The following is a 56013-nucleotide window of genomic DNA, read 5'->3' on the forward strand; positions in this document are numbered from 1 at the left end:
CTCCGGTACGGCCTTCGCGTGCATCCCCAGGTCGAGCGCGTAGCCGAACTGCGCCTCGCGCGCCGTGGAGCGCACCTCCTCCAGACGGCTGCGCTCGCGCTGCGCCCAGGGCCCCGGCACGCCGACGAGCGGACTGCCCCGCCACCGCGCGAGCGCCCCGGCAAGCCGGTCGTACACGGCTCGGGTGTCGCCGCTGCGGTCGGCCACCTCCCGCTCGAAGAGCAGGGAGTCGACCTCGACGTCCGCCGCCCGCAAGGCGTACCCGCCCGGCACGGACGGCAGCACCTCACCGCCGTCCCCGGGGCGCCGCTCCGGTTCGAAGGCGGTCCGCAGCCGCGAGACGTAGGTGAGCACCGTGCGGTGCGCCGTACGCGGCGGCTCCTCGCCCCACAGCCCGTCGACCAGATCGTCCATCGAAACGGCCCGGCCCTCGCGCAGCAGCAGCATGGCGAGCACCGCCTGTTGCTGAGGGGAGCCGACATTGAGCGGATCGTCACCGACTCGGCCGCTGACCGGCCCGAGCAGTCGAAAACAGAGCTTCCCCCGCTGACCGTGCACGTTCCCCGCCGCCCCGATTCCACGCCCCGGCAGTGTCAGGCCGAGGTCCGTCCCGAGAGTCTAGGACGACATCTCATCCCCCGTTACTGCCGCCCCCATTGCCACCTCCGCAGCCGTTTCCCTCACCGCCACCACCGCGACCGCCGTAGAGCGCCTGCGCAGCCGTCCGCGTCTCCTGCCCGGCCGCCGCACACGCCCGCGCCCGCTCCGACTGCCGTTTGTCGAAGGCCCTGTGCGCCTTGTGCGCCGTGCGGGCGAGAGCGTCGATGTCGGCGCCGTCCCGCTCGCGGTACGCCGTGCGGACGGCCTCGCGTGCCGCGGCGTCGGCCGCGGCCAGGAAGCGCTGCCGTGCCGGCGCGCTCTCGTACTCCCCGCGCAGCCGGCGTCGCTCGTCGCCCGTCCGCTTGCGTCGCCAGGGGGCCCACCACGGCACGCGTGGCAGGGCCGGCATCGGATGCGCCTGCTCCCACTGCGCGGCCGCGTGCTCGCTCGCTTCCCGCCCCACCCTGTCGAGCGCGGTCTGCGCCTCCTCCGCCCGCTGTTCGACCTGCGGTAACGCGGGCCCTTCCCGGACGGGCTGCCGGCACTGCCGCACGGTGCGGGCCGCCTCCTCGTACTGCCGTCGCAACTCCTCGTGCGTCGCCATCCACCCATGCTTGCCGCTCTCCGCCGGGACCGGTCCGGTGGCGCAGGACTCTTGATGGTGCGTCAGGAACAGGGGTTGGATGGCCTGCACATGCGGCCCGCCCGCGCGGGCCCGTCGAGTGCCGGAGGTCCGTGTATGCGCCCGCGCCGTGCCCGCCACCTGCGCCGTTCCGTTCTGGCCGCTCTTGTGGGCCTGATCGCCGTCGCCCTCCTGGGCGGCGGGCTCACCCCCGCCGCCCAGGCGAGACCCGACGAGGTGCGCGAGCGCGGACCGGCGGCGGTGGACGGCATACCCCGGCTCACCGACGAGCGCGGCCGGGCGCTCACCCTGCGCGGCTGGAACGTCGAGGACAAGACGCACCACGGCGACGACGCGCTCAGCGCCATCACCGAACGGCACTTCAAGGACCTGCGCGCGCACGGGTTCAACTTCGCGCGGCTGCTCGTCTTCTGGGACGACCTGGAGCCCGACCGCGGGCAGTACAGCACGGCGTACCTGCGCAAGATCCGCCGCATTCTCGACTGGGCCCACGAGCACCGGATCCACGTCGTACTCGACGCCCACCAGGACGTGTTCGGGCCCGCCTTCGGCCACCGCGGCATTCCCCGCTGGGCGACGCGGACCGACGGGCTGCCGTTCACCCCGCACCCCGACGACTGGTTCGCCGAGTACTTCGAGCCCGCCGTCCAACGCGCCTTCACACACCTCTACGAGGACAAGGACCTGCGCACCGCGCAGGCCCGCATGTGGCGGCTGCTCGCCGACCGCTTCGGCGGGCACCCGGCCGTCCTCGGCTACGACCTGATCAACGAGCCGATGGCCGAACTGCGGGACGGCGAGGACCTGGCGACCGCCGCACGCCGCATCGAGGCCACCCACCTCACCCCCCTGTACAACCGCCTCGCGGACGCGATCCGCACCCGGGACCGCACCAACTGGCTGTTCGTCGAACCGACCCCCATCGTCGGCGAGGGCGTCCCCACCGGCCTCGGCCGGATCGAGGACCCGCGCGTCGTCTACGCCCCGCACTTCTACAACGCCGCGATGGAGGCGGGCGCCGACTACGACCCCGCGGCGGGCTGGATCGAGACGTACGAGCGGGCCGTCACCGCGTACCCACGCCAGTACGCGCTCCCCGTCGTCGTGGGGGAGTGGGGGCCGCTGAACAGCGGACTGCCGAACATGCGCCGCTTCCACGACGACGCACTCGCCTCCTTCGGCCGCTACTCCTCCGGCTGGGCGGGATACGTGTGGTGCTACGGCGGCGGCTACTGCGCACTCGACCGCGAGGGACACTTCCGTACGAACAAGGAGCGCACCGCCACGCCGTACGCCCCCGCGGTCGCGGGCGCCGTCCGCGAGGACGCCCACGACCCCGACAGCGCGACGTACCGCCTCACTTACCGGGCCGACCGCCGCTCCGGCGCCACCGAGGTGTCCGTGCCACCTGGCCCGTACGGGTGGCGGATCGGCGTGTCGGGCCGCGGGGCGTGGGTGAGCGAGCGGAGCGTGCCGCCGGGTCGTGCGGCACGCGTGTGGGTACGGGCGGCGCACGGGGCCGATGTGCGGGTGACGGTGACGCCCGCGGCGGCTGAGGTGGCGGCGCCGCGTCATGGTCCCCGGCCATAGTGGCCACCATGCGTATCGCAATCATGACGGCGGGCTCCCGAGGCGACGTGGCACCCTTCACCGGCCTGGGGGCCGCCCTGGTCCGGGCGGGGCACGACGTGACCCTGGTGACGCACGGCCTGTTCGAGGAACTGACGGAAGGCACCGGCCTGGGCTTCCACGCACTCTCCGTCGACCCGCGCGCCGAGCTCGAGTCGGACGCGGGCCGCGGCCTGCACCGCAGCACCACCGGCGTGGGCAAACTCCGCCGCGCCCTCAGCATGGCCAAGGCCATTGCCGTCGACCTCGCCGACGACATGCTCGCCGCCGCGCGGGACACCGACGCGCTGATCGTGTCCGGCCCGGCGGTGCCGCTCGGCTGGACCATCGCCGAGGGCCTGCACCTCCCGAGCATGGGGGTGAACCTCCAGCCCCTGCACCCCACGCGCGTCTTCGCGCCGCCCTTGACCGGGACGCGCTCCCTGGGCCCCGCGGCCAACCGCCTGGCCGGGCGCGCCGTCGGCGCGGCCGTCGAGTCGGTCTGTGCCGAGGCGGCACGCGGCATCAGGTCCCGGCTCGGCCTGCCGCCGCGCGGCCTCACCGCCGCCCGCAGAGCACGCGAACGCCAGGGCTGGCCGGTCGCCCACGGCTTCAGCCCCGCGGTCGTGCCCCGACCGCGCGACTGGCGCCCCGGCCTGGACGTCGTGGGCTACCTGTGGCCGCACGACGAGCGTCAACTCCCGCCGGACCTCGACGACTTCCTCGACGCGGGCCCCGCCCCCGTCTTCGTCGGCCTGGGCAGCGCCACCGTCCCCGAGCCCGAGCGCCTCAGCGGCCTGGTGGTCCGCGCCCTGCGCACGGCGGGCCTGCGCGGCGTCATCCAGCAGGGCTGGGCGAACCTCGCCGCGAGCGGGGACGACATCCTCACCATCGGCGACGTCCCCCACCACCGCCTGTTCCCCCGCACGGCCGCGGTGGTCCACCACGCGGGCGCCGGTACGACCGCCGCGGGACTGCGCGCGGGCGTACCGGCCGTGCCGCTGCCCGTCCAGTTCGACGAGACCTTCTGGGGCAACCGGCTCGTCGCCCTGGGCACGGCACCGTGCTCCCTGCCCCTGCGCAAGGTCACGGCAGACACCCTCGCCGCCGCCCTCGTCCGGGTCACCAGTGACTCCTCGTACCGCACCCGCGCCCAGGCCCTGGCCGCCCGCCTCGCCGCCGAGGACGCCGTCGGCCCCGTACACGCGACGCTCCTGCGCCTCGCCGACACGGAGGGCGCTCGGAGCCGTCGCTGACGGGTGGGGCCCGGATGCGGCGGTCGGTCCGCCGCGGTCAGTGGTCCGGCGCGGCCCCGGTCAACGGTCCGCCGCGGCCTCGATGGCGCAGTACGGGGCGGTGTCCGGCAGCGGGGTCACCGAGACGACCGAGAGGCCTGCCGCCCGGCACACCGTCTCGAAGTCCGCCCGGGTCCGTTCCCTGCCGCCCACGTTCACCAGCATGTTGAGGTCGCTGAGATAGCTGAACCCGGCGGACCGGGGGTCGACGACCTCCGGCAGCACGGGCTCGATGATCAGCACGCGGCCGTCGGAAGGCAGCGCCGCGCGGCAGTGACGGAGGATCGTGACCACCTGCTCGTCCGACCAGTCGTGCACGATGCTCTTCATCATGTACAGGTCGGCGCCCTCGGGCACCGAGGCGAAGAAGTCGCCCGCCACCAGGGAACAGCGCTCCTCAAGACCGTGGCGCCGCAGCGTCTCCGGGCCCTGGGCGAGGCCCTCCGCGCTGTCGTACACGATGCCGGTGAGGCCCGGGTGCGCGCGCAGCACCGCGCTGAGCAGGGTGCCGTCACCGCCGCCGACGTCCATGACGGTGGTGAACCGGGCGAAGTCGACGGCGCCCGGAAGCGCGGCGGCGGTCCGCCGGGTGCCCTGGCTCATGGCGGTGTTGAACTCGGCGGACAGATCGGGGTGTTGCTTGAGGTGGCCGAAGAAGTCCGTACCGAAGATCGCGTCGAAGGCGACGTCGCCGGTGCGGACGCTGTCGTCGAGGTGTTCCCAGGCCCGGAGCATGGCCGGCTCGGTGAACATGCGCACGAGGGACGTCACCGACGAGGGGTGGCCGGGGTCGAGGAGCGCGCCCGTGGGCGTGACCGAGAAGGTGCCCGGAGCGTGTTCCCGCAGCATGCCGAGGCTGGTGAGCGCGCGCAGCAGCCTGGTCGTGGGCTGGGGCGCGGCCGAGAGCTCGGCGGCCAGGTCGGCGGCGGTCCACTGCTTGTCGCCGATCAGCTCGACCACCCTCAGCCGGACGGCCGCGCGCAGCGTCTGCGCCGCGAGGCTCCCGAAGACGAGCTGGGTGATGGCGCCCGCGTCGGCGGTACCCGCCGCCCGTGCCGCGTCATTCGTCATGGATTGGACCTTCCTTCCGTCAAGGCCCCTGCCGTCGCAGCGCGACGGGGCCGCCGAAGTCGTCCCCCGAAGTCGTCCGCCGAACGGAGTATGGCTGCTTGCGGTTCATGGGGCGAGAGTGCCGGGGCGGAAGGACCCATGGGTGGGACGGCCCGGTCGACGAGTGGGATCCGGACCGCGCGTCGACATCGGGGCCCGTGTGTCAACGCCCGCCGCACACAGCGGCGTCCGGGAGGTGCTGCGGCGGGGCCGTCGGAGCGGGCAGCTGCGGTTGTACGTCGAAGAGCCTGGCCAGGCCGGCGTGCCGGAGGATCCGCAGGAAGCGGGTGCCGTCGGCGACGAGCCGCAGCCGGCCGTGCCGTTCCAGGGCGCGGTTGTGCGCGCGGCACAGCAGTCCGAGTCCGGCGCAGTCGATGAACGTCACCGCGCGCAGGTCCAGGATCAGGTCGGGATACGGGCCGGCGGTCAGGGTGTCGAGGTGCGCGGTGACGGCCGGGGCCGCCAGGAGGTCGACGTCGCCGTACAGCGCCACGACGGTCGCGCCGCCTCCTGCGCCCGCATCGCTGGCCGCACTTGCCGTGCCTTCTGCGCGGCGCGGTCCTGGCCCGGTATGGATATGGAGCATGGAGACAGCAAAGCCGTGACGGCGGGTGAGCGGTAGGGCCACTCGGTCCCTTCCTGGCTGTTGGTGCGGGCCTCGTTCACGTGATCGAGGCCCGCACCCTCTGCCGCATCGAGGTCAGCGCTTCACCCCACCGCGGAGTTGGCGCTTCATGGCGCCGTGAGGTCAGCCCGGTGCCAGGCGGCTGAGGGACTCCCAGGCCCGGTACTGCTCGGTGCGGGCCTGGCCCATCTCCTGGACGAGGTCGAACGACCGGCTGCCGACGATGAGCCGCCGCGGCGGGTCCGGCAGGGCGGCCAGTTTCAGGATGACGGGCGCCGCCGTGGCCGGGTCCGGGCCCGCGTCGTCGCCCCACATCTCCGCCAACTGGGCGCGCAGCGCCTCGTAGCCCGGGTCGGGTGCGGTCGCGGTGATGCCCGCCGTGAACAGCCCGGTGGAGTACCCGCCCATCTGTACGACGGTGACCTTGATCCCGAACTGCTCGACCTCCATCGCGAGGGCCTCGCTGACCGAGTCGAGCGCGGCCTTGCCCGCCCCGTAGAAGCCGACGGAGGCCATGCCGCCGCCGCTGCCCATCGACGTGATCTGGAGGATGCGTCCCGAACCCTGTGCGCGCAGGTGGGGGAGCACGGCCTGGGCGACCCACACCGCACCGAAGAAGTTCACGTCGAGATGCCCGCGGATCTGCTCCTCCGTGGCCTCCTCGACCATGCCGTACAGCAGACCGCCGGCGTTGTTGACCACGACGTCGAGCCGGCCGACGGCGGCGACGGCCTCGTCCACCGCCGCGAAGACGGCGCGGCGGTCGGAGACGTCGACGGAGAGCCGCACGAGGGCGTCCGGGTACTTCTCGGCCAACTCGGCGAGCGGGCCGATGTCCCGGGCGAGGGCCACGACACGCTGCCCGTCGGCGAGGGCGGCCTCGGTGAAGGCCCGCCCGAGGCCCCGGGACGCGCCCGTGATGAACCAAGTCCTGGCGCTCGACTCGGAATGCGACACGGAACCCGCCAGGGAACCTGATGTGGAATCCGACATGGAATACCCCCTCTTTCGCGCCCGGCGCGCACGGCGTTCTCGCAGCGGTGTCGCGCGCGGTGCCGCTCACCCTACCTCAACGAGACGGAGCGTTCCGTCGCGCGCGGGTGCCGTGCGGGAAATTCGTTACGTCCCCCGGCGCTCGGTCCGCCACCCTGGCACGTTCAGGCCGTCGGGCAGACAGAGGTTCTCCGAGAAGGGTGGTGGGTGGCTGTGGCCGCCGACTGGGAGTGGGACGACACGTTGTTCGCGGGCGCCGCCGCGTACTACGCGCGGGGAAGGCTGCCGTACGCCCCCGGGCTCGCGGACGTGCTGGCCGAGGCCCTGGAGCTCGACGGGCGGGGACGCCTCATCGACGTCGGATGCGGGCCGGGCACCCTGGCCCTGAGCCTGGCGCACCTGTTCGGCGAGGTCGTGGGGGTGGACCCGGACAGTGGGATGATCGCCGAAGCCGAGCGCGAGGCCGCCGAGCGCGGCGTGACCGGCAAGGCGCGGTGGGTGCGGGCCCGGGCGGAGGAACTGCCCGCCGGTCTGGGCACGTTCACCGTCGCGACCTTCGGGCAGTCCTTCCACTGGATGGACCGCGACCTGGTGGCGGCCACGGTCAGAGGCATGCTCGCGCGCGGCGGGGCTCTGCTGCACATCTCGGACCTGAAGGCGGAGCCCGGAGCCGTCGACGGCCTCCCGGCCGTCGACAGCCTTCCGCATCCGGCGGTGCCGTACGCGGCCGTGCGGGACCTCGTCACGCACTACCTGGGGCCGGTGCGGCGGGCGGGCCGGAGCGTACTGCCGCAGGGAACCCCCGACGGCGAGGCGGCGGTGCTCGCCCGGGCGGGATTCACCGGCCCCCAGCGCCATGTCGTCCCCGGCGGGCAGGCGTTGGAGCGTACGGAGGACGACGTCGTCGCCGGAGTGTTCTCGATGTCGTTCTCGACGCCCCACCTGTTCGGCGCGCGCCGCGACGACTTCGAGGCGGACCTGCGCCGACTGCTGCGCGACGCCTCCCCGACGGGCCGGTTCTCCGAACGCCGACCCAGTACCGAAGTCTTCGTCTGGAACTAGCCGGAGCCAGCCCGAACTAGCTGGAGCCAGCCGGAACCGGCTGGAACCAGCGCCCCGCGAATCCCGCCTCCGGACCCGCCGCCCGGCCCTTCGCCTCCCCTCAGACCTTGAACCCGGTGACCTTCTGAGGCGTCACGCGGACGATCAGCCGGACCTCGTCGTCCGACTCGTTCGGCGGGTCCTGGCTGAGGTACTTGTGCGAGAGCCGGTGGGGCAGTTCCTTCTTCGGGTCGTCGATGAGCTCGGCGGTGCCGCGGATGTCGACCGACTCGTACGGGTTCGCGAGGTCGAAGACGGTGAGGCTGATCCGCGGATCCCGGGCGAGGTTCCTGGCCTTGAGCCGCCCCGCCGTGGTGGAGAACACCACGGTGTCCCCCTCCCTGCCGATCCACACCAGCGAAGTCTGCGGCGCGCCGTCCTTGTTGAGCGTGGCGACGGTGGCGAAGTTCTTCCCGTCCAGCAATGCGCGTGTGGCCTCGTTGAACTCCACGGACACGGTTGCCCCTTTCTGTCGGTTCTCAGCGACGCGGCTTGCGGCGTCGCTGCGTACGCATAGGTCGAACACGGGAAAGGGGCGCTGTCTTCCCTGTTGAAACATCAAGTTCTGGGCGCGGCGTGGTGAGGGCGCCGCGCCCCGCTCATCGGCTCCGGTCGCTCCGGTCAGGAGGGGATGGGCTTGAGCTTGTTGGTGACGACGTGCTCGGCGATGTCCTCGCCGAGTCCGAGGCCGTCGGTGGCGTCCCAGGGGTAGTGGACGCCGAGGTAGACGCGGCTGTCGGCGTTCTCCTTCGCGGCCTGGCTGAAGCTGGTGTAGGAGCGGGTCTTCACGGTGGCGTGCGGGTCTTCGGTGGTCAGGCTGAAGCTGATGTTGTCGCTGCCGAAGTACCGCTTCATGACCCCGGCCCAGGCACCCGCGAACGCGGCGTGGCCGGAGGCCCAGGCGGGGAAGCAGGGCGTGAAGTTGACGTTCGAGCGGTTGGCCGAGAGCGGCTTCCAGGACGTGTCGAGGCCGCCGTCGCGGATCGCGGAGACCGGGCGCCACAGGTCGATGGGCGTTTGGTACTTCACGTCCCATTCGGCGATCGACGCGTCGGCCATGGCGAGCGAGACGAGCGCGAACAGGCGGGCGTTCTGGTAGGTGGTCAGGCCGCGTGCGGTCGCGACCTCGCGGGTGTGCTGCAGGAGCTGGCCCGGCGGTTTGTAGGTGCCGTCGAGGTCGTTGGCCCAGAACCAGGCGATCGCGGTCTGTTCATTGGTGCGCTCGGTCGAGTTGACCGCGCCGAGCCGCCGGACCTCGTCGACCTGCTTCTTGTACTCCGTGCTGGCCAGGAGCTTGTCGTAGGTCCCGTACAGCTGCGGGGTCGGCGGCCGGAACGTGGAGCCGGACGGGATCGCGAACGGCTTGACCAGGCCCCAGTTGGGCGTGGCGGCCTCGGACGCCTCGTCGCACTTGGGGTCGGGCATGTCCGCGTAGCTGGTGGGCCGCCAGGCACCGGGTACCCCGTCGGCGGTGTAGACGCGCTGGTCGTCGGAGCCGTCGGCCTTCCGGGCGTCGCGCATCTGCGTCACCATCTTGTTGACGACCGTGGTGTCCAGGAGGTCGAAGTCGGTCGGCTTGGTGCCGAACCGCTCCATGAACTTGTTGTCCAGGTAGGCCGTCTGCTCGGGAAAGAGGCCGAGCAGAATGTTGTAGGCGGTGCGCCCGATGACCCGCTCCTCCTCCCCGGGGCCCTCGATCCAGGCGGTGTAGTGGGACGCTGCGATGTACGGCTCCGAGGTCATCTTGTGCCAGCGCAGACGGTAGGAGCTCTCCGCGTCGTAGATGGCTCCGTTCAGCATGGCCGCCGACCGCGCCAGCGGCCCCGGCGCCCCGCCCCGGCCGCGCATCAGCTGCAGCAGGACGTCGTTCCAGTAGTGCACCGGATCGCCACTGTAGTTCGGCGCGGCCACCGCGGCCTGCGGGGTCAGCGTCAGTGAACCTCCGGTCGCCGCCAGCACGATGGCGACGGCCACGGCCCGGCGCCGCATCGCCCCTGATCTTCGCTGTCCCTTGTGGATCCTCATGCTGAAGTCCCCCTCGTGTCCGCGGAGATGAGTGAAGGTGGTGGCTCGAGTGCGCCCTCGCTGATGGGTATGCCGTCAAGGCATACAACGTTAGCGGCATCGGCTGTTGCTGCCGGTGGAGGGAACAAGTCGTCCGGGTGCGTGACCTCACCCTGCGTCGGCCGGGGGTGCGGCGGTGTTCTTCGCCGCGTCGGGGTGGACGGTGTCGCGGAGGATCCGCAGGCTGCTGAGCAGATCGCCCAGCTGTTCCGGGGTGAAAAGGCCCGTGAACCAGCGCTCGATCTCGTCGAGGTGGTCGCCCAGTACGCCGCGCAGCCGCTCTGCGCCTTCGGGGGTCAGGACGGCGTAGGTGCTGCGCCGGTCGTCGGCGCTCGACTCGCGGCGGGCCAGGCCGCCGCGTTGCAGTCGGTCCACAAGCCGCGTGACGCCGCTGGTCGACAGGGACAGCTGGGCGGCCAGGTCCGTCATCCTGAGCCGCTCCCCGGGGGTGCGGCTCAGCCGTGTCAAGGCGTTGAAGTCCAAGGACGAAAGGCCCGACTTCTCCATGGTCGGCGACAGTTTCGCCATCAGCCCGTCGTGGGCTTCGAAGAGCAGGCCGGCCGCGGTCAGGCGGGGGTCGTCGAACACATCGGGATCCATGCCTCCCATCCTATCCGCAGGTGCTTGCCGTGCGGATAGTTGACGTGCGGAATATCTACGGGGTAGAAATCTGCTTGCTGCGCGGATATTCCTCGCATCAACTAAATGGGGTTCGCTTGGCGGCACCGCTCGACCGCGCAGCCCATGTCACGAAGAGGGGTTCACCACCATGACCACCACCTGGGTCGCAGGCTTCCGCTCCGCCGTGCTCAGCCCGCATGAGGCCACACAGCTCAAGCCCTCCCGCCACTTCCACGACCAGACGCTGCGCCAGATCCTTCACCTCGACGGCGGGGGCGAGGCGCTGCGCGTCCTCCTCAGCAATGAATACGGCAAGGAACCCCTGGTCATCGCGGCGGCACACATAGCCGTCCGCACCACAGGCAGCGCCGTCGACCCGGCCACTGACACCGCGCTCCGCTTCGACGGTGCCACGGAGGTGGTCATCCCCGCCGGGGGGCGGCTCCACAGCGACCCGGTGGCCCTCGCGGTGTCCGCCGGACAGGACCTGGCGCTGACCCTCCACCTCGCCGAGGACACCGGCCTTGCGACGTACTCCCACACCCCGTCGCAGAACGCCTACCTGCTGCCCGGCAACACGGTCGCGGCGGACTTCACCGGCGCCGAGGAGATCGACGGCCGCTACTTCGTCACCGGCGTCGACGTCCTCGCTCCCGAAGGCACCACGATCGCCGTCGCGTTCGGAGACTCCTGGTTCGAGGGTGTCGGCACCTCCACCGGCACCAACATGCGCTTCCCCAACCAGCTGAACCGCCGCCTCGACCACGGCTGGGTGGTCAACCAGGGCATCGGCGGCAACCGCCTGCTGACCGACGAAGTCGGCCTGCGCGGCCTCGCCCGCTTCGAGCGCGACGTCCTCCAGGTGCCCGGCGTCAGCCACGTGCTCTTCCACTTCGGACTCAACGACGTGGGCCTGCCCGGGATGACCGGCGAGCCCCCGGCGACCGCCGAGGACCTGATCGCGGGCTTCACCGCACTCGCCGACCGTGCGCGTTCGCACGGTCTGCGCACCATCGGCATGACGATGGGCCCCTACGCCGGCACCATCTACCCCGGCGTCGACACTCCCGAAGGCCGTGCGGTGCGGCGCGAGGTCAACGCGTGGATCCGTACGTGCGGCGTCTTCGACGCCGTCGTCGACGTCGCCGCAGCCGTCCAGGACCCGGACGCGCCGGAGTCCATCCGGGCCGACCTCGACAGCGGCGACCACCTGCACCTCAACGACGCGGGCGTGCAGGCGATGGCCGCCGCCGTCGACCTCGCGCACCTGCGCCTGTGAAGGGGTGGGCCGCCTCGGCCCTTCAGGCGATCCGCGAGGGCGAGGAGCAGGTACGGGTTCGCGACCTCGGGGATGGCGCAGTCCAGCACTCCGCGGTTGCGGGCGTTGTTGAAGTACAGGCTGCCGTGCAGGAGCTGCGTGGCGGCTATCTCCGTCCAGCTCGCGGACTTGCCCTTGACCGACACGCTGTTCCGGTCGAAGGAGACGCGGCCATAGGTCAACGTCTCGCCCCGGTGGAGCCGGTGGAGCCGCCCGTCGCCCCATCGCTCGCCGGTGAAGCCCTTCCCGTCCCCGGCCCCCATTCGCCAGCGGCCGAGGCGGGCCTGCTCCGCCACGGCCGCCAGGTGACCATCAGGTGCGGGAATCGGATCTCGGTCGGTCATGGCGCCCCCGTAACCAGCGGCTGTCGGCCATCAGTTCCTGCGACTACGGCGATCAACCTGGACCACGTGGTCGCCCGGGGGCGGGGCGGGCGCATGGATGTGATGGGGCCGGTGGTATGCCGTCACCGGCCCCATCGGGGGGAAGGCGCCAGAGGGCTGCTGTGAGCGCACGGCCTTGCGCACAGGGCAGGGGTGTTCAGTCGATGCGGACCGGGTTCTTGGTGCCCGCGGGGCCGTAGCCGCACATGGAGGGCGCCATGACGTGCTGCGGGCTGCTCCAGCCGGCGCACTGATAGCCGGAGTGGCCGTACCAGTCGTGGCCGAACTCGTGCGCCGCCAGGAGCCGTTGGTCCCTGACGCCGCCCATGTACAGTGCGATGCGCTGCCCGCGACCCCAGTTGCAGCCGACGATCCTGCCGCCCCCGCCGCAGTCGGTGATGTAACTGTTGCGGCACTCCACCGGGGTGTCGCTGCCCGGGGTCTCATTGAGGTTCGCCCAGGCGGCCGCTCCCTGGCCGATGACCGCGGCGTACTGTCGGCAGGAGGCCGTGAGGTGATAGGCGCGGTCGGAGGGGACCGGCCAGCCGCCCGGTGGGGGTTCGAAGGTCCCCGGGCCCGCTGTGGTGAGCGCCGTGAGCTCTGCCGCCGTGATGCCGTGGCCCTCGGCCGGGGCATCGGCCGCGGCGGGTCGGCCTTGGGGGGAGGGGGCGGCCTGGGCTCCGGAGCCCAGGAATCCGATGGCGACCGTCACCACTGCCGCGACAACGGATCTCAGGAGCAGGGTCTTTCGCATGCTTCTCCTCCTGGTGTGGGGGTGTGCCGGCGAAGACTCGCCGACTGGCGCGCCGCTTGGTCTGGGCCAACGGCGCGGCCTGGTCCCAGAGTTCGCAGAAGTACGGCCGGAGAACAATCCGGGTATCGGTAGGTAGCGGTACGCATCAAATGCGGAGGAGGGCTCTCCGGGGTGAGGGTCGGGCCCTGCCGTGTGGTCCAGACCGTTGACCGTATTGGTCCATGCCAATACGCTCCGAGTGCGTGACTGTGCACGGTCAACAATGGTCGACCACGGTCAGATCAGCGGCTCGGCACGGTCAGCAGATCCATGAGCGACGGGCGGCGGTCACGCGCGGACGCGCCGTCCGGACCACCCATCCGGAACCGACGACACTCGAGGGAGTCCCCTTGAGATCCCCCACTGGCAGACGCTTTCCGAGACGGGCCACGACAGCGCTCGCATGCCTGGTGCTCCCGCTCGCCGCCCTGACCGCTCCGGCGGAGGCGGCCGACGCCACCCCGGCCGCCACCGGCGACGGGCGGGCCCCCTTCGTCCAGGCCGCGCCCTACCTCTACCTGGGCTGGGGCAACCCGCCGAGCGCCACCGACGTGATGCGGGCCACCGGCATCAAGTGGTACACGATGGCGTTCATCCTCGCCCGCAACGGCTGCAACCCCGCCTGGGACAGCCAGCGCCCCCTCACCGGCGGCGTGGACGAGTCCACCATCAAGGCGATACGCGCGGCCGGCGGCGACATCGTCCCCTCCATCGGCGGCTGGAGCGGCAACAAGCTCGGCCCCAACTGCTCCACCCCACAGGCCCTCGCGGGCGCGTACCAGAAGGTCATCGACGCCTACCGCCTCAAGGCGGTCGACGTCGACATCGAGAACACCGACGAGTTCGAGAGCCCGGCGGTGCAGGACCGCGTCCTCGGCGCCCTGAAGATCGTCAAGCAGAACAACCCGGGCATCAGGACGATCCTCACCTTCCCGACCCTCAACACCGGCCCCAACTCCTGGGGGAACCGCCTCATCGAGCGCTCCAAGGCCCTCGATGCGAACATCGACAACTTCACGATCATGCCGTTCAACTTCGGCGGCCACGCCGACATGTACGGCAACACCGTCAAGGCCACCGAGGGCCTCAAGACCAAGCTCAAGTCCGTGTACGGATGGTCCGACACGGAGGCCTACGCGCACATCGGCATCTCGGGCATGAACGGCAACAGCGACGTCGGCGAGGTCACCACGCCCCAGATCTGGACCCAGATCCGGGACTGGTCCAATGCCCACCACATCGGCCGCTTCGCCTTCTGGTCGGTCAACCGCGACCGGCCTTCCTGGCAGTTCACCTCCATCACCGCCGGCTTCACCGGCTGATCTCCTTCACCGGCTGGTCTCCGTCACCGGCCGACCTCGGTCCGCGAGCTGACGCGCAGTTTGCGCAGCACCTTGGCGACATGCTGCTCGACGGTGCGCGGCGAGAGGAACAGCACGTCGGCGATCTCCCGGTTGGTGCGCCCGAGCGCGACGAGGCGGGCCACCTCGTTCTCCCGCGGGGAGAGCTCGTCGCCGTAGCCGCGGCGCCCGCGCCGGGACGGCAGCGGGACGTGGTGGCGGCGCAGCACCCGGCGGCAGCGGGCGGCGTCGCGTACGGCGCCGAGCTCGGTGAACCGCTCGGCCATCGCGGCGAGGTGGCCGACGGCCCCGCTGTCGCCCGCGGTGAGACGGCAGCGGGCGGCCGCCTCACCGGCGCGGGCGGCGGCGTAGGGCAGCGGCAGGGCCGTGTACGCGGTGCGGGCCGCGTCGAAGGCCGCGGCAGCCTCCTCGCCGCGCCCGCGGCCGACGGCCACGATGCCGCGGCACGCGCAGAGGGCCGCGGAGGCCAGTGGCGCGTCCCGGCCTGCGATGCCGTCGGCCAGTTCGGCGGTGACCCGCTCGGCGTCCTTCTGGCGGCCGCCGCGCACCAGCGCCGCCACCGCCATTGGCGCCAGGTCACCGGCCCAGGACCAGATGCCCTTGCGGCGGATCCTGGCGAGGCCGCGCTCGGCCTCGCTCCGCGCCTCCGCGGCCTCGCCGCGGGCCTGCAGCAGGCGGGCCATGGCACCGGAGGCGCTGGCGAGGACCGGTGCGGGCGCGTTGTGCGGGGCGGCGAGGCCCGCGGTCCGGAGTTCGGTGCCTGCCTCGTCCCACTCGCCGCGCGCGGACGCGAGCAGCCCCAGGACGAGGTGGGCGTCGGCCGCGATGCCCGAGACGTCCTGCACCGTGTCCAGGACGTGCTGGGCGCGTTCCGCGAGCCCCTGCCAGCGGCCCTCGTACCAGTCCAGGCGCAGCGCGGTGCCGTCCACGATGCCCGCCAGGAAGGCGGCGCCGCACTCGGCGGCCAACCGCCGCCCGAGCCTGCGGAAGCGGTGCGCCGCGCGGTAGTGGCCCAGGCAGGTGGCCGCATCCGCGAAGTTGCCGCAGGCGCGGGCGACCTGGCGGCGGTCGCCGCCGGGACCCGCGGCGTCGATGAGCCGCTCCGCCTGCTCCCAGACCGCCGGGTCGCCCAGGTACATCGTGAGCGCGAGGTGGTTGGCGCGTACGGCGGTGCACACCGACGGGCCGGGCTCCTGGGCCGCCAGCCGCTCGGCCCGCTCGATCCAGTCCTCGTAGACGTGGTACGGGCGGTCGCCCCACGCGGGCATCGCCAGGGCGGCCATGCCGCGGGCCGCGAGCGCCGGGTGGTGGCGCAGCTCCCTGACCGCCCACTCGGTGTTGATCCGGCCCTCTTCGTAACGGCCTGCCTGGTTGTAGAGGAGCAGCCCCAGATGGAGCCGGATCTCCCCGCGCAGGCCCTCCGGCAGCTGCCGGTCGCGCACGATGCGGCGCAGCAGAGCCGTCGCCCTGCGGTGGGTGAGCCCGACCACCGCGTCCCGGCTGAGGTCGACCGCGATGCGGGCGCACGCCATCCGGCCCAGACGGCCGTCGGACAGCAGCTCCTCCAGGATCTCCACGGCGAGGGCCAGGTCGCCCGTCTCGCGCGCCGACGCTGCCGCCGCTTCGCCGTAGCGCTGCCACGGCCCGAGCTCGCCGGCCCTGCGGGCGTGGTGGGCGAGGTGTACGAGGGGCTGCGGGTCCTGGGACATCAGGGCGCGCAGCGCGTGCCGGTGCAGCCGGTGCCGGTCGGGTCCCGGCAGGCTCGCGTAGACGGCCTGCTGGGCGAGGGCGTGCCGGAGCCCGTACCGGTCGTCGCCCCACTCGTACAGCACGCCGGCCAGCAGCGCCTCCCGTACGGCCGCCGAGTCCTCCGCGGCCGGGGGCCGCCCCGCCGTCCCCCGCATGACGTCGGCGATCAGCGCCTCGCCCGCGGGGACACGGAGCACGCAAGCGGCGTGCACGGCGGCGGTGGCCCTGGGCGACAGCACGCTCATGCGGTCGGCGATCGCCTCCTGCAGCGGCGTGGGTACCGCCATCAGGTCCAGCGCCTCACGCCCTGCCGGTGGTGTGCGCCGTACGTTCGTCGGCAGCGCGCGGACGACCTCCTCCACGACGAACGGGATGCCCGCGGTGCGCCGGTGCAGCTCGGCGGCCAGGGCCGCGGACGTCTCCGGGGCGCCGGTGAGGGCGGCGTACATGGCGCGCACGGCGGATACGTCCAGGGGGCGGAGCGGGATGACCGCCACGGTGGTCCCGGGCGGATGGCGATGCGCCCGGCCCAACGGCAGCCCGGCGTGGGGCAGTTCCTCGCGGCGGTAGCTGAGCACGACCGACAGCGCGTCCGGCGGGTCGTCCACCAGGAACCGCACCAGGTCCCGGGTCCCGTCGTCGGCCCAGTGCAGGTCCTCGACGACCAGCACGGCCGGGCCAAGGGCGCCGAGCAGCGCGCGTACGGCGCGGAAAAGCCGGTGTCTTCGGGCGGGCGGATCGTCCAGCGGCTCCGGCGCGGGCGGCAGCCGACCGGCCAGTTCCGGCAGGTAGGGGCGCAGCGCGCCGCACACCGGATTGAGCGCGGCGGGCAGTCCGTCGGCCAGGTCGTGCAGGAGGTCGAAGACCGGCCCGTACGGGAAGGGTTCGCGCAGCGGTCGACAGTTGCCCACCAGCACGCGGCGCCCGCGCACGGAGGTGCGGCGCAGGGCCTCACGGATCAGCCGCGTCTTGCCGATCCCGGCCTCCCCTTCGACCAGGGCCACTGACGGTGGGTGCCCCACCGCACCCTCCAGAGAGCGCAACTCCTCCGTCCGCCCGACCAGAACGGACACTTCCGGGGCGTGCGGGAAGGAGGCAGTCATGGGTGACTCCGGCCTGTGGGGGCCCGTGGCGCGCACGAGAGGGCGGATGCGTACCACGGTGACACCTTGAAGCCATGCCGGGGAGGTGTGTGCGTCCATGGCTGGAAAGGGCGCCGAATCGTGGCGGCTGAAGGAATGTCAACTTAGGTGAGGCTAACCTCAATTGGCCGAGTGGAACCTCTGCGGAACACGGTCAAGGAGTGAACATGGGAAACCTCAGCGGAAAGGTCGCGCTGGTCACCGGCGGCAGTCGGGGCATCGGGCGGGGCATCGCCGAACGCCTGGCCCGGGACGGGGCTCTGGTCGCCGTGCACTACGGCAGCAACGAGGCGGCGGCCAAGGAGACCGTCGCGGCCATCGCCGAGGCAGGTGGCTGTGCCTTCATCGTGGGCGCCGAACTGGGTGTTCCCGGCGACGTGGACACGCTCACGGCCGGGCTCGAGGCCGGACTGCACGCATACGGGGAAGCGGCGATCGACATCCTCGTCCACAACGCGGGGCTCAACCTCATGGGGCGACCGATCGAGGTCCTCACCCCTGAGGAGTTCGACCGGATGGTCGCGGTCAACGTCAAGGCGCCGTTCTTCCTCACCCAGCGGCTGCTGCCACGGCTGCGCGACGGCGGCCGGATCGTCACCGTCTCATCCGTCTCCACCCGCGTCGCCTCCGCCCACGGCATCGGCTACCCGCTCACCAAGGGGGCGCTCGAAGTGTTCAGCCACACCCTGGCCAAACACCTCGGCCCCCGCGGAATCACCGTCAACTCCGTCTCGGTCGGCTTCACGCACACCGACATGACCGCCGAAGTCCTTGCCGACCCGGCGAACCTGGAGCGCACCCTCGGCCTGACCGCCCTCGGCCGGATCGGCCAGGTCCCGGACATCGCCGACGCGGTCGCCCTCCTGGCCTCCGACGACGCCCGCTGGATCACCGGCACCAAGGTGGATGTCTCCGGGGGCGTCGGCCTGTAGCAGCCTCGATACGAAACGAAGGCCGCACCCAGGTTCCGTCCGGACGGCACCCGCATGAGTGGGCGTCAGCGGCAGGCGTCCGCGGTGAGGCGGCGCAGTGAGGCGTGGGCGGGTGGGCCCCAGGTGGGCTTGCCTCCGGGGCGGCCGTGGTCGCCTGCGTGGCCGACGTGCAGGCAGGCGAGGGCGCGCAGCACCGCCCAGCCGCGGGCGCGGCGCAGGGCCGCGGCGTCCGGGCGTGGCTGGTAGGCCTCGTGGAAGAGGTCGACGGCGCCGTCCGGCAGCAGGATCCAGGCGGCGGCGAGGTCGAAGGCCGGGTCACCGGCGAAGAGGTCACCGAAGTCGATCACACCGGAGAACGTGCCGTCCGTGGTCAGGACGTTGGCCGGGTGCAGGTCGCCGTGGAGCCAGAGGCGTGGGCCCGCCCAGGCGGGCGCGGCGGCGGCGTCCTCCCAGATCGCGCGGACGGCGTCCGGGGCGCGCACCAGCCCCAGTTCGGTGGCCGAGGCGAGCCATTGGGCGAAGTGGTCGGCGGTGTCGGCCAGCGGGCCGCCGCGGTCCCGGCCTGCGGGCGCCCCGTCGGGGGCGGGGCGGTGGAGGGCGGTGAGGAAGGCGGCCAAGGCGGCCGCCGCCTCCGCGGGGCGGGTGGCGGGGGCGCGGTCGGCGGGCTCGCCCGGCACCCACGTGGTGACGATCCAGGGCCGCGGGAACCGTTCGCAGGGTCGGCCGAGGCGCTGCGGGACCGGGACCGGCAGGGGAAGGCGCGGGGCGAGGGCGGGCAGCCAGGTGTGCTCCTTGAGCAGCAGCGCGTCCGCGGACTGCGTCGCCCAGGGCAGCCGAACGGCCAGGTCGTCGCCGAGGCGCCACAGTTGGTTGTCCCAGCCGCGCGCGCCGAGCTTCACGGGGAGGTCGGCGAGGTCGGGGTGCTGCTCGCGCAGGATGTGCCGGACGAGCTCCGCGGTGATCTCGATCTCTGAATGAGCCATGCGGACCAACCGTAGTGGGGCGGCGGTCAGTTGGCGGAACGGCCCCTCGTGCGGCAACAGGGGAGGCCCGGGGGAGCGGAGGGCGTACACGGAGCCGTCCTGATGGAGTCTGTGAGGCATTCGTCGTCAAGAAGTCCGCGTCAAGAAGTCCGCGAAAAAGTGTTGTCCGCGCGCGGCCACTCGCTCTCCTATACGTCGGACCGACCGACGATCCCCACAGAGCGGAGCGGACATGCACCTGGACAACGACGACGAGCAGACCCACACCACTCGACCCCGCACTGCCCAGGGTGAGCGGCGCGGCCGTCACGGGCGGGGCAGCCGCGGGCTGAAGGTCCGCGTCCTCGCGGGCGGGGTCGTGGCGGCCGCCGCACTCGCCTCGGTCGGTACGCTCGCGCTGGCGAACCCCTCCGATGACGAGAAGTCGACGAAGTCGGCAAAGTCCGCTCAGTATGAGAAGAAGCTCCTGGTTCTCGTCAACGCCGAGCGGAAGAAGGCGGGTTGCGAGCCGCTGCGCCTGGACCGCAGGGTGCGGGCCGCCGCGCGGGCACACGCCCGGGACATGGCGGCACGCAACTACTACGACCACGTCAGCCCCGAGGGCGAGCACGCCGACGCCCGGATGCGCAAGGCGGGCTACCGCACGGGCGCGTGGGCCGAGAACATACACAAGGGGCCGAAGGGCCCCAAGACCGCCATGCGTGACTGGATGCGCAGCCCCGGGCACCGCGCCAACATCCTCAACTGCACGTACAAGGACTTCGGCGCCGGTGTCAGCCTGAAGGCCAACGGCCCCTGGTGGGTGCAGAACTTCGCCACCAAGCGCTGACGCCGGAATCCGTACGGGGCGCGCCGCGCGAGCCCGCCGCAGTGCGCCCCGTATGCCTGGGTCACCCTCATGTCACCTCTAAGTCACCTCTAAGTCACCCTGAAGCATCCGCGTTGAGCACTCCGATCAGGCGCGTGACCGTGCCGGTCATGGCCTGGCGGCCCACGGTCAGATAGCTGCGGGTGTCCACCGCCTCCGGGTGGTCGGCGAGATACGCGCGGATCGCGCTGGTCATGGCGATGTTCAGCGCCGTGCCGATGTTGACCTTGGCGATGCCGCCCGAGACCGCCCGGGCGAGCTCGCCGTCCGGGACGCCGGAGGAGCCGTGCAGGACGAGCGGTACGCGCAGCGCCTCGTCGAGGCGGGCGAGCAGGGCGTGGTCGAGGGCTGCCGTCCGTGAGGTCATGGCGTGCGAGCTGCCGATGGCGACGGCGAGCGCGTCGATGCCGGTCTCGGCGGTGAACTGGCAGGCCTCCTCGGGGCCGGTGCGCGCGCCGGGCGCGTGCGCGTCCAGGGGCGGTTTGCCGCCCTTCCCGCCGACCTGTCCCAACTCCGCCTCGACCCACAGGCCTTGGCTGTGCGCCCAGTCGGCGGCGGAGCGGGTCGCGGTCAGGTTCTGGTGGTAGGGCAGCTGCGACGCGTCGTACATCACGGAGCTGAAACCGGCGTCGGCGGCCTGCCGCAGCAGCGCGTCCTGCTTGACGTGGTCGAGGTGCAGGGCGACCGGCACGGCCGCGGCCTCGGCGAGGGCGACCGCGGCGCGGGCGAGCGGCAGGATGCGCCCGTAGCGGTACTTGACCGCGTTCTCGCTGATCTGGAGCACCACCGGGGACTTGGCGGCCTCGGCGCCGGAGACGACGGCTTCGGCGTGTTCGAGGGTGATGATGTTGAAGGCCGCGACAGCGCGGCGCTTGGCGGCGGCCTCGGCGACGAGGGCGCCGGTCTGGGCCAGCGGCATCAGAGGTCCTTTCGTCCTGGTCGTTGCGGTCGTTGCGGTCGTTGCGGTTGTCCGAGCCGGACTAGCCGGACTAGCCGGACTGGCCGTCCGAGCCGGACCGGCCGTCCGAGCCGGACCGGCCGTTCCAGCCGGACCGGCTGTCCCGGCCGCCCCGGTCAGTCGGCGTCGAGGACGATCGAGCGGCGCAGATGCCGCGGCCGGTCCGGGTCGAGGCCCCGGTGGGCGGCGACCGCGACGGCCAGGCGCTGGGCGCGCACGAGTTCCGCCAGTGGGTCGAGGCCGCCCTCGACCCACAGCGCGCCCGTCGCCCGGACCTCGTCGGCGAGCCCCGCAGGTGCCGTACCGAACATCCAGGTCGCGGTGGTGTCGGTGGAGATGCTGATGGGTCCGTGCCGGTACTCCATGGCCGGGTACGCCTCGGTCCAGGACAGCGACGCCTCACGCATCTTCAGCGCGGCTTCCTGGGCGAGCCCGTTGGTCCAGCCCCGGCCGAGGAAGGTGAACTGGGAACACTCCACGAGCCCCGCGGGCAGCGGCCCGGCGAGCGCGGTGCGGGCGTCGGCGACGGCCCGCTCGCTGTGCAGGCCGAGATGGGCGCGGAGCAGGGTCAGGGCGGTGGTGGCGAAGCGGGTCTGGACGACGGACTGCTCGTCGGCGAAGTCGAGCACCACGAGGTCGTCGGCCGCGTCCATCACCGGGGTCTGCGGGTCGGCGGTGATCGCGGTGGTGCGCACGCGGCCGCGTACCAGCGCGAGCAGGTCGAGCACCTCGGTGGTGGTGCCGGACCGGGTCACGGCGATGACCCGGTCGTACGGGCGTGCCGCGGGGAACTCGGAGGCGGCGAAGGCGTCGGTCTCACCGAGACCGGCGCCCTCGCGGAGCGCGGCGACGGCCTGCGCCATGAAGAAGGAGGTCCCGCAGCCCACCACGGCGACCCGCTCGCCGGGCGAGGACAGCGCGTCCTTGTGCCGCACCGCGAGATCGGCGGCGCGCGCCCAGCACTCGGGCTGGGTCATCAGTTCGTTCGCGGCATGGCTCATGGCCGGCTCCCAGTCTGTCGAACTCTGGCGAAACTCCAACGAATCCGGCGCACTGCAGCGCCTTGATGCTCGTTTCTGCAATCTATAGCGGTGTTTCAATCACAATCAAGCATTCGCTCGTGGGTTAAGGTCATGACGGACCGTGAGTGGCGAACTGAGTGGCGAACTGAGTGGAGGGTGCGGATGTCGCGCGACGCCCGCTGGCAGGAGCTCCTTGAACTGCTCGTCGAGCGGGGCCGCCTGGACGTCGAGGAGGCGGCGACGGCGCTCGGCGTCTCGGCCGCGACCATCCGCCGCGACTTCGACCAGCTCGCCGAGCAGCAGATGCTGGTGCGCACCCGGGGCGGCGCGGTCGTCCACGGCGTCTCGTACGAGCTGCCGCTGCGCTACAAGTCCGCCCGGCAGGCCTCGGAGAAGCAGCGGATCGCGAAGGCGGTGGCGGATTCGATCGCCCCCGGCGAGGCCGTCGGCCTGACCGGCGGCACGACGACCACGGAGGTTGCGCGGGCGCTCGCGGTGCGGTCCGAACTGGCCTCGGGGTCACCGGCCCTGACGATCGTGACCAATGCGCTCAACATCGCCAACGAGCTGGCCGTCCGGCCGCAGTTCAAGATCGTGGTGACCGGTGGGGTGGCCCGCCCGCAGTCGTACGAGCTCACGGGCCCGCTGGCGAGCGGGGTGCTCAGTCAGATCACGCTGGACGTCGCGGTGCTCGGTGTCGGCGCCTTCGACGTGGCGCACGGGGCGACCGCGCACGACGAGGACGAGGCGGCGATCAACCGGCTGCTGTGCGAGAGCGCCACGCGGGTCGTGGTCGCGGCCGACGCGACGAAACTCGGCCGCCGCGCGTTCGCACGCATCTGCGAGACGGGACGCGTGGACACGCTGGTGACGGACACGACCATCTCCGAGGACATGTCCGCACGGTTCACCGACGCGGGGGTCGCGGTCGTCACGGCCTAGGGTCTGTCGCGACGGGAAGGTCCTCGGCCGGAAACACCGGGTTCCCGTCCTCCCCCGTGAACGGCGGACGAGACGGCTGGTGCCCCAACGCCCGCCAGACCGCATGGGCTGCGGCGAGCTTCACATCGCCCGGTCCGGTATCCGCTGGGGCCGTGACGATCTCGGTGATCTCCACCAGGAGGCCACGGGCGTGGCCCGGCAGCTCCCGCAGTGCATACCAGGCGCCATCTCGCGCCTCCGCCACCGCGCCCTCGTCCCCCGCAGCACCGGCTGCCGCCGAGCGGCGCCCACCGAACACGTCCCCACGGACCACGACTTCGGTACGGTCCGCCGGGACCAGACGCACGCTGACCTCGGCGAAACGTGCCCATCGGTTCGTCTGACGCCGCAGTCGACAGTTCCCCTCCATGGCGCGAGTCTCCCGCACCACGAAGGCATCAGCCACCACTTTTGCACCTGGGTGCTGGGCTACGTGAGCCGGCAGCGCAGCCACTCCTCGACGTTCCGGACATGCGCTGCCGCCGCCGTCCGGGCCGTCTCCGGATCCCGGGCCTGAAGCGCCCGGTAGATGCGGGCGTGGTCCGCGCGGGCCCCGGCGAGGGCGTCCGCCTCCTCCTGGCCGCGCCGCAGACGAGCCCGGAAGGTGCGCGCGGAGAGCTGGTCGATGAGGGCGGCGAGCTCCTCGTTCCCGGCGGCTCGCGCTATGACCTGGTGGAACGCGACATCGGCGGTGATGAACTCCTCGGCGTCCGACGTCTCGTCCATCGTGTCCAACTGAACCGCGACCTCGGCCAGTTGCTGATCGTCGATCCGTGCGGCGGCCTGCGAGGTGGCGGCGGACTCCAGGATCCGCCGCACTTCGAGGAGTTCGACCAGCCTCGCCTCGGGTGCGGCCTTCGCGGTCAGGCCGAAGGTCTCCCACAGGTCACAGGTCTCCAGCAGGTCACCGGACTCCGGAGGGGGCACGGGGACGCCCGGGCCGTGCCGCTCCGCCAGTGCCCCGAGAGCCGTCAACGCCTGAGTGACGGTCCCCTGGGCGGGGGTCGTGACCTCCATGGTGCCCCTCTCTGATGACCACTGCTGCGGCAGTCTACGCACCGAAGTTGTCAGACCAATAACCCGCATTCTTTGGGCAGTTACCGCCCTCGGGGGTGTTGATGACCTTGAGTGGTCTGATAAATATTCGGTGCGATGGAAGGGGAGATCCCATCGCGACCCCCCGCTCTCCTAAGGTGAGGAGCCGTCAGATGGTCGGTAGGACAGCGAGTTCGAGATCGAGAGCGCTGCGCGCGGCAGGCCTCGCGGCAACCGCGGCGCTCGCGCTCTCGGCTTGTGGCAGTACCAAGGATTCCGACTCATCCGCTGCGAAGGGAGGGGAGGGCAAGGTGGGCGTAGTCGTCCCGCTGCTCACTTCGCCCTTCTGGCAGTCCTACCATGATTACATTCCAAAGATGGCTAAGTTCCAGGATGTTGAGGCCCTCAAGCCCGTCAACTCCAACAGCGACCCGGCCCAGCAGATCACCGACATCAACAACCAGCTCAACCAGGGCGTCAAGGGCCTGCTGGTGTCGCCGCTGGACAGCGCGGCGATCTCCGCCGGTCTGGACCAGGCCGAGCGCAAGGGCGTCCCCGTGGTCGCCGTCGACGTCGCGCCCGAGAAGGGCAAGGTCGCGATGGTCGTACGCGCCGACAACAAGGCGTACGGGGAGCAGGCCTGCGACTACCTCGGCCGGACCGTCAAGGAGGGCAAGGTCGTGCAGATCATGGGCGACCTCGCCTCGGTCAACGGCCGTGAGCGCTCCGAGGCGTTCCGCAACTGCGCCAAGGACAAGTACCCCAAGCTGAAGGTCCTCGAGATCCCCGCGAAGTGGGAGTCCGACGCGGCCGCGTCCAAGCTGGACACCCTCCTCACCTCCAACCCCGACATCAAGGGCATCTACATGCAGGCCGGCGGCGTCTACCTCGCGCCCACCCTGCAAACCCTCAAGTCCAAGGGCATGTTGAAGAAGGCGGGCTCGGACAGCCACGTCACGATCGTCTCCAACGACGGCATCCCGCAGGAGTTCGAGGCGATCCGCAAGGGCCAGATCGACGCCACCGTCTCGCAGCCCGCCGACGCCTACGCGCAGTACGGCATGTACTACATCAAGGCCGCGATGAACGGCCAGAAGTTCAAGCCGGGCCGCACCGGCCACGGTTCGACCATCGTGAAGCTGCCCAGCGGCAACCTGGAGGACCAGCTGCCCGCGCCGCTCGTCACGAAGCAGAACGTGGACGACCCGAAGCTGTGGGGCAACACGGGTAAATAGCCATGGAGTAGCCGAGCGGGAGATCGGGCGGTCGGTGGCTCTGGCTAACCTGCACGGGTGACCACCGACCTGACCCTGCTGCCGCGTGTCGCCTATCGCGGCCAGGAGGTCACCGCACCACGGCTCCGCGGCCTCCTCGCACTGCTCGCGGGCGACGTGCGCACGGGCTGCAGCACCGAGCGGCTCGTGGCCGGGCTGTGGCCGGACGCGCTGCCGGAACGGCCGGGCAAGGCGGTGCAGATCCTGGTGTCCAGGGCGCGGGCGCAGCTCGGCGCCGACGTCCTCGCAAGGACGCCGACCGGATACCGGCTCGCCCTCGCCGAGCATCAGGTCGACAGCTCCGCGCTGCTCCTGCACGCCGCCGCGAGCGCGGACCGGGCCAGGGCCGGGGACCACGCGGGATCCCTGGCCGCGGCCGAGGCCGGGCTCGCGCTGTGGGAAGGCACCCCGGACGGGCCCGGGAACGCCGACGACCCCGTGACCGCCCTGCGCACCGAGCGCGCCCCCGCCCGCCGCGCGCTCGCCCGCGCCCGGGCACTCGCGCTCGCCCGCCTCGGACGCCACACGGAGGCGGCCGAACCGCTGGCCGTGGCCGCCGCCGACCGGCCACGCGACGAGGAGGTCCTCGCCGAGCTGCTGCGCGGCGAGGCGGCGACGGCGGGCCCGGCCGCCGCGCTCACGCGGTACGAGGCGTACCGCCGCGAGCTGCGCGACGAGCTCGGCACGGAGCCGGGCGCCGCGCTCAAGGCCGTACAGCGGGAGCTGCTGCGCGACGAAGCACCCGTGATCCGGCACGGCGTACCGCACGAACCGAACCAGCTCCTCGGCCGGGACGAGGACATCGCGGCCGTGCTGCGGCTCCTCGACACGGCGCGCGCCGTCACCGTCGTCGGCCCCGGCGGCCTCGGCAAGACCCGGCTCGCGCACGCCGTCAGCCGCAGGGCCGCGCAGCGCGTGCTGTACTTCGTGCCGCTCGCCGGCGTCACCGCGGACGACGACGTGGCCGCGGAAGTGGCCTTCGCGCTCGGCGCGGGCGAGCGACGGCACGGCGCCGTGAGCGGCCCCGCCCCTGCCGACCCGGTGTCCGGCATCCTCGGCGTGCTCGGCTCCGGACCGGCGCTGCTGGTCCTCGACAACTGCGAGCACGTCGTCCGGGGCGCCGCACGCCTCGTACGGACCCTGGTCGCGGCCTCGAAGGACCTGCGCGTCCTCGCCACCAGCCGCGCCCCGCTCGGTCTGACGTCGGAGGCGGTGTACGCGCTGCCGGAGCTCGGCCTCGGCACCGCGGTCGAGCTGTTCACGCAGCGGGCCCGGGCCGCCCGGCCCGGCGTGGCGCTGCCGCCGGACGCGGTGGCCGAGCTGTGCCGCCACCTCGACGGGCTGCCGCTGGCCGTGGAGTTGGCCGCGGCGCGGGTGCGCGTGCTGTCGGTGCCGGAGGTCGCCCGCCGCCTCGGCGACCGGTTCGCGCTCCTGCGCGGCGGGGCGCGGGACGTGCCGGGGCGCCACCGCACCCTGCACGCGGTCGTGGAGTGGAGCTGGAACCTGCTCACGGAGGACGCCGGGGCGGCGCTGCGCACGCTGTCCGTCTTCCCCGGCGGCTTCTCCGGCGACGCGGCGGAGCAGGTCCTCGGCGAGGACGCGCTGTTCCTCCTGGAGCAGCTGGCCGGTCAGTCGCTGCTCACCGTCGTGGACACGCCGGGCGGCGTGCGGTTCGCAATGCTGGAGACGGTACGGGAGTTCAGCGCGGCCCGGCGCGCGGAGGCGGGCGGGGACGAGGAGGCCGTCGACCGGTTCCTCACCTGGGCGCGGGACTTCGGCGTCGCGTACTACGAGGTGCTCGTCGGCCCGGAACGGCCGACCGCCTGGGAGCGGATCAAGACCGAGCAGGACAACCTGGTGGCGGCCCTGCGGCACGCCCTGGCCCGCACGGACGGCCCCACCACCGCCGCCGTCACCGCCGTCCTCGCCGCCCTGTGGTCCACCGACTCCAACTTCCCCCGCCTCGCCGCCCTCGCCGCCGAGACCGGCCCTCCGCTCTCGCACTACTACCCCGAGCCCGCCTACGTCGAAGTCGCCCGCGCCGCCGCGGTGCTGTGCATGCCGAGCCTGTTCATGGGCTACAGCGCGCACGTCGTACGCCAGCTCGTCACCCTCCGGAGACTGCCCGCGGCCCCGCCGGACACCCTGCTGCGCGCCACCGCCGTCGTCCTGAGCGCGGTCCCCGAGATGCTGCCTCCCCACTACGAAGTGCTGCACGAGCTCTGCGCCAGCGAGCAGCCCCTGGTCGCCGGCATCGCCGAGGGCGTCGCCACCTACATCTGGGAGTACGAGCACGACATCGACCGCGCGCTCGCGTCGGCACGCCGGATGATCGCCGCACTGGCGCCGACCGACAACCCCTCCCTGGAGGTCCTGAGCCACTCCCGGCTGAGCGAGCTGTGCCTGAAGACAGGGGCGGGCGAGGCCGCGTACACCCACCTCAGGGCCGCGCTCGAGATGCTGCCGCGGCTCGGCGACGAGAACGACTACGTCGGCATCCGCACCGGCCTCGCCCTCGCCTGCCTGCAGCGCGACGACCCCGACGAGGCCGAGTACTGGCTGCGGCAGGCGGAAGGCGACGGCGTCCCGCAGAAGGACGCCTTCTACAGCCCCGACCTCGGCATCCGTGCCGAGATTGCGCTCACCCGCGGCCTCACGGAGGTCGGCCTCGGCCTGTGGCGCGGCGCCGTGGAGCGGCTGCCCGTGGCCGGGGCGATGTACGGCGACCCCTGGCTCGACCCGTGGGCGTTGGTGGTCCAGTCGGCGGCGGTGACGGCGCACGCGTACGCGGGCCGCCTCGAAGAGGTCGCGGAGACGGCCGACCGGCTGCGGACGCTGCTCACGGACCCGCCCCGGACGCCCATGGACCTCTTTGTCCAAGGGACCGTGCTGCACGCCGTCGGCATGGCGGGGATCGCGACCGGCGACGCCACGGCCGTACGGATGATCGCGCTGGCCGAACGGCTGGGGGTGCTGCGCGAGTTCCATCCGACGATGTCGGCGGCCCGCGCCCGGCAGGCCGCCGAGGACGCCGACAGGGCGGCGTACGCCGACGCGGTGTCGGCCTACGCCGCCCTGGGGCGGGACGAACTGCACGAGGCGAGCCGCGCGCTCAGCTCGGGTCGCGGTTGAACAGCGACGTCGACCAGAGGTAGCCGAGCGCGGCCATGCCCAGGCACCAGCCGATCGCGAGCCACCCGTTGTCGCCGATCCCGGTGCCGAGCAGCAGGCCGCGCAGGGTCTCGATGGCCGGGGTGAACGGCTGGTACTCGGCGATCGGCCGGAACCAGCCCGGCATCGCCTCGATCGGGACGATGGCGCTCGAGATGAGCGGCAGGATGATCAGCGGCAGGGCGTTGTTGCTGGCCGCCTCGGGGTGCGGGCTCGCCATGCCGATGCCGACGGCGATCCAGGTGAACGCCGTGGCGACCGACACGAGCAGCCCGAACGCCGCGAGCCACTCCAGGACCGTGGCGTCCGTGGACCGGAAGCCGATGGCCACGGCGACGGCACCGACCACGACCACGCTCAGGACCGACTGCAGCACACTGCCGACGACGCGTCCGATGAGCACGGAGCCGCGGTGGATCGCCATCGTGCGGAACCGGTCCGTGATGCCCTCCGCCATGTCGATCGAGACGGACACCGCGCTGCCCGCCGGTGTGGCGCCGATGGTCATCAGCAGAATGCCCGGGACGAGATAGGCGATGTAGTCGGAGCGGTCGGCGCCGCCGCCGCCGATGCCCGCGCTCATCACGTCACCGAAGACATAGACGAAGAGCAGCAGCAGGACGATCGGCATCAGCAGGAGGTTCAGGGTGAGGGACGGATAGCGCCGCACGTGCAGCAGATTGCGCCGCAGCATCGTGTGCGAGTCACGCACGGCAAGGCCGAAGGAGCTCATCGCCGCGCCTCCACGGGCTTGCCGGTGGTGCCGCCGGTGAGGGCGAAGAAGACGTCGTCGAGGTCGGGGGTGTGCACGGTCAGCTCGTCCGCCTCTACGTTGGCGGAGTCCAGCCAGTCGAGGATGGAACGCAGCTCGCGCTGGCTGCCGTCACTGGGGATCTGCAGCGAGAGCGCCGCGTCGTCCGCCGTGACCTCGCGCAGGGCGACGACCGCGGACCGGTAGGCGTCCGGGTCGGCGAACCGCAGCCGCACATGCCCGCCGGGGATCAGCCGCTTCAGCTCCTCCGCGCTCCCCTCGGCGGCGATCCTGCCGCCGCTCAGCACCGCGATGCGGTCGGCGAGCTCGTCGGCCTCCTCCAGGTGCTGGGTGGTGAGGAAGACGGTCACACCACCGGACACCAGCTCGCGGACAATGCCCCACATGGTGTGACGGCTGCGCGGGTCGAGACCGGTGGTCGGCTCGTCGAGGAAGATGATCCGCGGCCCTCCGACCAGCGTCATGGCGATGTCGAGACGCCGCTTCATGCCGCCGGAATAGGTGGCGGCGGGCTTCTTCGCGGCCTCCACCAGGTCGAAGCGCTCCAGGAGTTCAGCGGTGACGCGCCGCCCCTCGCTGCGGGAGAGATGGTGCAGATCGGCCATGAGCCGCATGTTCTCCTCGCCGGTGATCAGACCGTCGACGGCGGAGAACTGCCCGGTGACACCGATCGCGGCCCGCACGGCTTGCGGCGCGGCACCCAGATCGTGCCCGCCGACACGCACGTCTCCTGCGTCGGCGCCGATGAGGGTGGACAGAATCTTGACGGCGGTGCTCTTGCCCGCGCCGTTGGGGCCGAGCAGCGAGAAGACCGAGCCTTGCGGTACGGCCAGGTCGATGCCGTCGAGAACCTTTTTCTGGCCGTAGGCCTTGTGCAGCCCCTTGGCCGCGATGGCCAGTGCGGTCGATGCCGATGCCGATGCCGATGCCGATGCCGGTGTCGTTGTCGTTGTCATGCCGCGCAGCTTGCGGCGGGGCGGGTTCAGCGCGGTTTCACCGTGGTTTCAGCGCCTTGGAAACGGGTGTCGCGGGGCAGTGCGTGTGCTGGCGCCGGCGATGGCGAGTGGGAGCAGCGGGGCCAAGGCGAGAAGGAAACTCAGCGTCATCTCCCCGATCCTGCCCCAAGAACTGTTTACCGAGCTGAGGCCCGTACTGGCCAAGGCGATGAGCATCGGGGGCAAGTCGGCAACGAATCGGAGTACTCTCCTCGGAAAAGTCACTGCATGGGCACACCGCCGTTTCGTGGCAGCCTCATAGTGATGGGGAGTGAGGCGTTCTCCGAGGGGGCGTACTGGCGTTTCTCCGTCCCTGCTCGTCGCGATATTCCATCTAATCGCCGTCCGTGTGCTGCATGGTGTCGCTCATGCGTCTTTCGTCCAGCCAGACCCAAGGTAATTTGTCGCTCTTGCTCAGATTGCAGGGTGCGCATGCAGGAACCAGGTTTTCTATGCAGTGAGCACCGCCCTTGGCTATGGGGATGAAGTGATCCAGATGCTCGAAAGGTCCCCCGCAGTACAGGCAATTGGCCCCGAGCTCCTCGATCAGCTTGCGCACTTGTCGCTGGTTGACTGGGTTCGTCGTTGAGCCCTTCTCTGCTGCCCTGCGTTGAGATGCCTTCAATCTTCCGTAGTCGGGGTTGTTCTCGATGAACCTCGCTTGGTTGGCTCGAATTATTTCCTGTGACCCAGGTTTGCTCTGCCAGCGCAATCGATACTCGCGCAGCCTTTCTGGGTTGCTCGCGCGCCATTGGCGTCTGTACTCGTCTGAGCAGCTGATGCAGATGGTCGCAATTCCCATGCGCTGCTGTGGGTTCCGTCGGAAATCTGAGTGCGGTTTAATCGTGAAGCAAGCCGTGCACTCTCTCTTCCCTGAATTGTCTAGCATTATCTCCCGGTCTCGCCTCGCTCTTGCCCCTGTTGCCGCTTCGCTGGAATGGTAGCGCAAACTCTCTTTTGTGGTCCGGCATGTTTTGCACTGGGAGAGGTGTCCTCCCGTATGGTTTACGCTTCTATGGAACTCGTCCAGAGGCTTCGATTGTTCGCAGTGTGAGCAATATCTGAGCCCGTCGCCAGCTGATGCATTTAAATCCTTGAGGATCGGCTTTAGCTCTTTCCCTCGGTACCACTGCTGATAGTGAGCCTTGCAGAGGCCGCGAGCTCGAATTTCGCTCCTGTGGCACGCAGGGAAGTTGCACGTGGTCATGGTATTGAAGCGTAGCGGCGAACTAGTGGTCTACGGTGGGCCGTTGAGAAATTATCTGCCCTGCGGTGTGAGCCTGATCGACTTATGGTGGCTTGGACTGGAAGGAACCCATGCCCTACACGCGTGCGTCAGCATGGGTACCGTTCCGAGAGGACAGGCCGGAACGGAGGAGCCTTGATGCCCTTTCGAACGTGCGTGCACAGCGGGTCCGTCGCAGTCCGGACGGTGCGCTGATGTTGGAGGAAGCCGAGGAGATCGGCCGTCGCGTGCGCCGGGCGCGCCTGCGCCTGGGGATGCCGCAGGCGGATCTCGCTGCCGCACTGGGGAAGACCCAGGGGTGGGTGTCCAAGATGGAGCGCGGGCAGATCGAGCTCGATCGCGTGGGGCTGCTCAACGCGATCGCCGCCGAACTGCACGTACATCCCAACGACCTGATCGGACGGCCGTACACGAGCAGTCCCGCCGAGAACCAGTGGCAGGTTGCCGCGGCATCGATCATGCGGGAGCTGCGCCGCTACGACCTTGCCCCGGTATTCGACGGCACCCCTCGGCCGTCCGGCGAGCTGTGGCGGGACATGACTCGCCTGCACCGCTTGCGGGACGCGGCGGCCAACGTCGCCATCCTGCGCGTCCTGCCCGACTTGCTGCGCGAGGCCCGCGCGCTCGCCGAGACCGCCACGGGGCACGAGCGCGAAGAGGCGTATGCGGTCTACGCCGTAGCCTGCAAGTTCGCCCACACCGCCGCGCACGCCCTCGGCCACGCCGAACTGATCGCTATGGCAGCCGAGCGCGCCGCGTGGTCCGCTCGCCTCTCCGGCGACCCCGTCATGCCCTCGCTCGCCGACTGGATGCGGGTCTGGGACATGTGGGCAACGGCAGACTGGGCCGACTCCCTCGCCCTGTCTGACAAGGCACTCGCCAGCCTCCAGGAGGACTACGACCGGGGCACCCCGCTCGCCCTGCGCATGTGGGGCTCGCTCCAGCTCCGAGCCGCCGTATCGGCAGCGCGGGCGGGACGGCCGTCCGAGGCCGACGACCGCATCAGCCACGCGCGTGCTGCCGCCGACCGCATGCGCGACTACCAGGGACCACCGGTCTACGACCGCCACTCGGTCACCTTCTCGCCCGGCAACGTGCAGATTCACTCGATCAGCGTGGCCCTGGAGACAGGGGAGCAGGCTAAGGCGCTCGCCATCAACCGCCGCACCAGCCCTGAACTGGTCGCGGCACTGCCCAACTCCCGCCAGGGGCACCACCACATGGACCTTGCCCGGGCGTGGCTGTGGGATGGCAACCGGGACACGGCGCTCGCCGAGTTGGAGACCGCCGAGCGGATCGCTCCACAGCTCGTACGCAACCACCCCATCGCCCGCTCTACGCTCCGGAGCATCGTCTACGCCGAGCGGGCCGCCACGCGCGAGAAGCTGCGGCGCATGTCCGACCGCTTCCACCTGGACGGATGAGGGCCGTATTCCTCGCCCTCATATTGGGCCCCTGACGTGCTCCTAGCGTCAGGGGCATGACGCCACGACCAACACCTCATCTCCCTTCCCAGGGTGGGGAGTTAGGCGCAGCGGCCCCCTTCCTGCCTCGGCTCGGCGACCTTGCTCGGGACACTGCTCGCGACGGACGGATCGGCGTCGTCGTTGCCCTGCCCGACGAGGATCGGCGCACCTACCACCTGCGCCCGCCGGGCGGCGGCAACGACTGGTCCGCCCCCGCTGATGGCACGACCCTGCGCCCCGTCCCTGCCCGGGTCACCCACGTCACGCCGATACGGCGGGACGCGGTCTACGACTCGCGCGCACAACAAGGCTCCCTGCCCGTTCAGGTTCACTACGAGGACGGCGGAGCAAGCGAGGCCACGCTCATCCTCACCCCTGATCAGATGGAGGTCTGCGCCTACCAGGTCGGACGCCTCATCGATCAGCGCAGCGGGAAGCACGGTGCCGAGCAGTGACTGCGCACCGCCCGGCCGCACGCGTACCGCTTCATGCCGACCCTTTCGGGCGTGCCCTGGCGTGGCTGTGGGCCCTGGGGACGGCAGCAGGGTTCTCCTGCCTCGGCTTCCTCATCAGCGGCAGTCTCGACGGCCCGGACTCGGCAGGACCCGCGCTCTCTGCGCCCGACTCACCGCCTGCGTGACGCCATACGACTCCCCGCCCGTCGCGTGACCGGACAGCCCAGCGGCAGGCGGGGGCTTCCCCCTTCCCCCTACCGCGCCGCAGCGCACGGCCGCGGAGGCGTACGACCCACGTCCGTTGCACCACCAACCCAAGGAGGCAAGGAACGTGACCACCATCCAAGAGCACGCCACGATCGACGCGCGGAGGCTGATCAGCGCCGAGCTGCGGGCGACCCTCGCAGCCAACATGCGCGGCAGGTTCCCCGAACTGACCGAGGAGAAGGCGGACCGCGGAGTCGGGCAGATGCTCGCGTTCGTCGCGGCGAGTGCCCACAGCGCCAAGCCGCTCAGCCCCTCGCCACTGGTGGACGACTTCTGGCACGCCTTCCTGCTCCACACCAAGGCGTATCAGGACTTCTGCGAGCAGACGTTCGGCTCGTTCGTGCACCACCAGCCGGGCTTCCTCGACAAGGACGAGCACGGCGGCGGTATGGCGCTGCGTGAGCGCACCGTGGACGCGATCACGCTCGCCGGGTACGAGCTCGACATGGAGTTCTGGCCTGAGCTGGAGCTCGCGGAGTGCTCGCAGTGCCATGCGAATTGCAGCGACAGCCCGAACAGCCCAAAGAAGGTCTGACGCTCATCGCATCCCCGAGCCGGTCTCCGGTCTGTGCCACGCTGTGGCCGGGCCGGAGACCGGTCTCTGTTTGTCCGACGCGACCGAAGAGGGGAACGCGGGGTGAACCGCATCTCATGGCATGACCTGCCGCCCGCTGTCCAGCGTGCCGCCGAGTGCCACACGGGACAGGTCGAGCGGGCCGAGACGGCCAGCCACGGGGTGATGTCCCGCCTCGCCTGCACGGTGCACGCCCGCTCGGGACGGCTGTTCGTGAAGGGTACGTCGCTCGACGACCCGTTGAGCTGGGTATACCGGCACGAGGCGCGAGTAACGCGCCATGCCCCGCTCGCGCCTCGGGTGCTCTGGGAGGTCGAGACGGATGGGTGGCTGCTCGTCGGATATGAGCACGTCTACGGTCGACACCCGGATCTATCCCCTGGCTCGCCTGACGTCGACGCCCTTGTCCGTACGCTGACCGCCGTATCCGAAGTGCCATGGCCCGAGACGTTGCGGAAGAAGCCGCTTCACACACGGTGGGCCGGCTCGCTGCCCGACGGCGTTCCGGCCGGGCTGCGAGGGCGCTCTCTGGCCCATACCGACATGTCAACCCTGAACATGCTGATCACTGGTGACGGCCGGCTGCGGTTGTTGGACTGGGCACTTGCCTGCCCTGCCCCCGCGTGGGCCGACGCGGGCTTCGCCGTCCTGCGCCTCATCTCCTCCGGTCATGCCCCCGAGCAGGCCGAGGCCGTCGCCCGGCAGGTGCCCGCGTACCGACATGCCGACCCATCCGACGTCGGGACGTTCGCGCACACTGTGCTTGCCGCATGGGAAAGCATGGAGCGCACGGACCCACTACCGCACCGAGCCGCGCTCACAGCGGCCGCTCGGGCGTGGGCCTCCCATCGTGGGCCGATCAGGACGTGAGGGTCAGGCGCCATCCCTCGCGCACGTGGGTGGGGTTCGGGCAGCCCGCCCCGCACACGGTGGTCCGAGAGGGCCTGTGCCGTCAGTAGTCGGAGGCGGGGCGCTGCTCCTGTTGCGCTGAGGGCTCGCTGGAGTGTGTTGTCCGTTCGCTGGCCAGGACTCCGCCCCGGGCCCAGTGGTCGGGCTCGACGTCTCGGATGATCACGGTTACGGAGTCCGGGCGGCAGCCGGTGACGGCTGCTACCGATGCGGTGAGCCTGCGGGCGAGTTCGCGGCGTTCCTCGGTGCCGAAACCGGTCCACCAGTCGACGGTGACGACGGGCATGTGTGGGCTCCTTCTCTGGCGTGGAGAGTGAGTTCAGTGGCGGGAGGCGGCGACGCTCAGTGCCGCGCCTGTCGCGAAGACCGCGGCGACGACCCGGACGATGCCCGGGAAGCCCCAGTCCGCCAGGGAGTTCGCCAGCTGTGGGCCCAGGCTGGCGCCGATGAACATGGCGCAGGCGTAGAGCGCGACGGCGGTTCCGCGTGCGGTGCCGCCCGCCGCGCCGATGGTCTCGACCAGGGCCGGGGCGGCGATCGCGATGCCGGCGACGAGCAGCAGGAGCACGGCGGCCAGGGCGAGGGCCGATGCGCCGAACCCGGAGGCGGCCAGGGCCGCGAGCGCGGCCAGGCCCAGGGCGCCGGGCAGCCGCACCCGGCCGGGCACCCGTCCGAGGACGCCGGTCAGCAGCGGCACCGCCACCATGGCGGGCAGCGCGCCGGCCCGCAGCCACAACAGCGCCCCGTCGTCCCCGGACACGCTGGGCGGTCCCGCCAGGCTCACCGCGGTGTAGAGGGCGACGAAGCCACCGAGCAGGGTGGAGGTCGCGCCGTAGAGAAGGAGCAGCCGCGGGGTCGTCAGCAGCCGGGGCATCGCGGCGAACGCCGAGCGTACGGAGGCGGCTTGGTCACCCGCTCCCGGCGCGAGAACCGCCCGCGCGGCCACCGCGGCCACCGCCATCAGCGGACCGAAGACGAGGAACGCCGCCCGCCAGCCGGCCAGCGCCTCCAGCGCCTGGGACGCGACCTGGACCAGTACGGCCGCCGCGAGGAACCCGCTGGTCACACACGTCAGGGCGAGGGGGCGGCGCTCCGGGGCCACACCGGTCGCGATGGCGGAGAAGGCGGCCGGGGCGAAGGAGGCGGCCGTGAAGCCCTGCACCGCGCGCAGCGCGCAGCCCACCGCGAGGTTCGGGGCGAGCGGGACCGCAAGCGTGGTGACCGTGGTCGCGAGGAGACCGAGGACGATGACCTGGCGTGGCCCGTACCGGTCGGAGAGAGGGCCCGCGACCAGGAATCCGGTGGCGTACGCGAGGCCGAAGCCCGTCGCCATCCACGTCACGCTCCCCGGAGACGAGGAGAAGGAGTGGGCCATCGGGCCGAGCAGCGGCAGCACGATGTACATCTGGCCCACGACCAGGATGCCGGTGGCCGTCAGGAGGGCCGTGGTGCGCCCCGGTGCGCTCCACCGGGGCGGGTTCGATAAGCGTGTGAGAGCGGGCGCCGGGCCCGCGGAGGGTGTGGTCGCCATCTCGCGAACGTACCGACCAACTAGTTGGTACCGCAAGGAGGTTCAGGTGTCAGGAGCGCTGTAACGTGCAGACATGAGTAGGGACACAGCCGCCACCAGGGCCCGACTGATCGCCGCGGCCCGCGTGGAGTTCGCCCGGCGCGGCATCGACGGGGCCCGCGTGGACCGGATAGCCCGCGAGGCCGGGGCCAGCAAGGAACGCATCTACGGCCACTTCGGGAGCAAGGAAGGCCTCTTCGAGGCGGCGGTCGCCGAGGCGTTGGAGGAGCACACCGCCGCACTCGGCCTGCCCTCCGGCGACATCGGGGAGTACGTGGGGCGGGTCTACGACATGCACCGCGAGAACCCGCAGCTGCTGCGCCTGCTGCTGTGGGAGGCGCTCTACTACGGCGACGCGCCGCTGCCCGACGAGGGCGAGCGGGTCGGGCACTACGCGCGCAAGACCGAGGCGCTCGCGGGTCTGCTCGGCATGGAAGCGGGGCGCCCGGCGGCCCTCGTCCTGCTGGCCACCATCGGCCTGGCCGCCTGGCCCCTCGCCGTGCCGCAGCTGACCCGGACGGTGGTGCCCGGCGCCGGGCAGGAGCAGGTGGACGGGGGTGCGGGCACCGTGGAGGGCGACGAGATCCGCGACTTCCTGGTGCGGTTCGCGCAGCAGGCGCTGCCCCTGGCCGGGAAGGACGGCGCGCGAGGTTCCTGGCACTCGCGTTCCTAGGAAGGCCGTACCCAGGAAGAACTCACTCTGGAATGTCGTGTCCACACGAGACACCGTGGGACCAGCCGGCGCCCCACGGGGGAGGGCGCCGGGACCCGAACTCGACCGGACATCCAGGAGGATCTCCCATGAGCTCCATCAAGCAGGCCGAGGCCGTCACCCGCGTGGAGGCGGGCGTCGACAAGGCCGAGGAGATCGGGGTCGACATGAACATCGCGATCGTCGACGAGGGGGGACACCTGGTGCAGTTCTCCCGCATGGACGACGCCTGGCTCGGCTCGATCGACATCGCGCTGAAGAAGGCCAAGACGGCTGTGTACTTCCGGATGGACACCGGCGGCCTGGGGGCGATATCCCAGCCCGGCGGCCCCGTCTACGGCATCGAGCACAGCAACGCGGGCCTGGTCACCTTCGGCGGCGGACTGCCGATCACCGACGACTCGGGGAAGGTCATCGGCGCCGTGGGTGTCTCCGGGGGCAATGTGGAGCAGGACTGCGCCGTGGCTGAGGCGGTCGTCAAGGCCGCGGTGCCCGCGGCCGGTTGACGGCCCGGGGGCTGTTCGGTCCTTCCGGAAGAGGGAGGGAGTTCTTGCCTGCCCTTTGACGCCGCATGATGCCGTATGACGCCACGGGGGGCTTCGTACGGCGGAACGGTACGCGGCGTCGGGGGCCGGGTGCCGGTGGTGGTGCACGTCAGTTGCCGGGGCACGGACCATGCGGTCCGACGGGCCCGGCACGCGCAGTCGGTGGGGGCCGACGCGGTCGTGGCACCGATCGTTACCACCGGCAGCAGGGGAGGAGGGGATGTCGCGGCACTTCGACGCGGTTCACCGCGGCCGTCGACATCCCCTTCCTCGTCTGCTCGCCGCGGCCCGGGGCCGGAGCGAGAGTGAGCGAGCCGTACGGGTGGGACCCGTACGGCGTTTCCATGTCGCCATGAACCGGGACGTCTTGAGTCGACGGAGTGTACGAATTCCTCCTCGGTGCCGCCCCGCTCCCTTTTGGCGGGACCGTCGACGGGCCGATGAATCTGATCGCGGTGAAGTGACATGTATCACGGAACCATTTTCACTCGGCCGCTTTCTGTGAGACCAGGACGGATTCGGAGGCGCGTGCTCCGAATTCCTCGCCGGAGGCCCGGTGAGGGTAAAAGAAAAGCATTGCCGCAGCCGCTGACTGGTTGTTAGGGTTGCGAGTGCGGCTGATGGCAGATATAGGGGGCTGCCGGGGCAGGCCACCAGCCGCAACGGGGATGAACGGGGGCAGGTGAGACGCGGAGTCTTCCGCGTCCCGGTCGGCCAGGCACTTCTCTGGGCGAATTGATGTGCATGCGCCGCGGCCTTGTCGCCCGCCGAGTCTCTCTTTCGTGAATTGTCTCGGCGATGTGCATATGCCTTTCGGTGATCGCTGTTCTGTTGGGCAGGGAAGCGTTGGCATATGCGCGCCCAAATGCGTGAGCGAGGCCAGAAACAGCAACAACAGGGGGAAAGGAAATGTCAGTCCCAGGTCATGAGGCAGGGTTACCCGAAGCGGTCGCCGGTCTGACCTACCACCGCACCGTGGACCGCACACTGATCCACCGCCACCACCTCACCGAAGTCTTCCTGACCGACATGGAGCGGACCGGCGCGGACACCTTCGTCGCGGCGGCACTGCTGCCCGCCGTCCACCCGCACTACACCAGCCGCACAGCGCAGGCATCGCTCCGGCACCCGGACCCGATGCTGCTGCTCGAATGCTGCCGCCAGGCCGAGACGGCCGCCGCGCACCTCTACCACGACGTCGAGCGCGACACGAGCTTCGTCCTGCACGACTGGTCCATGGAGCTGACGGGCGACCTGCCGCCGAGCCCGTCCAGCGCCATCCCGGCCTCGACGGAGCTGGTGATGACCGCCGTCACGCACCACCCGCGCCACCGCGCCGAGCGACTCATGGGGCTCGGCTACACCTTCACTCTCTGGGCAGCGGGCGTCCGTCTCGGCGAGGTCCGCATGGACGTCGGGTACGTGGCCGCGGCGGCCTACCGCGTCCTGCGGCGCCGCGGCCGCACCAGCGCGCTGCCGTCCTCCGGCAGTCAGCCGCCGGCGGCCCGCGGCGCGGCCCTCGAACCGGCCAGGGCCGGACGGCTGAACGCCACGGACACGCTGCTGCTGGACGCCGTGGCCGGGCCCTCCGCGTGCTTCGCCACCCTGCGGGTCGCGGCCGACAACCCCAGCCTCTTCGACCATCCGCAGGACCATGTGCCCGGGATGGTGCTGGTCGAGGCGGCCCGCCAGCTCGCCGCGTTCGCGGTGGCCGAGTGGGGCGGCCCGGCCCCGGACCGTACCGTCATGGCGCGGATGCGCGCCAGGTTCTCCGCGTACGCGGAGCTGGACGCGCCGGTCACGATGACGGCCGCACGGGTGGGGGAGCACGGCATCGGGGTGACGTTCCATCAGAACGGCGCGGACATCTCCCGGGTGGAGATCCAGCTCGCACCGCTCGCCGGACACGGGGGATCCGGCGAACGCAGTGGGCCCGCCGACGCGCACGCCGCCGTGCCGGCGCGAGGGCGGTGACCGGGATGGGACGCGCAGCCGTCATCGCCGGGCTCGGGGCGTGGCTCCCGCCGGACGTGGTGACCAACGCCGACCTCGCGGCGGTGCTCGACACCGACGACGAATGGATCCGTACCCGCACCGGCATCCGGCAGCGGCACGTCGTCGCCCCCGGCGAGGCCACCGGCGACCTCGCCGTCGAGGCGGGCGCGCGGGCGCTGAAGTCGGCGGGGCGGGAGCACGCGGACGCGGTGGTCGTCGCGACGAGCACGCCCGATCGCCTCTGTCCCGCGACCGCACCCGACGTGGCGAGCAGACTGGGCCTGCGGGGCGTCGCGGCCTTCGACGTCGGCGCGGTGTGCACGGGATTCGTCTACGCGCTCGCCACCGGCGCCGGGCTGATCGCGGCCGACGCCGCCGAGTCCGTCCTCGTGATCGGCGCCGACGCCTTCTCCACCATCCTCGATCCCCGGGACCGCACGACGCGCGCGGTCTTCGGGGACGGCGCGGGAGCGGTGCTGCTGCGCGCGGGCGGCCGCGAAGAGCCGGGCGTCCTGCGGGGGGTGACGCTGGGCAGCGACGGCAGCCGCAGCGAGCTGATCGAGATCCCGGGCGGCGGTTCGCGGCAGCGCTCGACGGGGCGCCGCGTCACGCAGGAGGACCTGTACTTCACGATGCAGGGGCGCGCGGTCTTCTCCGAGGCGGTGCAGCGCATGGCGGCGTCCGCGCGGGAGAGCGCCGAACGGATCGGCTGGCCGCTCCGGAGCGTCGACCGGTTCGTGCCGCACCAGGCCAACGCCCGCATCATCGCCGCCCTCGCCGAGCGCCTCGGCGTACCGACCGGCGCGTTCGCCTCGAACATCGACCGCGTTGGCAACACGGTGGCCGCGTCGATCCCGCTCGCGCTGGCCGACGACGTGGCGTCCGGCCGGATCAGGGCGGGCGACCGGGTGCTGATGACGGGCTTCGGAGGCGGCCTCACCTGGGGATCGGTCGCCCTCACCTGGCCCGAACTGACGGCGGCCTGACCACTGCCGCGCACCTGGACCGCCAGGGCGGGGCGGCACGGCGGGCGCGCACGGCGGATTCGTACGGCGGTCCCTGCGGCGGCCCCTACGGCGGTCCGTACAGCGGGTCCGTGCGACAGACCCGTACGGCGGCGCACGCCCGCACGTACGGCCATCCACACGCAGACACAAACGGGGAGACCATGAACGGCATCACAGAACGCATCGCGACGGTCCTGACGGAACAGTTCAAGATCGAACGGGAGGTGATCGCCGCTGATGTCACCTTCGGCAGCCTCAAGTTCGACTCCCTGGTCCTGATCGAACTGGGGCTGATCCTGGAGAAGGAGCTCGACATCGCCATCGAGGACGGGGAGCTCAGCGAGGGGATGACGATCAGGGACGCCGCCCAGCTCCTGGCGGCCAAGGGAGCCGTGCTCTGATGCACGCCGACGGGGGACCCTTCGGCGTCGCCATCACGGGGCTCGGTCTCGTCACACCCGCGGGCACCGGCGTCAAGGAGAACTGGCACCGGCTCGGCTCCGGCCTGTCGAGCGCCGCCACGGACGCGGCCCTCAAGGGCCTGCCGGTCGACTTCGACTGCCGTGTACCGGAGTTCGACGCCGGGGCCCTGCTGGGCGGCTTCGAGGCCCGGCAGCTGGAGCGCTTCGTGCAGCTCGCGGTCGTCGCGGCGCGGGGGGCCGTCGACGACGCGGGCCTGGACCCCGCCGGGTGGGACGGGGCCCGCGTCGGCGTCGTCCTCGGCAACTCGCTCGGCGGGGCCCGCGCGTTGGAGCGGCAGCACACCGCGCTGACGGAGAGCGGGCCGCACCGGGTGTCGCCGCTGACGATCCCGATGTACATGGTCAACATGGTCGCCGGGTACGTCGCGATCGACGTCGGCGCGCAGGGGCCGAGCCTGGTCACGGCGACGGCCTGCGCCTCGGGCACCACGGCCGTGGGCACGGCGCGCGAACTGCTGCGGTCGGGGGTCTGCGACATCGTCCTCGCGGGCGGCACCGAGTCGGCGCTCACGCCCACGGTGATCGCCGGGCTGACCAAGATGGGCGCCCTGTCCAGGAACACGGCGGCACCGGAGCGCGCCAGCCGCCCCTTCGACGCCGAGCGGGACGGCTTCGTCGCCGCCGAGGGCGCCGGTGTCCTCGTCCTCGAACGGTGCGCGGACGCCCGGGCGCGCGGCGCCCATGTACGCGCCGTGGTCCGGGGGTACGGGGCAGCCACGGACGCCCACCACGCGACCGCACCCGAGCCCCAGGGCCGCGGCATCGAACAGGCACTGCGGGCCGCGCTCACGGACGCGGGGGTCGGCCCCTCGGACGTCGACCACGTCAACGCACACGGCACCTCGACGCCGATGAACGACGTGACAGAGGGGCGCATGCTCCGCCGGGTGCTCGGCACCCGGCCCGCGGTGACCTCGACCAAGGGCGTCACCGGGCACGCGCTGGCCGCCGCCGGTGCCCTGGAGGCCGCGTTCACCGCGCTCGCGATCGAGCACGGCAGCGTGCCGCCGACGGCCAACCTGCGGCGGCTCGACCCCGAGTTGGACATCGACGTGGTGAGCGGCGCGCCGAGGGACCTGCCGGTCGAGGTCGCGGTCAGCACCTCGCTCGGGTTCGGCGGGCACAACGCGGCCCTCGTCCTGACGGCCGCCTGACGCCGCGGGCCACCCGCGGCCACGGTCGGCAGGCCGGCCGACAGCCGGACAGCGCAGCCGTACACACAGCACAGCCGTACAGCCAGCACAGCCGTACAGCCGGACAGCACAGCCGGAGAGCCCAAGCCCGTCACCGGACAGGAGAACCAGCCATGGCAAGCGCCCTTCAGAAGATCCGTCTCGTCGCGCTCGACAGCGACGGCGTCCTGCTCAACGACACCTACAGCCCGGTGATCGAACGCTTCGTGACGCGGCACGGCGGCCGGTACACCGCCGCCGTCGAGCGCGGCGTGTGGGGGTCGCCGCAGCTGGCCGCCGGGCAGAACATGGCCCTCGCCTGCAAGCTGCCGTGGTCGGCCAAGGAGACCATCGCGGCCTTCTTCGAGGAGCGCGAGAAGTACCTCGAGGAGCACCCGGTGCGGGTGACCGCGGGCACCGGGGACCTCCTCGCCACGCTCCGCGACGCCGGGGTCCGGGTCGTCTGCTACGGCGGACGCAGCCGCGAGTACAGCTTCGACACCTACCTGGGCCACCTCGCCGACTACTTCGACGCGGAGATCCCCTACGTCGACGTCAACGACTTCCGCCCCGGAACCAAGGAGATCGTCCGGGACATCTTCCGCTACGACTACGACGAGGTGCTCTTCGTCGACGACATCAACCGCGTCGCGGAGGTCACCAAGGCGCTCGGCGCGGGCTTCCTCGGCGTGCCCGCGAGCATGCCGCACAACTTCCAGCGGGCCGAGATGGAGGCGACCGGCGTGCGCTACACGGTCGACGACATCCGGCAGATCGACCTGGAGCTGCTGGGGAAGATCGACCAGGAACTGGCCGCGGGAACCCTCTGGGCGGGCCGCGCCTGACGGTTCAGGGAAGCCGCCCCAGCCGGAACAGCCGGAACAGCCGGAACAGCCAACTCAGCACACCTGTCGGGGGAACAGTCATGGATCACCACACACCACCACCATCCGCCGCACCACCATCCGCCGCTCGCACCATCCGCCCCGCGGACCCGCGCTACCGCGAACTCGTCTCCGGAATGAACCAGCGATGGGTCGCCCGCCCCGATTACGTCACGCTCGTCTCCACTCCCCAGCAGACCCGCGACGCCGTGCAGGAGGCCGTCCGCGCCGGGAAGCGCGTCACGGTCCGCAGCGGCGGGCACTGCTACGAGGACTTCGTGTCCAACGGGGACGTGAAGGTCATCATCGACTTGCAGGAGATGAACCGCGTCTACTGGGACCCGGACCACGACGCGTTCGCCGTCGAGGCGGGCGCCACCCTGTGCGACCTCTACGAGAACCTGTACCTGCGCCACGGCGTGGTCCTTCCGGCCGGATTCTGCCACTCGGTCGGCGTCGGGGGGCATATCGCCGGAGGCGGTTTCGGTCTGCTGAGCCGACGCGACGGGCTGACCGTCGACCACCTCTACGCCGTCGAGGTCGTCACCGTGGACGCGGGCGGCCGGGCCTGCCTCGTCACCGCGACCCGCGAGCGCCGTGACCCGCGCCGCGAGCTGTGGTGGGCCCACACCGGCGGTGGCGGCGGCAACTTCGGCGTGGTCACCCGCTACTGGTTCCGCTCCCCCGAGGCCCGGGGCGGCGAGCCGGGCGACGCACTGCCCGAACCCCCGGCCGAGGTGCTGCTCAGCTCCGTCGCGCTGCCGTGGAGCGACCTCAGCGAGGAGGACTTCGCCCGCCTCGTCGGCAACCACGGAGCCTGGTACGAGGCCCACAGCGCCCCCGACTCCCCGTACACCGCGGTCGCCGGATACCTGATCATGAACCACCGGCAGGCCGGGAGCGTCGTCCTGATCACCCAGTCCGACGCGACCGTTCCGGATGCCGTCCGGCTGCACACCGACTACCTCGCCGCCCTGACCGACCGCGTCAAGGCGGCCCCGCAGCCCCTGCCCGAGCCGCGTCGGCTGCCGTGGCTGCGGGCGACGCGGATGCTCGGCACCAGCGTGTCGATGCTGAACGACACCACCCTGCGCGGGGACCACAAGTCCGCCTGCATGCGCCGGAGTTTCACCGACGAGCAGGTGGCGACGCTCTACCAGCACCTCACCACCACCGAGTACACCAACCGCAACGCCCAGGCGGTGCTGCACCCTTACGGCGGACGCATCGCGGCCGTCGACAACGCGGCGACGGCCAGCTCCCACCGGGAGACCGTCTTCAAGCTGCTGATCCAGACCTTCTGGACGGACCCGGCCCAGGACGCCCGGCACATCGCCTGGACCCGGGGGATCTACGGGGAGCTCTTCGCCGCCACCGGCGGGGTTCCGGTCCCTGACGACCGTACCGACGGGTGCTATGTGAACTATCCGGATACGGACATCGGCGACCCCCGGTTCAACACCTCGGAGGTGCCGTGGAGCGCGCTCTACTACAAGGACAACTACGCGCGCCTGCAGCGGGTCAAGGCCGCCTGGGACCCCCGCGACGTCTTCCGCCACGCCCAGTCCGTCGAACTCCCCGGGTGACGGCCGGCCGTGGCCGGAATTCCCGGTCCTCGCGGCAGGCGGGTCCGAAGAGAGCGGTCGGCGTTGCATACTCGGTGCCATGGGGGATACCGCACCGGGACACCTGACGCTCAGCGAGTTCTTGAAGGCCAAGCGAGCGGCGATCTCACCGACGGACGTGGGCCTGGTGAGCGCCGGGCGCTTCCGCCGCGTGCCGGGGCTGCGACGCGAGGAAGTGGCGCAGCTCGCCGGAGTGAGCGTCGACTACTACACGCGCCTGGAGCAGGGCCGGGCGCGGCAGGCGTCGGACGCCGTGCTCGCCGGGATCGCCCGCGCGCTGATGCTCGGCATGGCCGAACGCGAGTATCTGTACTCGATCGTGCAGACGCCGTGCCCGGGCACGGAGCAGTCCGAGGAGCACTCCGTCTCGCCGGAGACGCAGCTGCTCCTCGACAGCCTGGACCACGTGCCCGCGGTCGTGCTCGGCCGCTGCATGGACGTACTCGCCTGGAACGCGCTGGGAGCGGCGCTGTTCGTGGACTTCGCGCGGATCGTGCCGGAGCGCCGCAACCTCGCGCGGATGGTCTTCCTCGACCCCCGCATCCGGTCGCTCTACATGGACTGGGACGCCGTGGCGAGCAGCTTCGTCGCGCAGCTGCGCATGGACGCCCTCCGGTACGCGGACTCGCCGCGCCTCGACGCCCTGGTGCGGGAACTGTCCGAGGAGGACCCCGACTTCCGCCGCTGGTGGAACCTGCACGACGTGCAGGCCGTGACCTGCGGACGCAAGCGCATCGACCATCCGGTCGTCGGTGAACTCACCCTCGACTGGCAGGCCCTGCAGATCGCGTCGGCACCGGAGCAGGCCATCGTGGTGCACATGGCACCCCGAGGCTCCGAGACCTGGCAGCGCTTCGAACGCCTCGCCGCCTGGCAGGCCGCCCAGGTGTGAGCCCCGACGCATGCTTGGCCTGTGACCTCAACACCGGCGCCGTGCCGCTCCCCGGCGGGACGCTGCTGCGCACCGCCCGCTGGTTCGTGGGGCACTGCGTGGGGCCCCTGGGCCTGGGGACGGTGGCCGTCGTGCCGCTGCGGCACGTGCTGCACGTCGCGGACCTGACGGCGGACGAGTCCGCGGAACTCGGGCCGCTGCTGCGGCGCGTCAGCCGGGCCGTCACCTCCGTGATGGAGCCGGAGCAGGTGTACGTCTGTCTCTGGTCGCACGCCGGTGGGGTGCCCGGGCACATCCACTTCGTCGTGCAACCGGCACGCGCACGCGACCTGGCCGAGCACGACGCGTACGGCCCCGCGCTGCAAGTGGCGATGTTTCGGGCCGGCCGCGTTCCGGCCGAGGCGGAGGTGGCGGAGGTGTGCGACCGCTTGCGGAGCGTGCTGCGCTGACGCAGGGCGCGTGCTGCGGGAGCTCCGAGGGCTCATGTCGGCCGTGTTGCGAGGCGTTCGGTCAGGAAGGTGATGATCTCGTCGCGGGCCCGCACGGTGGGATGGCCCTCCTGGTCGACGAGATGGGCCGTGACGACGCTGTGGGGGCAGGCGACGACATCGCGGAAGAACGGCGGGGGAGCGGTGTTCGCCGCCTCGTCGGGCAGGACGCGGCCGTCGAAGGCGTCGCCGAGGAGCGCGCGGTAGGCCGCGAAGCGCCGGCCCGTGCACCAGGTGTCGTTGGCGTAGCGGTAGGCGAGCACGGTCAGCCCGTCGCGCTTGACGCGTGCGGCCACGGCGGCGGCGTCCTCGTCGCCGATCTCCAGGCCGCCGGGGTCGTCCAGCGGAAGGGACGGATGGTTGACCACGGGGGCGATGACAGCGGGTTCGAGGGCCATGGTGAGGGCGAAGTTGCCGGTGAAGCACAGGCCGACGGCGCCGACGCCGGGGCCGCCGCACTCGGAGTGCGCCACCCGGGCGAGGCCGCGCAGCCACGCGGTGACGGGGCTCGTGCCGCCACCGGCGAACGCCCGGAACTCGGCGCTGACACAGGCACGGCGGGCGATGGCCTCGCCCCCTTCGGCGGTCGGGTAGGCCCCGTCGACGCCGAAGAGCGAGGGCAGGTACACGGTCAGGCCGGCATCGCGCAGCCACCGCGCGAAGCGCGCGACGTCGGGGCTGATCCCCGGCATCTCGGGCATGAGCACGACGGCCGGGCCCGACCCGGCGACGTACACGGTCTTGCTGATGTCATCGATGCTGACGACTCTCCGCGAGAAGTCGTCCAAAGGGTCGTCGCGCTGCGCTCGCTTCGTGGTCACGACCGAGATGATGACCCGCGGCCGTCGTCACGGAGAAGCGGCGGCATCGCCATCAATCGCGGTAATATCGCCAGCCTTTCACCGGGTGCCGGAGGAGCCGTATGAGTCCGCTGCGCGTGGGTGTGCTTGCCTATCCCGGCTGCTTCGCGTCGGAGGTGTTCGGCGTTCCCGACCTCCTGGCCATGGCCACGCACGTCGCCGCCGCGCAGGGGGCGAGCGAGCCGTCGTACGAGGTGTCGGTCGTCTCGCCCCGGCGGCGGGTGGCCGCGTCCGGCGGCTTTCGCATCGACGTGTCGGCGGTGCGGCCCGTGGACGTCCTGATCGTGCCCGGCTTCGAGCTGTCGCCCGCGCTCGATCTGGACGCGACACTCAGGGGCCTGGCGCCGGAAGTGGCATCGATCCGGGCGCAGGCCGCCTCAGGGACCGCTGTCGTGTCGATCTGCGTCGGCGCTTTCCTGGTCGCGGAGGCCGGTCTGCTCGACGGCCGCGCGGCGACGACGTCCTGGCTGTTCGCGGACCGGTTCGCCCAGCGCTACGCCGCTGTGCGGCTGCGCCCGGAGAGCCTGGTCGTGACCGACCGCGGCGTGACGACCACCGCGGCCTTCAGCGCGATGTACGACTTCGCGCTGCAGTTCGTCCGCGAGCACGACGGCCCGGACGTCGCCCGCAGCACCGCGCGCATCGCGCTCGTCGACGACGCGCGTTCCACGCAGGCCCCCTATGTGGAGGCGGGGCTTCTGCCCGCCGTGGGGCGGGGGTTCGCCATCGGCGTCAAGCGATGGCTCGACCAGAACCTCGCGGCCCGCTACGACCTGCCCGCTCTCGCCCGGGCCTTTCAGGTGAGTACGCGGACCATGCTCCGTCGCTTCGGTGACGAATCCGGTCAGACGCCGCTCGCGTATCTGCAGACCGCCCGGGTGCGCCGGGCCAGACATCTGCTGGAGACGACCGACAGGAGCGTCGCGGCCATCGCCGCCGACGTCGGGTACCGCGACACCGGGACGTTCAGCGGCCTCTTCGCCCGGCACACGGGCCGACGGCCGCGGGAGTACCGCGCGCTGTTCCGCCGTCAGGAGGGCGCCGGGGCCGACGTGGCCTGCGCGAGCAGGCCGTCGACGAACGTGCGCAGCCCCTGGGGGTAGATGTCCTGTGCGGCCAGGGCCGCCCATTGGTGGCTGACGGCCGCCAGGTGGGGCACCCGTGACGCGTCGAAGGACTCGCGGAAGGCGGGGACTTCGCGGTCGACGCCCCGGTGGGGCGACCGGGCGCGGACGAGGATCTCGCCGACGGAGTAGTACCAGAGGCTGCGGAAGATGTGGACGGTCTGCGCGGGGGTGCAGCCGTACTCCTCGGCCGCGGCCAGGATGACTTCGACCATCCACAGCGCCGACTCGTCGAGCAGGCCGATGAATCCGTCGGCCGTGACGACCTCCGCGACCCAGGGCCAGGCCGCGAGCGCGTCGTGCGCCGCCAGGGCCGCCACGACGATGCGGTCGCGCGGGTCGGCGGGCAGCTCGGGGCGCTCGATCTCGGCCAGGTAGTGGTTGAGTAGGAGGACCAGCAGGTCGTCCTTGTTCCGGATGTGGTGGTACAGGGTCGTCGCCCCGATGCCCAGCTCGGCGGCGAGCCGACGGATGGTCAGCTTCTCCCAGCCGTCCGTGTCGATGAGGCGGCGCGCCGCCGCCAGGATCTCGGCGCGGGAGGTCACGGGCGGCCTGCCGGTGCGGCCGCGCGAAGCAGGGGCTCGGGACATGGCCCCATCATGCCCTCCCGCCGATCTGAGGGACGCAACCGGTATCGGTCCGTCCGCTCCGGTCCAGCTGTGCGCGCTCGACAGCCGATGACCTCGCTGCTACTTTCGGAACGCGTTCCGAAAGTCGATGGGCGGCGCCCAGGACGGAGTACGTGATGTCGAACAGAGCCCATGGGGCGGGGAGTTCCGGCGCGATGCCAGGGAGTTCGGGGCTCACCCTCGCCGTGGTGGCCGTCGTGCAGTTCATGGTGTCCCTCGACCTGTCGGTCGTGAACGTCGGACTCCCGCAGATCGCTGCCGGCCTCGGCTTCGGCGAGGTGGGCCTGACCTGGGTGATCCACGCCTACGCCCTCACCTTCGGCGGGCTGCTCCTGCTCGGCGGCAAGGCCGCCGACCGGTACGGCCGCAAGCGGGTCCTGCTGCTCGGGCTCGGCCTCTTCGGCCTGGCCTCGCTCGTCGGCGGCTTCGCCCAGGAGCCCGGCCACCTGGTCGCGGCCCGCGCCGCCCAGGGCATCGGCGCCGCCGCGCTGGCTCCGGCCGCCCTCGCCCTGCTGACCTCGACGTTCCCCACAGGCAGAGCGCGCGTCCGGGCCTTCGGCGTGTGGAGCGCGACGAACGCCGCCGGAGGCGCCCTCGGCGTCCTCATAGGCGGCCTGCTCACCGAGTACGCCGACTGGCGCTGGGTGATGTTCGTGAACGTACCGATGGCCGCCCTCGCCTTCGCCCTGGCCTGGCGCGGGGTCGCCGCCGCCGCGCCGACCGCGCGCGAGGGCCGCCCCGACGTGCTCGGTGCCGTCCTGGTCACGGCGGGCATGACGCTCCTGGTGTTCGGCGTCGTCCGCACCGATCAGCACGCGTGGACCTCGCCGGTCACCCTGACGACCCTGGCGGCCGCCGCGGCGCTGCTTGCCGCGTTCGTGTACGTCGAGCGGACCACCACCCGCGACCCCCTGGTCCGGCTCGGCCTGTTCGCCAACCGGTCGGTCGCCGCCGCGAACGCGTACAACCTGCTGGTCGGCGCCGCCATGGCCGCGTCCTTCTACTTCGCGTCCCTCTACCTCCAGCGCGTCCTCGGCACCGGACCGGCGCTGACCGGACTCATGTTCCTGCCGCTCGCCCTCGCCGTGGTCGCCGGATCCGTGCTCGCCGTCACACTCGGCTACCGGCTCGCGCCCCGGACCCTCCTCGCCGCCGGCGGACTCCTGACCGCGACCGGCCTCGCCTGGTTCGGCCGGATCAGCACCGACGGCTCCTTCGCCGCCGACATCCTGGGCCCCTCGCTCGTCACCGGCTTCGGCTTCGGGCTCTGCCTCGGCCCCGTCGTCTCCCTCGCCACCGCAGGCGTCGCGCCCCGCGAGACCGGCACCGCGTCGGGGCTGCTCAGCAGCTCACGTCAGATCGGCGCGTCACTCGGCCTCGCCGCCCTCGGCTCCGCGGCCCACCACCGCACCGGCGACACCGTCACGCCCGAGTCCCTCAACGACGGATACGCGCTCGGCCTGACCCTCGGCGCCACGCTCCTGGCCGCCGCGGTCCTCGTCGCCCTCGTCGTCCTGCGCCGCACCGCTCCACCGGTCCAAGCCGAGCCGACCGACGACCGCGACCTGGTCGCCGCCGGGGAGGCAGGACGATGACCACCGACCTCGCGGGGCCGCTGCGCCCCTACGCCGGGAGCTTCGCCGCCGTCGTGATCCTTCAGATCGTCGGCGCCGTCGCGGGCCTCACACCGCTCCTCGCGGTCGTCGAGCTGGGGCGTGCGCTGCTGTCGCCCGGGCCGGTCGACCACGGCCACGTCTGGATCGTCGTGAGCGCGGGCGCGGTCGGCCTGTTCGTCCGCCTGCTGTTCACGGCGGCGTCGTCCGGGATCGGGCACGTGCTCGACGGCCAGGTGCAGCTGTCGTTCCGCCGACGGCTTGCGGCGCGCCTCGGCCGCGTACCGATCGGCTGGTTCTCGCGGCGCCGGACCGGCGAACTGGCCAAGGTGGTGGGGGACGACGTGAGCGCCGTGCACCCGTTCATCGCCCACACCCCCGGAGAGCTCGTCTCCGCGTTCGTGGTCCCGCTGGTGTCGCTGCTCTATCTGTTCACCGTCGACTGGCGGCTCACCCTGATCACGCTGGCGCCCGTGGTGCTCGCCGTGGCCCTCGTCCCGCTGATGATGACCCCGGCCCGGCTGCGCGAGCAGCGGAACTTCGACGCGGCCATGGGGCGGATCGCCGACTCCGCCGTCGAGTTCGTCCAGGGCATCGCGGTGGTCAAGGCGTTCGGCGGCGGCGAGCGCGCCCACCGCGCCTTCCGCACGGCCACCGATGACTTCGTCAGCGTCTTCAACCGGATGGTGCGCGGCCTCTCCGGGGTCGCCGCCGGGATGCAACTCGTCCTTTCGCCGCCGTTCGTGCTCCTCGTCGTACTGACCGGCGGCACGGCCCTGATCACGGCCGACGGCATGGCCCCGGCCGACCTGCTGCCCTTCCTGCTCCTCGGCCTCGGTCTGACCGCTCCGGTCGCCGCGCTCGGCCACGGCTTCGACGACCTGCAGGCCGCCCGGCGCGCGGTCGGCCGGATCCGCGACGTCCTCGCGGTGCCGCCGCTGCCGGAGCCCGCCCACCCTGTCGCACCCCAGGGCCACCGGGTGGAGCTGCGCGGCGTCCGCTTCGGATACGACGCAGACCACGAGGTGCTGCGCGGGATCGACCTGGTCCTCGAACCCGGCACGGTCACCGCGGTCGTGGGGCCCTCGGGCAGCGGCAAGTCCACGCTGGTCCAACTCCTGCCGCGGTTCTTCGACCCGACCCGCGGCTCGGTCACCCTCGGCGGTGTCGACCTGCGCGAGCTCGCAAGCCACGAGCTCTACCGCAGGGTCTCCTTCGTCTTCCAGGACGTGCGCCTGCTGCGCGCGTCGGTCGCGGACAACATCGCGCTCGCGGTGCCCCATGCCGACCTCGACGACGTGGTGCGCGCCGCCCGTCAGGCGCACATCCACGAGCGCATCCTCGAACTGCCGCGCGGATACGAAACGGTGCTCTACGAAGAGGCCGCACTGTCGGGCGGCGAAGCACAGCGGATCTCGCTCGCACGCGCCCTGCTCGCCGACACACCCGTCCTCGTGCTCGACGAGGCGACCGCCTTCGCCGACCCGCAGACCGAACAGGCGGTACGCCGGGCCCTGGCGACCCCGGCAGGCGACCGCACCGTCCTGGTCATCGCCCACCGCCTGGAGACGATCATGGACGCGGACACCGTCGTGATGCTGGACAACGGGTCGATCGCGGAGCGCGGCACGCCCGCCGAACTGCTTGCGCGGAACGGGAAGTTCGCCGCGTTCTGGCAGTCCTACCGGTCGTCCCACCGACCGGCGCCCACCGACGCGACCGAAGCCCGCGATGGCGTACCGCGCGGCGCCCGACACGACGTACTCGACGTACGAGAAGGAGACGAGCCCCGATGATCCGCATGCTGCTCCGCGTGCTCGGCCACGAGTACGGCAAGCCGGTGCGCCGCACCGTGGCCCTGATGACGACGACCGCAGTGGCCGAGGGCCTGTCCTACGCACTGCTAGTCCCGGTGCTGCGCGCGCTGTTCGGCAGCACTCCCGGTGACGCGTGGCCCTGGCTGAGCGCGTTCGGGGCCGCGGTCGCGGTCTACGGGGTGCTGCGCTACGCCGGTGATCTGTCCGGGTTCCGCGTCGGGACCACGTTGCTGCGGGGCATGTACCACCGCCTCGGCGATCATCTGGCCCGGCTGCCCATCGGCTGGTACAGCGCGGGCCGGGTCGGGGAGGTGTCCGTCCTGGCGAGCCGCGGCGTCCTGCGGGCGATGAGCGTGCTCGCGCATCTCCTGGCACCGTTCATCTCCGCCTGCGTGACCCCCCTGACGATCGTGGTGGTGATGCTGGCCTTCACCTGGCAGCTGGGCCTTGCCGCGCTGCTCGCCGTGCCCGTCGTGGCGGCGATCCAGATCTGGACCGGACGCTCGACGGCCGCCGCCGACGCCGAGCGCGTCGCACGCGACCAGGAGGCCACCGGGCGCGTCATCGAGTATCTCCAGGCCCAGCCGGTGCTGCGAGCGGGCGGCCGGACCGGTGAGCGCTTCCGGGCCCTCGACGACTCACTGGGTGAACTCCAGCGTGCGTCCCGCCGGTCCACGCTGTCCGCGCTGCCCGGCGTGCTGGGCCTGGCACTCACGGTGCAGGCGATGTTCACCGGGCTGCTCGTCCTGGGCGCCCATCTCGCGCTCGGCGGGAGCGTCGGTACGGCGGAGGTCCTGGCGGTCCTGGTCCTCGCCGCACGCTGCGCGGACCCGCTGCTCTCGCTGGCGGAGATGGGCGGCCAACTGCGCGCCGCGCGTACCGAACTGGCGCGCCTCGACGCGGTGTTGAGCACCGAACCGCTGCCGGAGGCGCGCGAGCCGATCCGGCCCTCGGGCCATGACCTGGAGTTCGAGTCCGTCGCCTTCCAGCACGGGGATCGGGCGGTGATCCGTGACGTGTCGCTGACCGTGCCGGAAGGGCAGCGGCTCGCCGTCGTCGGCCCGTCGGGTGCGGGCAAGAGCACGCTGCTGCAGTTGCTCGCGCGGTTCTACGACGTCGACGCGGGCGTGGTGCGCGTGGGCGGTGCGGACGTGCGCGCCATCATCACGGAGGTGCTGATGGCGCGGATCGCCATCGTCTTCCAGGACGTGTATCTCTTCGCGGGCACCATCGAGGAGAACATACGCATCGGCCGTCCCGGCGCCGACGACGCCGCAGTGCGGGCGGCGGCCACCGCGGCACGCCTCGACGAGGTGATCGAACGGCTGCCCGGCGGCTGGGACACGCACGTCGGCGAGGGCGGGGCGCTCCTTTCGGGCGGCGAACGCCAGCGTGTCTCGATCGCCCGGGCCTTGCTGAAGGACGCCCCCATCGTGCTCCTCGACGAGGTGACCTCCGCCCTGGACCCGGTGAACGAGGCGGCCGTCCACGAGGGCATCGAACGTCTGATGGCGGGCCGGACGGTGGTGATGGTCGCGCACCGGATGCGGACCGTCCAGCGCGCCGACCGCATCGTCTTTCTCGACGACGGCCGCATCGTGGAGGAGGGCGACCACGACGGACTGCTGCGCCGCGGTGGCCGCTACGCCGACTTCTGGAGTGCGGCCCTGGTGCCTGCGGCGGCTGCGGGGAACGCGGCCGCGGCGACTGCGGCTACTTCTTGGCGGGGCCCGAGCGCCGTCGCCCCGTTGCGCGGCGGGGCATGACGCACCAGAGGGCCAGCGCGCCGACGGCAAGCCCGGCCCCGATGGCTGCCCACACCGTGGGGTTCTCCTCCACCCACATCCGCCGGTCGGACGGCATGCCGATGGAGCCGAAGAGGCGGCCGTTCCGACCGGGGACCAGACAGGCGAGCGCGAGGAACGCGACGCTGCCGAGGGCGGTCGCGACGACGCAGCGCACCGGCTGCCGGTGCCTCAGCGCGGAGGAAGCCAGTGCCCAGCAGCAGAGGATGCCGCTGCCGCAGAACGCCCCGAAGGCGTACCCGGCGCCCGGTCCGAGCCCCGCCGCCCACCGCCACAGCGGATCCCCCACGAAGGCCGAGGCGACTCCGGCGAGGACGATGAGCCAGGCCAGCTTCGTGGTGTGCCGCTCGGACATTCTGGCTATGAAGGACATCTCGGCAAGGCTACGGCATGCGGTATGAGGCCTGTGGTTCGGGTGATACGAGGCCTGTGGTTCGCGTGTACGGGGGATGGGCGAAGCTGTGCGCATGGAGTTCTTCTGCTACCACCGCGACCGGCCCGGCTCCCTCCCCTTGCGCGAGGAACTGCGGGAAGAGCACTGGTCCTACATGGACCGCTACGCGGCGGAGCTGATCGCCCGCGGCCCGACCTTCGCGAGCGACGGCGATACGCCCAGCGGCAGCCTCCACATCGTCGACCTGCCGGACCCCGCGGCCGCCCGCGCGTTCGCCTTCGACGAGCCCAACTACCAGGCCGGCGTGTACCGGGACGTACTGCTGCGCCGGTGGCGCAACACGCTGGGGCGCACCATGTGGGACTTCCCCGGCGGCGCGACCGGCGGCAATCGGTACCTGGTCCTGGGCCTGGGCCCGGAGCCGGACTCGGGCGGGGGCTCGGGAGGGGCCGCCGTATCCAGCCAGGTGCCGCCCGACCGGGACGACCTGATCGCGTACGGGCCCCTGCTCTCCGACGACGGCGCCACCTGGCTGGGTACGGCGGCACTGGTCCAGGCCCCGGACGCGGAGGCGGCACGCACTGTGCTGGCCCCGGGCCGGTACGCGGACACGGAGGTGCACGACTGGGAGTTCGGCGGGCGCCGGTGACGGGCCGAGGACCCACCCTGCCGACAGCCCCGCCCCGTGGAGCGGGAGCCCGGGATCAGCTGGCCAAAAGGGTGTACGTAAAGTAGCCGCATGTCCGAGGACTCCCCCCTGATACGAAGCCTGCGCACCGCCGTTGACGCGGCGCCCGCCGACGTGCCGCTCCGCCTGCACTTGGCCGAGTTGCTGCTTGACGCGGGCCGGCAGGACGCCGCGGTCGCGGAGGCCGCCGTCGCGCTGCAGCACGCACCGGGGGACGGGCAGGCCCGAGCACTGATGGCCCGGGCCATGGGCGCGCCCGCGCCTGCGGCTGCGGAGGGTTCTGCGAACCGAGAGGGTTCTGCGAACCAAGAGGGTTCTGCGGACCAATCCGCCCAACTTGGCCAACCCGACCAACCCGCCCAGCCCGAACCCCGCACCGACACCCCCGAGTCGCGCA

At 71.8% G+C, this 56013-nt stretch carries 52 protein-coding genes and 1 pseudogene (2 of these 53 cut by a window edge); 30 read left to right on the plus strand and 23 right to left on the minus strand.

The window, feature by feature from the left end; all coding sequences use genetic code 11:
• A protein-coding gene (locus tag ACFWZ5_RS03505; RefSeq protein ID WP_384786335.1) for a BTAD domain-containing putative transcriptional regulator crosses the window boundary here: on the minus strand, positions 1–558 show its 5' end (the start). 2097 nt of this gene lie to the left of the window's left edge; the window shows 558 of its 2655 coding nt (coding positions 1–558); the start codon lies at positions 556–558; its stop codon lies off the left edge, out of view.
• A 73-nt stretch (positions 559–631) separates the two neighbouring features.
• The gene (locus tag ACFWZ5_RS03510) at positions 632–1204 is read right to left on the minus strand and encodes a hypothetical protein (protein WP_384786338.1); all 573 of its coding nucleotides are present in this window, start codon (positions 1202–1204) and stop codon (positions 632–634) included.
• 135 nt (positions 1205–1339) lie between these two features.
• Between ACFWZ5_RS03510 and ACFWZ5_RS03515 the strand changes: the two genes are divergently transcribed.
• Together ACFWZ5_RS03515 and ACFWZ5_RS03520 are read left to right on the plus strand one after the other, a co-directional pair.
• The gene (locus tag ACFWZ5_RS03515) at positions 1340–2833 is read left to right on the plus strand and encodes a glycoside hydrolase family 5 protein (RefSeq protein WP_384786341.1); all 1494 of its coding nucleotides are present in this window, start codon (positions 1340–1342) and stop codon (positions 2831–2833) included.
• 8 nt (positions 2834–2841) lie between these two features.
• On the plus strand, positions 2842–4107 hold the full coding sequence (locus ACFWZ5_RS03520; RefSeq protein ID WP_384786344.1) for a glycosyltransferase: 1266 nt from the start codon (positions 2842–2844) through the stop codon (positions 4105–4107).
• 60 nt (positions 4108–4167) lie between these two features.
• Here the strand turns inward: ACFWZ5_RS03520 and ACFWZ5_RS03525 are convergent, their stop codons facing one another.
• The 3 genes from ACFWZ5_RS03525 to ACFWZ5_RS03535 all read right to left on the minus strand — a co-directional run bounded on the left by ACFWZ5_RS03525 (position 4168) and on the right by ACFWZ5_RS03535 (position 6838).
• Positions 4168–5217, minus strand: coding sequence for a methyltransferase (locus tag ACFWZ5_RS03525; protein ID WP_384786347.1), 1050 nt, complete (start codon positions 5215–5217; stop codon positions 4168–4170).
• 202 nt (positions 5218–5419) lie between these two features.
• A complete protein-coding gene (locus tag ACFWZ5_RS03530) occupies positions 5420–5749 on the minus strand; it encodes an STAS domain-containing protein (RefSeq protein ID WP_384786350.1) in 330 nt (109 codons plus the stop codon).
• A gap of 255 nt (positions 5750–6004) precedes the next feature.
• Positions 6005–6838, minus strand: coding sequence for an SDR family NAD(P)-dependent oxidoreductase (locus ACFWZ5_RS03535; protein WP_384786353.1), 834 nt, complete (start codon positions 6836–6838; stop codon positions 6005–6007).
• 249 nt (positions 6839–7087) lie between these two features.
• Between ACFWZ5_RS03535 and ACFWZ5_RS03540 the strand changes: the two genes are divergently transcribed.
• The gene (locus tag ACFWZ5_RS03540; protein ID WP_384786678.1) at positions 7088–7936 is read left to right on the plus strand and encodes a class I SAM-dependent methyltransferase; all 849 of its coding nucleotides are present in this window, start codon (positions 7088–7090) and stop codon (positions 7934–7936) included.
• A gap of 100 nt (positions 7937–8036) precedes the next feature.
• On the opposite strand, the gene ACFWZ5_RS03545 is transcribed toward ACFWZ5_RS03540, so the two are convergent.
• The 3 genes from ACFWZ5_RS03545 to ACFWZ5_RS03555 all read right to left on the minus strand — a co-directional run bounded on the left by ACFWZ5_RS03545 (position 8037) and on the right by ACFWZ5_RS03555 (position 10639).
• Complete coding sequence (locus ACFWZ5_RS03545; protein WP_384786356.1) at positions 8037–8432, minus strand: PPOX class F420-dependent oxidoreductase; 396 nt, start codon at positions 8430–8432, stop codon at positions 8037–8039.
• A gap of 164 nt (positions 8433–8596) precedes the next feature.
• Entirely contained in the window at positions 8597–10000 is a 1404-nt protein-coding gene (locus ACFWZ5_RS03550) for a vanadium-dependent haloperoxidase (RefSeq protein WP_384786359.1), read from the minus strand.
• Between the two features lie 147 nt (positions 10001–10147).
• The gene (locus ACFWZ5_RS03555; RefSeq protein ID WP_384786362.1) at positions 10148–10639 is read right to left on the minus strand and encodes a MarR family winged helix-turn-helix transcriptional regulator; all 492 of its coding nucleotides are present in this window, start codon (positions 10637–10639) and stop codon (positions 10148–10150) included.
• A 169-nt stretch (positions 10640–10808) separates the two neighbouring features.
• On the opposite strand from ACFWZ5_RS03555, the gene ACFWZ5_RS03560 reads away from it, so the two are divergent.
• Entirely contained in the window at positions 10809–11939 is a 1131-nt protein-coding gene (locus ACFWZ5_RS03560; protein ID WP_384786366.1) for a GDSL-type esterase/lipase family protein, read from the plus strand.
• Positions 11940–12518: 579 nt separating this feature from the next.
• On the opposite strand, the gene ACFWZ5_RS03565 is transcribed toward ACFWZ5_RS03560, so the two are convergent.
• Entirely contained in the window at positions 12519–13115 is a 597-nt protein-coding gene (locus ACFWZ5_RS03565; protein ID WP_384786368.1) for a hypothetical protein, read from the minus strand.
• A 476-nt stretch (positions 13116–13591) separates the two neighbouring features.
• On the opposite strand from ACFWZ5_RS03565, the pseudogene ACFWZ5_RS03570 reads away from it, so the two are divergent.
• Positions 13592–14476, plus strand: a pseudogene (locus tag ACFWZ5_RS03570) (chitinase); the annotation flags it as partial.
• Positions 14477–14499: 23 nt separating this feature from the next.
• On the opposite strand, the gene ACFWZ5_RS03575 reads toward ACFWZ5_RS03570, so the two are convergent.
• Entirely contained in the window at positions 14500–17367 is a 2868-nt protein-coding gene (locus ACFWZ5_RS03575; RefSeq protein ID WP_384786371.1) for an ATP-binding protein, read from the minus strand.
• A 206-nt stretch (positions 17368–17573) separates the two neighbouring features.
• On the opposite strand from ACFWZ5_RS03575, the gene ACFWZ5_RS03580 reads away from it, so the two are divergent.
• A complete protein-coding gene (locus ACFWZ5_RS03580; RefSeq protein WP_384786374.1) occupies positions 17574–18338 on the plus strand; it encodes an SDR family oxidoreductase in 765 nt (254 codons plus the stop codon).
• Between the two features lie 65 nt (positions 18339–18403).
• On the opposite strand, the gene ACFWZ5_RS03585 is transcribed toward ACFWZ5_RS03580, so the two are convergent.
• A complete protein-coding gene (locus ACFWZ5_RS03585) occupies positions 18404–19321 on the minus strand; it encodes a phosphotransferase (RefSeq protein ID WP_384786378.1) in 918 nt (305 codons plus the stop codon).
• Between the two features lie 232 nt (positions 19322–19553).
• Here ACFWZ5_RS03585 and ACFWZ5_RS03590 point away from each other — a divergent pair, with 232 nt between their 5' ends.
• Positions 19554–20150: a CAP domain-containing protein gene (locus tag ACFWZ5_RS03590; RefSeq protein ID WP_384786381.1), complete on the plus strand. Its 597-nt coding sequence runs from the start codon at positions 19554–19556 to the stop codon at positions 20148–20150.
• Positions 20151–20244: 94 nt separating this feature from the next.
• Here the strand turns inward: ACFWZ5_RS03590 and ACFWZ5_RS03595 are convergent, their stop codons facing one another.
• Positions 20245–21108 carry a ketose-bisphosphate aldolase gene (locus tag ACFWZ5_RS03595; protein WP_384786384.1) on the minus strand — a complete coding sequence of 288 codons (864 nt, stop codon included), beginning with the start codon at positions 21106–21108 and terminating at the stop codon, positions 20245–20247.
• A 155-nt stretch (positions 21109–21263) separates the two neighbouring features.
• Positions 21264–22148, minus strand: coding sequence for an SIS domain-containing protein (locus ACFWZ5_RS03600; protein WP_384786387.1), 885 nt, complete (start codon positions 22146–22148; stop codon positions 21264–21266).
• A gap of 183 nt (positions 22149–22331) precedes the next feature.
• Between ACFWZ5_RS03600 and ACFWZ5_RS03605 the strand changes: the two genes are divergently transcribed.
• Positions 22332–23111, plus strand: a complete 780-nt coding sequence (locus ACFWZ5_RS03605; protein WP_384786390.1) for a DeoR/GlpR family DNA-binding transcription regulator — start codon at positions 22332–22334, stop codon at positions 23109–23111.
• On the opposite strand, the gene ACFWZ5_RS03610 is transcribed toward ACFWZ5_RS03605, so the two are convergent.
• The gene (locus ACFWZ5_RS03610) at positions 23101–23556 is read right to left on the minus strand and encodes a hypothetical protein (RefSeq protein ID WP_384786393.1); all 456 of its coding nucleotides are present in this window, start codon (positions 23554–23556) and stop codon (positions 23101–23103) included. The genes ACFWZ5_RS03605 and ACFWZ5_RS03610 overlap by 11 nt on opposite strands.
• A gap of 23 nt (positions 23557–23579) precedes the next feature.
• On the minus strand, positions 23580–24167 hold the full coding sequence (locus ACFWZ5_RS03615) for a FadR/GntR family transcriptional regulator (protein WP_384786396.1): 588 nt from the start codon (positions 24165–24167) through the stop codon (positions 23580–23582).
• A 191-nt stretch (positions 24168–24358) separates the two neighbouring features.
• Between ACFWZ5_RS03615 and ACFWZ5_RS03620 the strand changes: the two genes are divergently transcribed.
• Together ACFWZ5_RS03620 and ACFWZ5_RS03625 are read left to right on the plus strand one after the other, a co-directional pair.
• The gene (locus ACFWZ5_RS03620) at positions 24359–25420 is read left to right on the plus strand and encodes a sugar ABC transporter substrate-binding protein (protein WP_384786398.1); all 1062 of its coding nucleotides are present in this window, start codon (positions 24359–24361) and stop codon (positions 25418–25420) included.
• Positions 25421–25477: 57 nt separating this feature from the next.
• Positions 25478–28591 carry an ATP-binding protein gene (locus tag ACFWZ5_RS03625; RefSeq protein ID WP_384786401.1) on the plus strand — a complete coding sequence of 1038 codons (3114 nt, stop codon included), beginning with the start codon at positions 25478–25480 and terminating at the stop codon, positions 28589–28591.
• Here the strand turns inward: ACFWZ5_RS03625 and ACFWZ5_RS03630 are convergent.
• From ACFWZ5_RS03630 to ACFWZ5_RS03640, 3 genes are all read right to left on the minus strand, one after another.
• Positions 28572–29363: an ABC transporter permease gene (locus ACFWZ5_RS03630; RefSeq protein WP_384786404.1), complete on the minus strand. Its 792-nt coding sequence runs from the start codon at positions 29361–29363 to the stop codon at positions 28572–28574. The two genes, ACFWZ5_RS03625 and ACFWZ5_RS03630, sit on opposite strands and share 20 nt — an antisense overlap.
• On the minus strand, positions 29360–30358 hold the full coding sequence (locus ACFWZ5_RS03635) for an ATP-binding cassette domain-containing protein (protein WP_384786407.1): 999 nt from the start codon (positions 30356–30358) through the stop codon (positions 29360–29362). Before ACFWZ5_RS03635 ends, ACFWZ5_RS03630 begins: the two co-directional genes overlap by 4 nt.
• A gap of 373 nt (positions 30359–30731) precedes the next feature.
• Positions 30732–30956 (minus strand): HNH endonuclease, encoded by a 225-nt coding sequence (locus tag ACFWZ5_RS03640; protein ID WP_384786410.1) that lies wholly within the window; start codon positions 30954–30956, stop codon positions 30732–30734.
• Between the two features lie 881 nt (positions 30957–31837).
• Here ACFWZ5_RS03640 and ACFWZ5_RS03645 point away from each other — a divergent pair.
• From ACFWZ5_RS03645 to ACFWZ5_RS03660, 4 genes are all read left to right on the plus strand, one after another.
• Positions 31838–33067, plus strand: a complete 1230-nt coding sequence (locus ACFWZ5_RS03645; protein WP_384786413.1) for a helix-turn-helix domain-containing protein — start codon at positions 31838–31840, stop codon at positions 33065–33067.
• A gap of 56 nt (positions 33068–33123) precedes the next feature.
• Positions 33124–33564, plus strand: a complete 441-nt coding sequence (locus ACFWZ5_RS03650; protein ID WP_384786416.1) for a hypothetical protein — start codon at positions 33124–33126, stop codon at positions 33562–33564.
• 331 nt (positions 33565–33895) lie between these two features.
• Positions 33896–34366 (plus strand): glycine-rich domain-containing protein, encoded by a 471-nt coding sequence (locus tag ACFWZ5_RS03655; protein ID WP_384786419.1) that lies wholly within the window; start codon positions 33896–33898, stop codon positions 34364–34366.
• A gap of 102 nt (positions 34367–34468) precedes the next feature.
• Positions 34469–35275, plus strand: a complete 807-nt coding sequence (locus ACFWZ5_RS03660; RefSeq protein ID WP_384786422.1) for a phosphotransferase — start codon at positions 34469–34471, stop codon at positions 35273–35275.
• Between the two features lie 82 nt (positions 35276–35357).
• Here ACFWZ5_RS03660 and ACFWZ5_RS03665 read toward each other — a convergent pair whose 3' ends face one another.
• Together ACFWZ5_RS03665 and ACFWZ5_RS03670 are read right to left on the minus strand one after the other, a co-directional pair.
• The gene (locus ACFWZ5_RS03665) at positions 35358–35600 is read right to left on the minus strand and encodes a 4-oxalocrotonate tautomerase family protein (protein WP_384786426.1); all 243 of its coding nucleotides are present in this window, start codon (positions 35598–35600) and stop codon (positions 35358–35360) included.
• A 33-nt stretch (positions 35601–35633) separates the two neighbouring features.
• On the minus strand, positions 35634–36845 hold the full coding sequence (locus ACFWZ5_RS03670) for an MFS transporter (RefSeq protein ID WP_384786428.1): 1212 nt from the start codon (positions 36843–36845) through the stop codon (positions 35634–35636).
• Between the two features lie 73 nt (positions 36846–36918).
• On the opposite strand from ACFWZ5_RS03670, the gene ACFWZ5_RS03675 reads away from it, so the two are divergent.
• The 10 genes from ACFWZ5_RS03675 (at position 36919) to ACFWZ5_RS03720 (ending at position 46647) form a co-directional block, all read left to right on the plus strand.
• Positions 36919–37557: a TetR/AcrR family transcriptional regulator gene (locus ACFWZ5_RS03675; protein WP_384786432.1), complete on the plus strand. Its 639-nt coding sequence runs from the start codon at positions 36919–36921 to the stop codon at positions 37555–37557.
• A 128-nt stretch (positions 37558–37685) separates the two neighbouring features.
• Positions 37686–38102 (plus strand): heme-binding protein, encoded by a 417-nt coding sequence (locus ACFWZ5_RS03680; RefSeq protein ID WP_384786435.1) that lies wholly within the window; start codon positions 37686–37688, stop codon positions 38100–38102.
• A 1014-nt stretch (positions 38103–39116) separates the two neighbouring features.
• Positions 39117–40115 (plus strand): AfsA-related hotdog domain-containing protein, encoded by a 999-nt coding sequence (locus ACFWZ5_RS03685; RefSeq protein WP_384786438.1) that lies wholly within the window; start codon positions 39117–39119, stop codon positions 40113–40115.
• A gap of 5 nt (positions 40116–40120) precedes the next feature.
• Complete coding sequence (locus ACFWZ5_RS03690) at positions 40121–41122, plus strand: beta-ketoacyl-ACP synthase III (protein ID WP_384786441.1); 1002 nt, start codon at positions 40121–40123, stop codon at positions 41120–41122.
• 182 nt (positions 41123–41304) lie between these two features.
• Positions 41305–41544: an acyl carrier protein gene (locus ACFWZ5_RS03695; RefSeq protein ID WP_384786444.1), complete on the plus strand. Its 240-nt coding sequence runs from the start codon at positions 41305–41307 to the stop codon at positions 41542–41544.
• Positions 41544–42779 carry a beta-ketoacyl-[acyl-carrier-protein] synthase family protein gene (locus ACFWZ5_RS03700; RefSeq protein ID WP_384786447.1) on the plus strand — a complete coding sequence of 412 codons (1236 nt, stop codon included), beginning with the start codon at positions 41544–41546 and terminating at the stop codon, positions 42777–42779. Before ACFWZ5_RS03695 ends, ACFWZ5_RS03700 begins: the two co-directional genes overlap by 1 nt.
• A 152-nt stretch (positions 42780–42931) precedes the next feature.
• Entirely contained in the window at positions 42932–43642 is a 711-nt protein-coding gene (locus tag ACFWZ5_RS03705; RefSeq protein ID WP_384786450.1) for an HAD family hydrolase, read from the plus strand.
• 80 nt (positions 43643–43722) lie between these two features.
• On the plus strand, positions 43723–45267 hold the full coding sequence (locus ACFWZ5_RS03710) for an FAD-binding oxidoreductase (protein WP_384786453.1): 1545 nt from the start codon (positions 43723–43725) through the stop codon (positions 45265–45267).
• 79 nt (positions 45268–45346) lie between these two features.
• The gene (locus ACFWZ5_RS03715; protein WP_384786456.1) at positions 45347–46198 is read left to right on the plus strand and encodes a helix-turn-helix transcriptional regulator; all 852 of its coding nucleotides are present in this window, start codon (positions 45347–45349) and stop codon (positions 46196–46198) included.
• On the plus strand, positions 46195–46647 hold the full coding sequence (locus ACFWZ5_RS03720; RefSeq protein ID WP_384786459.1) for an HIT family protein: 453 nt from the start codon (positions 46195–46197) through the stop codon (positions 46645–46647). Before ACFWZ5_RS03715 ends, ACFWZ5_RS03720 begins: the two co-directional genes overlap by 4 nt.
• A 32-nt stretch (positions 46648–46679) precedes the next feature.
• Here ACFWZ5_RS03720 and ACFWZ5_RS03725 read toward each other — a convergent pair whose 3' ends face one another.
• Positions 46680–47507 carry a dienelactone hydrolase family protein gene (locus ACFWZ5_RS03725; protein WP_384786462.1) on the minus strand — a complete coding sequence of 276 codons (828 nt, stop codon included), beginning with the start codon at positions 47505–47507 and terminating at the stop codon, positions 46680–46682.
• A 101-nt stretch (positions 47508–47608) separates the two neighbouring features.
• On the opposite strand from ACFWZ5_RS03725, the gene ACFWZ5_RS03730 reads away from it, so the two are divergent.
• Positions 47609–48649: a GlxA family transcriptional regulator gene (locus ACFWZ5_RS03730; protein WP_384786465.1), complete on the plus strand. Its 1041-nt coding sequence runs from the start codon at positions 47609–47611 to the stop codon at positions 48647–48649.
• On the opposite strand, the gene ACFWZ5_RS03735 is transcribed toward ACFWZ5_RS03730, so the two are convergent.
• On the minus strand, positions 48577–49260 hold the full coding sequence (locus ACFWZ5_RS03735) for a TetR/AcrR family transcriptional regulator (protein ID WP_384786468.1): 684 nt from the start codon (positions 49258–49260) through the stop codon (positions 48577–48579). The two genes, ACFWZ5_RS03730 and ACFWZ5_RS03735, sit on opposite strands and share 73 nt — an antisense overlap.
• 155 nt (positions 49261–49415) lie before the next feature.
• Between ACFWZ5_RS03735 and ACFWZ5_RS03740 the strand changes: the two genes are divergently transcribed.
• From ACFWZ5_RS03740 to ACFWZ5_RS03750, 3 genes are read left to right on the plus strand one after another with little or no spacing between them, the layout of a single operon-like run.
• Entirely contained in the window at positions 49416–50894 is a 1479-nt protein-coding gene (locus tag ACFWZ5_RS03740) for an MFS transporter (protein WP_384786471.1), read from the plus strand.
• Entirely contained in the window at positions 50891–52708 is a 1818-nt protein-coding gene (locus ACFWZ5_RS03745) for an ABC transporter ATP-binding protein (protein ID WP_384786474.1), read from the plus strand. The genes ACFWZ5_RS03740 and ACFWZ5_RS03745 overlap by 4 nt, the downstream gene beginning before the upstream one ends.
• Positions 52705–54495, plus strand: coding sequence for an ABC transporter ATP-binding protein (locus ACFWZ5_RS03750; protein ID WP_384786477.1), 1791 nt, complete (start codon positions 52705–52707; stop codon positions 54493–54495). The genes ACFWZ5_RS03745 and ACFWZ5_RS03750 overlap by 4 nt, the downstream gene beginning before the upstream one ends.
• On the opposite strand, the gene ACFWZ5_RS03755 is transcribed toward ACFWZ5_RS03750, so the two are convergent.
• The gene (locus ACFWZ5_RS03755; protein WP_384786480.1) at positions 54443–54907 is read right to left on the minus strand and encodes a hypothetical protein; all 465 of its coding nucleotides are present in this window, start codon (positions 54905–54907) and stop codon (positions 54443–54445) included. The two genes, ACFWZ5_RS03750 and ACFWZ5_RS03755, sit on opposite strands and share 53 nt — an antisense overlap.
• Before the next feature lie 94 nt (positions 54908–55001).
• Between ACFWZ5_RS03755 and ACFWZ5_RS03760 the strand changes: the two genes are divergently transcribed.
• Together ACFWZ5_RS03760 and ACFWZ5_RS03765 are read left to right on the plus strand one after the other, a co-directional pair.
• Positions 55002–55577: a YciI family protein gene (locus ACFWZ5_RS03760; RefSeq protein ID WP_384786483.1), complete on the plus strand. Its 576-nt coding sequence runs from the start codon at positions 55002–55004 to the stop codon at positions 55575–55577.
• Positions 55578–55667: 90 nt separating this feature from the next.
• Positions 55668–56013 carry the start of an ATP-binding protein gene (locus ACFWZ5_RS03765; protein WP_384786486.1) on the plus strand. 1016 nt of this gene lie beyond the right edge of the window, so only the first 346 of its 1362 coding nucleotides appear in the window; it begins with the start codon at positions 55668–55670; its stop codon lies beyond the right edge, outside the window.

Source organism: Streptomyces sp. NPDC059003, assembly GCF_042740445.1.
Taxonomy (GTDB): domain Bacteria; phylum Actinomycetota; class Actinomycetes; order Streptomycetales; family Streptomycetaceae; genus Streptomyces.

Coding starts and splice junctions, on each gene's coding strand:
- ACFWZ5_RS03600 (WP_384786387.1), bottom strand. CDS start 22,148: ATGAGCCATGCCGCGAACGAACTGATGACCCAGCCCGAGTGCTGGGCG.
- ACFWZ5_RS03750 (WP_384786477.1), top strand. CDS start 52,705: ATGATCCGCATGCTGCTCCGCGTGCTCGGCCACGAGTACGGCAAGCCG.
- ACFWZ5_RS03555 (WP_384786362.1), bottom strand. CDS start 10,639: ATGGATCCCGATGTGTTCGACGACCCCCGCCTGACCGCGGCCGGCCTG.
- ACFWZ5_RS03730 (WP_384786465.1), top strand. CDS start 47,609: ATGAGTCCGCTGCGCGTGGGTGTGCTTGCCTATCCCGGCTGCTTCGCG.
- ACFWZ5_RS03585 (WP_384786378.1), bottom strand. CDS start 19,321: ATGGCTCATTCAGAGATCGAGATCACCGCGGAGCTCGTCCGGCACATC.
- ACFWZ5_RS03695 (WP_384786444.1), top strand. CDS start 41,305: ATGAACGGCATCACAGAACGCATCGCGACGGTCCTGACGGAACAGTTC.
- ACFWZ5_RS03525 (WP_384786347.1), bottom strand. CDS start 5,217: ATGACGAATGACGCGGCACGGGCGGCGGGTACCGCCGACGCGGGCGCC.
- ACFWZ5_RS03670 (WP_384786428.1), bottom strand. CDS start 36,845: ATGGCGACCACACCCTCCGCGGGCCCGGCGCCCGCTCTCACACGCTTA.
- ACFWZ5_RS03580 (WP_384786374.1), top strand. CDS start 17,574: ATGGGAAACCTCAGCGGAAAGGTCGCGCTGGTCACCGGCGGCAGTCGG.
- ACFWZ5_RS03550 (WP_384786359.1), bottom strand. CDS start 10,000: ATGAGGATCCACAAGGGACAGCGAAGATCAGGGGCGATGCGGCGCCGG.
- ACFWZ5_RS03615 (WP_384786396.1), bottom strand. CDS start 24,167: ATGGAGGTCACGACCCCCGCCCAGGGGACCGTCACTCAGGCGTTGACG.
- ACFWZ5_RS03710 (WP_384786453.1), top strand. CDS start 43,723: ATGGATCACCACACACCACCACCATCCGCCGCACCACCATCCGCCGCT.
- ACFWZ5_RS03705 (WP_384786450.1), top strand. CDS start 42,932: ATGGCAAGCGCCCTTCAGAAGATCCGTCTCGTCGCGCTCGACAGCGAC.
- ACFWZ5_RS03520 (WP_384786344.1), top strand. CDS start 2,842: ATGCGTATCGCAATCATGACGGCGGGCTCCCGAGGCGACGTGGCACCC.
- ACFWZ5_RS03565 (WP_384786368.1), bottom strand. CDS start 13,115: ATGCGAAAGACCCTGCTCCTGAGATCCGTTGTCGCGGCAGTGGTGACG.
- ACFWZ5_RS03700 (WP_384786447.1), top strand. CDS start 41,544: ATGCACGCCGACGGGGGACCCTTCGGCGTCGCCATCACGGGGCTCGGT.
- ACFWZ5_RS03755 (WP_384786480.1), bottom strand. CDS start 54,907: ATGTCCTTCATAGCCAGAATGTCCGAGCGGCACACCACGAAGCTGGCC.
- ACFWZ5_RS03675 (WP_384786432.1), top strand. CDS start 36,919: ATGAGTAGGGACACAGCCGCCACCAGGGCCCGACTGATCGCCGCGGCC.
- ACFWZ5_RS03665 (WP_384786426.1), bottom strand. CDS start 35,600: ATGCCCGTCGTCACCGTCGACTGGTGGACCGGTTTCGGCACCGAGGAA.
- ACFWZ5_RS03595 (WP_384786384.1), bottom strand. CDS start 21,108: ATGCCGCTGGCCCAGACCGGCGCCCTCGTCGCCGAGGCCGCCGCCAAG.
- ACFWZ5_RS03590 (WP_384786381.1), top strand. CDS start 19,554: ATGCACCTGGACAACGACGACGAGCAGACCCACACCACTCGACCCCGC.
- ACFWZ5_RS03630 (WP_384786404.1), bottom strand. CDS start 29,363: ATGAGCTCCTTCGGCCTTGCCGTGCGTGACTCGCACACGATGCTGCGG.
- ACFWZ5_RS03680 (WP_384786435.1), top strand. CDS start 37,686: ATGAGCTCCATCAAGCAGGCCGAGGCCGTCACCCGCGTGGAGGCGGGC.
- ACFWZ5_RS03645 (WP_384786413.1), top strand. CDS start 31,838: ATGTTGGAGGAAGCCGAGGAGATCGGCCGTCGCGTGCGCCGGGCGCGC.
- ACFWZ5_RS03735 (WP_384786468.1), bottom strand. CDS start 49,260: ATGTCCCGAGCCCCTGCTTCGCGCGGCCGCACCGGCAGGCCGCCCGTG.
- ACFWZ5_RS03515 (WP_384786341.1), top strand. CDS start 1,340: ATGCGCCCGCGCCGTGCCCGCCACCTGCGCCGTTCCGTTCTGGCCGCT.
- ACFWZ5_RS03605 (WP_384786390.1), top strand. CDS start 22,332: ATGTCGCGCGACGCCCGCTGGCAGGAGCTCCTTGAACTGCTCGTCGAG.
- ACFWZ5_RS03690 (WP_384786441.1), top strand. CDS start 40,121: ATGGGACGCGCAGCCGTCATCGCCGGGCTCGGGGCGTGGCTCCCGCCG.
- ACFWZ5_RS03560 (WP_384786366.1), top strand. CDS start 10,809: ATGACCACCACCTGGGTCGCAGGCTTCCGCTCCGCCGTGCTCAGCCCG.
- ACFWZ5_RS03715 (WP_384786456.1), top strand. CDS start 45,347: ATGGGGGATACCGCACCGGGACACCTGACGCTCAGCGAGTTCTTGAAG.
- ACFWZ5_RS03760 (WP_384786483.1), top strand. CDS start 55,002: ATGGAGTTCTTCTGCTACCACCGCGACCGGCCCGGCTCCCTCCCCTTG.
- ACFWZ5_RS03575 (WP_384786371.1), bottom strand. CDS start 17,367: ATGACTGCCTCCTTCCCGCACGCCCCGGAAGTGTCCGTTCTGGTCGGG.
- ACFWZ5_RS03740 (WP_384786471.1), top strand. CDS start 49,416: ATGTCGAACAGAGCCCATGGGGCGGGGAGTTCCGGCGCGATGCCAGGG.
- ACFWZ5_RS03620 (WP_384786398.1), top strand. CDS start 24,359: ATGGTCGGTAGGACAGCGAGTTCGAGATCGAGAGCGCTGCGCGCGGCA.
- ACFWZ5_RS03745 (WP_384786474.1), top strand. CDS start 50,891: ATGACCACCGACCTCGCGGGGCCGCTGCGCCCCTACGCCGGGAGCTTC.
- ACFWZ5_RS03510 (WP_384786338.1), bottom strand. CDS start 1,204: ATGGCGACGCACGAGGAGTTGCGACGGCAGTACGAGGAGGCGGCCCGC.
- ACFWZ5_RS03650 (WP_384786416.1), top strand. CDS start 33,124: ATGACGCCACGACCAACACCTCATCTCCCTTCCCAGGGTGGGGAGTTA.
- ACFWZ5_RS03635 (WP_384786407.1), bottom strand. CDS start 30,358: ATGACAACGACAACGACACCGGCATCGGCATCGGCATCGGCATCGGCA.